The 49,846-nt window shown below is 41.9% G+C and carries 50 protein-coding genes and 1 pseudogene; 24 read left to right on the top strand and 27 right to left on the bottom strand.

Annotated elements, in window-relative coordinates:
- Nucleotides 1-130: pseudogene (locus GBI16_RS18920) on the top strand (tautomerase family protein); the annotation flags it as partial.
- A 235-nt stretch (nucleotides 131-365) separates the two neighbouring features.
- Here the strand turns inward: GBI16_RS18920 and GBI16_RS08850 are convergent.
- The 5 genes from GBI16_RS08850 to ribF all read right to left on the bottom strand — a co-directional run bounded on the left by GBI16_RS08850 (nucleotide 366) and on the right by ribF (nucleotide 5,980).
- A complete protein-coding gene (locus GBI16_RS08850; protein WP_086210743.1) occupies nucleotides 366-908 on the bottom strand; it encodes an NADPH-dependent FMN reductase in 543 nt (180 codons plus the stop codon).
- A gap of 154 nt (nucleotides 909-1,062) precedes the next feature.
- Nucleotides 1,063-1,545 carry a peptidylprolyl isomerase gene (locus tag GBI16_RS08845; protein WP_086210742.1) on the bottom strand — a complete coding sequence of 161 codons (483 nt, stop codon included), beginning with the start codon at nucleotides 1,543-1,545 and terminating at the stop codon, nucleotides 1,063-1,065.
- Nucleotides 1,538-2,077: a signal peptidase II gene (gene lspA, locus GBI16_RS08840; protein WP_110974405.1), complete on the bottom strand. Its 540-nt coding sequence runs from the start codon at nucleotides 2,075-2,077 to the stop codon at nucleotides 1,538-1,540. Before lspA ends, GBI16_RS08845 begins: the two co-directional genes overlap by 8 nt.
- Nucleotides 2,070-4,913 carry an isoleucine--tRNA ligase gene (gene ileS / locus GBI16_RS08835; RefSeq protein ID WP_119064531.1) on the bottom strand — a complete coding sequence of 948 codons (2,844 nt, stop codon included), beginning with the start codon at nucleotides 4,911-4,913 and terminating at the stop codon, nucleotides 2,070-2,072. The genes lspA and ileS overlap by 8 nt, the downstream gene beginning before the upstream one ends.
- A 65-nt stretch (nucleotides 4,914-4,978) precedes the next feature.
- Nucleotides 4,979-5,980 (bottom strand): bifunctional riboflavin kinase/FAD synthetase, encoded by a 1,002-nt coding sequence (gene ribF / locus GBI16_RS08830; RefSeq protein ID WP_110974407.1) that lies wholly within the window; start codon nucleotides 5,978-5,980, stop codon nucleotides 4,979-4,981.
- A 205-nt stretch (nucleotides 5,981-6,185) separates the two neighbouring features.
- Here ribF and GBI16_RS08825 point away from each other — a divergent pair, with 205 nt between their 5' ends.
- Nucleotides 6,186-7,316 carry a TDT family transporter gene (locus tag GBI16_RS08825; RefSeq protein ID WP_151706928.1) on the top strand — a complete coding sequence of 377 codons (1,131 nt, stop codon included), beginning with the start codon at nucleotides 6,186-6,188 and terminating at the stop codon, nucleotides 7,314-7,316.
- Nucleotides 7,317-7,450: 134 nt separating this feature from the next.
- Nucleotides 7,451-8,011: a 5'-nucleosidase gene (locus tag GBI16_RS08820; RefSeq protein ID WP_110974409.1), complete on the top strand. Its 561-nt coding sequence runs from the start codon at nucleotides 7,451-7,453 to the stop codon at nucleotides 8,009-8,011.
- 60 nt (nucleotides 8,012-8,071) lie between these two features.
- Here GBI16_RS08820 and GBI16_RS08815 read toward each other — a convergent pair whose 3' ends face one another.
- The 14 genes from GBI16_RS08815 to ubiG form a co-directional block, all read right to left on the bottom strand.
- Nucleotides 8,072-8,710: a TetR/AcrR family transcriptional regulator gene (locus tag GBI16_RS08815; protein ID WP_110974410.1), complete on the bottom strand. Its 639-nt coding sequence runs from the start codon at nucleotides 8,708-8,710 to the stop codon at nucleotides 8,072-8,074.
- Between the two features lie 344 nt (nucleotides 8,711-9,054).
- The gene (locus GBI16_RS08810) at nucleotides 9,055-9,855 is read right to left on the bottom strand and encodes an ABC transporter ATP-binding protein (protein ID WP_110974411.1); all 801 of its coding nucleotides are present in this window, start codon (nucleotides 9,853-9,855) and stop codon (nucleotides 9,055-9,057) included.
- Between the two features lie 10 nt (nucleotides 9,856-9,865).
- Nucleotides 9,866-10,681, bottom strand: a complete 816-nt coding sequence (gene ssuC / locus GBI16_RS08805; RefSeq protein ID WP_110974412.1) for an aliphatic sulfonate ABC transporter permease SsuC — start codon at nucleotides 10,679-10,681, stop codon at nucleotides 9,866-9,868.
- Nucleotides 10,681-11,856, bottom strand: coding sequence for an FMNH2-dependent alkanesulfonate monooxygenase (gene ssuD / locus GBI16_RS08800; RefSeq protein WP_151706927.1), 1,176 nt, complete (start codon nucleotides 11,854-11,856; stop codon nucleotides 10,681-10,683). The genes ssuC and ssuD overlap by 1 nt, the downstream gene beginning before the upstream one ends.
- A 26-nt stretch (nucleotides 11,857-11,882) precedes the next feature.
- Nucleotides 11,883-12,878, bottom strand: a complete 996-nt coding sequence (locus tag GBI16_RS08795; protein WP_151706926.1) for an aliphatic sulfonate ABC transporter substrate-binding protein — start codon at nucleotides 12,876-12,878, stop codon at nucleotides 11,883-11,885.
- A 16-nt stretch (nucleotides 12,879-12,894) separates the two neighbouring features.
- Complete coding sequence (locus tag GBI16_RS08790) at nucleotides 12,895-13,854, bottom strand: sulfonate ABC transporter substrate-binding protein (RefSeq protein ID WP_110974415.1); 960 nt, start codon at nucleotides 13,852-13,854, stop codon at nucleotides 12,895-12,897.
- A gap of 330 nt (nucleotides 13,855-14,184) precedes the next feature.
- Nucleotides 14,185-15,537, bottom strand: a complete 1,353-nt coding sequence (gene argA / locus GBI16_RS08785; protein WP_151706925.1) for an amino-acid N-acetyltransferase — start codon at nucleotides 15,535-15,537, stop codon at nucleotides 14,185-14,187.
- 125 nt (nucleotides 15,538-15,662) lie between these two features.
- Entirely contained in the window at nucleotides 15,663-16,019 is a 357-nt protein-coding gene (locus tag GBI16_RS08780) for an RcnB family protein (RefSeq protein ID WP_110974417.1), read from the bottom strand.
- Nucleotides 16,020-16,314: 295 nt separating this feature from the next.
- On the bottom strand, nucleotides 16,315-16,698 hold the full coding sequence (locus GBI16_RS08775; protein ID WP_110974418.1) for an RcnB family protein: 384 nt from the start codon (nucleotides 16,696-16,698) through the stop codon (nucleotides 16,315-16,317).
- A gap of 245 nt (nucleotides 16,699-16,943) precedes the next feature.
- On the bottom strand, nucleotides 16,944-17,099 hold the full coding sequence (locus GBI16_RS18665) for a hypothetical protein (protein WP_162900301.1): 156 nt from the start codon (nucleotides 17,097-17,099) through the stop codon (nucleotides 16,944-16,946).
- 150 nt (nucleotides 17,100-17,249) lie between these two features.
- On the bottom strand, nucleotides 17,250-17,669 hold the full coding sequence (locus GBI16_RS08770) for a hypothetical protein (RefSeq protein ID WP_086210751.1): 420 nt from the start codon (nucleotides 17,667-17,669) through the stop codon (nucleotides 17,250-17,252).
- 152 nt (nucleotides 17,670-17,821) lie between these two features.
- Nucleotides 17,822-18,568: a YciK family oxidoreductase gene (locus GBI16_RS08765; RefSeq protein WP_110974420.1), complete on the bottom strand. Its 747-nt coding sequence runs from the start codon at nucleotides 18,566-18,568 to the stop codon at nucleotides 17,822-17,824.
- 36 nt (nucleotides 18,569-18,604) lie between these two features.
- Entirely contained in the window at nucleotides 18,605-19,300 is a 696-nt protein-coding gene (locus GBI16_RS08760) for an HAD family hydrolase (protein WP_119064521.1), read from the bottom strand.
- Nucleotides 19,297-20,013, bottom strand: a complete 717-nt coding sequence (gene ubiG / locus GBI16_RS08755) for a bifunctional 2-polyprenyl-6-hydroxyphenol methylase/3-demethylubiquinol 3-O-methyltransferase UbiG (RefSeq protein WP_110974474.1) — start codon at nucleotides 20,011-20,013, stop codon at nucleotides 19,297-19,299. Before ubiG ends, GBI16_RS08760 begins: the two co-directional genes overlap by 4 nt.
- 180 nt (nucleotides 20,014-20,193) lie before the next feature.
- Here ubiG and GBI16_RS08750 point away from each other — a divergent pair, with 180 nt between their 5' ends.
- The gene (locus GBI16_RS08750; RefSeq protein WP_151706924.1) at nucleotides 20,194-20,811 is read left to right on the top strand and encodes a thiol:disulfide interchange protein DsbA/DsbL; all 618 of its coding nucleotides are present in this window, start codon (nucleotides 20,194-20,196) and stop codon (nucleotides 20,809-20,811) included.
- A gap of 64 nt (nucleotides 20,812-20,875) precedes the next feature.
- On the opposite strand, the gene GBI16_RS08745 is transcribed toward GBI16_RS08750, so the two are convergent.
- Together GBI16_RS08745 and GBI16_RS08740 are read right to left on the bottom strand one after the other, a co-directional pair.
- Nucleotides 20,876-22,513, bottom strand: a complete 1,638-nt coding sequence (locus GBI16_RS08745; RefSeq protein ID WP_151706923.1) for a PglL family O-oligosaccharyltransferase — start codon at nucleotides 22,511-22,513, stop codon at nucleotides 20,876-20,878.
- A gap of 109 nt (nucleotides 22,514-22,622) precedes the next feature.
- Nucleotides 22,623-23,300 carry a TetR family transcriptional regulator gene (locus GBI16_RS08740; RefSeq protein WP_086210728.1) on the bottom strand — a complete coding sequence of 226 codons (678 nt, stop codon included), beginning with the start codon at nucleotides 23,298-23,300 and terminating at the stop codon, nucleotides 22,623-22,625.
- A 160-nt stretch (nucleotides 23,301-23,460) separates the two neighbouring features.
- Here GBI16_RS08740 and rph point away from each other — a divergent pair, with 160 nt between their 5' ends.
- Nucleotides 23,461-24,177, top strand: a complete 717-nt coding sequence (rph, locus tag GBI16_RS08735) for a ribonuclease PH (RefSeq protein ID WP_086210727.1) — start codon at nucleotides 23,461-23,463, stop codon at nucleotides 24,175-24,177.
- 72 nt (nucleotides 24,178-24,249) lie between these two features.
- Here the strand turns inward: rph and nadC are convergent, their stop codons facing one another.
- Nucleotides 24,250-25,095: a carboxylating nicotinate-nucleotide diphosphorylase gene (gene nadC, locus GBI16_RS08730; RefSeq protein WP_086210726.1), complete on the bottom strand. Its 846-nt coding sequence runs from the start codon at nucleotides 25,093-25,095 to the stop codon at nucleotides 24,250-24,252.
- Between the two features lie 184 nt (nucleotides 25,096-25,279).
- Between nadC and ampD the strand changes: the two genes are divergently transcribed.
- Together ampD and murJ are read left to right on the top strand one after the other, a co-directional pair.
- Nucleotides 25,280-25,852: a 1,6-anhydro-N-acetylmuramyl-L-alanine amidase AmpD gene (ampD, locus tag GBI16_RS08725; protein ID WP_086210725.1), complete on the top strand. Its 573-nt coding sequence runs from the start codon at nucleotides 25,280-25,282 to the stop codon at nucleotides 25,850-25,852.
- A gap of 77 nt (nucleotides 25,853-25,929) precedes the next feature.
- On the top strand, nucleotides 25,930-27,486 hold the full coding sequence (gene murJ / locus GBI16_RS08720; protein WP_171405809.1) for a murein biosynthesis integral membrane protein MurJ: 1,557 nt from the start codon (nucleotides 25,930-25,932) through the stop codon (nucleotides 27,484-27,486).
- Between the two features lie 171 nt (nucleotides 27,487-27,657).
- Here murJ and GBI16_RS08715 read toward each other — a convergent pair whose 3' ends face one another.
- The 5 genes from GBI16_RS08715 to GBI16_RS08695 all read right to left on the bottom strand — a co-directional run bounded on the left by GBI16_RS08715 (nucleotide 27,658) and on the right by GBI16_RS08695 (nucleotide 33,062).
- Nucleotides 27,658-28,350 (bottom strand): FKBP-type peptidyl-prolyl cis-trans isomerase, encoded by a 693-nt coding sequence (locus GBI16_RS08715; protein WP_119064511.1) that lies wholly within the window; start codon nucleotides 28,348-28,350, stop codon nucleotides 27,658-27,660.
- A 53-nt stretch (nucleotides 28,351-28,403) separates the two neighbouring features.
- Entirely contained in the window at nucleotides 28,404-29,108 is a 705-nt protein-coding gene (locus GBI16_RS08710) for an FKBP-type peptidyl-prolyl cis-trans isomerase (RefSeq protein WP_151706922.1), read from the bottom strand.
- 212 nt (nucleotides 29,109-29,320) lie between these two features.
- The gene (locus GBI16_RS08705; RefSeq protein ID WP_151706921.1) at nucleotides 29,321-31,516 is read right to left on the bottom strand and encodes a polysaccharide biosynthesis tyrosine autokinase; all 2,196 of its coding nucleotides are present in this window, start codon (nucleotides 31,514-31,516) and stop codon (nucleotides 29,321-29,323) included.
- Between the two features lie 19 nt (nucleotides 31,517-31,535).
- Nucleotides 31,536-31,964, bottom strand: a complete 429-nt coding sequence (locus GBI16_RS08700) for a low molecular weight protein-tyrosine-phosphatase (protein WP_119064505.1) — start codon at nucleotides 31,962-31,964, stop codon at nucleotides 31,536-31,538.
- A gap of 3 nt (nucleotides 31,965-31,967) precedes the next feature.
- Entirely contained in the window at nucleotides 31,968-33,062 is a 1,095-nt protein-coding gene (locus GBI16_RS08695; protein WP_086210719.1) for a polysaccharide biosynthesis/export family protein, read from the bottom strand.
- A gap of 272 nt (nucleotides 33,063-33,334) precedes the next feature.
- Between GBI16_RS08695 and tviB the strand changes: the two genes are divergently transcribed.
- The 17 genes from tviB to GBI16_RS08610 form a co-directional block, all read left to right on the top strand.
- Entirely contained in the window at nucleotides 33,335-34,612 is a 1,278-nt protein-coding gene (tviB, locus tag GBI16_RS08690) for a Vi polysaccharide biosynthesis UDP-N-acetylglucosamine C-6 dehydrogenase TviB (RefSeq protein ID WP_086210718.1), read from the top strand.
- A 28-nt stretch (nucleotides 34,613-34,640) separates the two neighbouring features.
- The gene (locus GBI16_RS08685; RefSeq protein ID WP_119064501.1) at nucleotides 34,641-35,663 is read left to right on the top strand and encodes an NAD-dependent epimerase/dehydratase family protein; all 1,023 of its coding nucleotides are present in this window, start codon (nucleotides 34,641-34,643) and stop codon (nucleotides 35,661-35,663) included.
- 10 nt (nucleotides 35,664-35,673) lie between these two features.
- The gene (locus GBI16_RS08680) at nucleotides 35,674-36,846 is read left to right on the top strand and encodes a lipopolysaccharide biosynthesis protein (RefSeq protein WP_151706920.1); all 1,173 of its coding nucleotides are present in this window, start codon (nucleotides 35,674-35,676) and stop codon (nucleotides 36,844-36,846) included.
- Nucleotides 36,846-37,433 carry a DapH/DapD/GlmU-related protein gene (locus GBI16_RS08675; RefSeq protein ID WP_151706929.1) on the top strand — a complete coding sequence of 196 codons (588 nt, stop codon included), beginning with the start codon at nucleotides 36,846-36,848 and terminating at the stop codon, nucleotides 37,431-37,433. The genes GBI16_RS08680 and GBI16_RS08675 overlap by 1 nt, the downstream gene beginning before the upstream one ends.
- A 105-nt stretch (nucleotides 37,434-37,538) precedes the next feature.
- The gene (locus GBI16_RS08670) at nucleotides 37,539-38,090 is read left to right on the top strand and encodes a DapH/DapD/GlmU-related protein (RefSeq protein ID WP_086210714.1); all 552 of its coding nucleotides are present in this window, start codon (nucleotides 37,539-37,541) and stop codon (nucleotides 38,088-38,090) included.
- 15 nt (nucleotides 38,091-38,105) lie between these two features.
- Nucleotides 38,106-39,227, top strand: coding sequence for a glycosyltransferase (locus tag GBI16_RS08665; protein WP_228267827.1), 1,122 nt, complete (start codon nucleotides 38,106-38,108; stop codon nucleotides 39,225-39,227).
- Entirely contained in the window at nucleotides 39,224-40,315 is a 1,092-nt protein-coding gene (locus GBI16_RS08660) for a glycosyltransferase (RefSeq protein WP_151706918.1), read from the top strand. Before GBI16_RS08665 ends, GBI16_RS08660 begins: the two co-directional genes overlap by 4 nt.
- Nucleotides 40,315-41,451 carry a glycosyltransferase family 4 protein gene (locus GBI16_RS08655; RefSeq protein ID WP_119064494.1) on the top strand — a complete coding sequence of 379 codons (1,137 nt, stop codon included), beginning with the start codon at nucleotides 40,315-40,317 and terminating at the stop codon, nucleotides 41,449-41,451. The genes GBI16_RS08660 and GBI16_RS08655 overlap by 1 nt, the downstream gene beginning before the upstream one ends.
- Nucleotides 41,452-41,453: 2 nt before the next feature.
- Complete coding sequence (locus GBI16_RS08650; RefSeq protein ID WP_086210710.1) at nucleotides 41,454-42,053, top strand: sugar transferase; 600 nt, start codon at nucleotides 41,454-41,456, stop codon at nucleotides 42,051-42,053.
- Nucleotides 42,046-42,702: a NeuD/PglB/VioB family sugar acetyltransferase gene (locus GBI16_RS08645; RefSeq protein ID WP_004684228.1), complete on the top strand. Its 657-nt coding sequence runs from the start codon at nucleotides 42,046-42,048 to the stop codon at nucleotides 42,700-42,702. Before GBI16_RS08650 ends, GBI16_RS08645 begins: the two co-directional genes overlap by 8 nt.
- 18 nt (nucleotides 42,703-42,720) lie before the next feature.
- Nucleotides 42,721-43,896 (top strand): DegT/DnrJ/EryC1/StrS aminotransferase family protein, encoded by a 1,176-nt coding sequence (locus tag GBI16_RS08640; RefSeq protein ID WP_151706917.1) that lies wholly within the window; start codon nucleotides 42,721-42,723, stop codon nucleotides 43,894-43,896.
- 57 nt (nucleotides 43,897-43,953) lie between these two features.
- The gene (locus GBI16_RS08635) at nucleotides 43,954-45,819 is read left to right on the top strand and encodes a nucleoside-diphosphate sugar epimerase/dehydratase (RefSeq protein ID WP_151706916.1); all 1,866 of its coding nucleotides are present in this window, start codon (nucleotides 43,954-43,956) and stop codon (nucleotides 45,817-45,819) included.
- Nucleotides 45,820-46,000: 181 nt separating this feature from the next.
- Complete coding sequence (gene rfbB / locus GBI16_RS08630) at nucleotides 46,001-47,083, top strand: dTDP-glucose 4,6-dehydratase (RefSeq protein WP_151706915.1); 1,083 nt, start codon at nucleotides 46,001-46,003, stop codon at nucleotides 47,081-47,083.
- A gap of 13 nt (nucleotides 47,084-47,096) precedes the next feature.
- The gene (gene rfbD / locus GBI16_RS08625) at nucleotides 47,097-48,005 is read left to right on the top strand and encodes a dTDP-4-dehydrorhamnose reductase (protein ID WP_151706914.1); all 909 of its coding nucleotides are present in this window, start codon (nucleotides 47,097-47,099) and stop codon (nucleotides 48,003-48,005) included.
- Entirely contained in the window at nucleotides 48,002-48,892 is an 891-nt protein-coding gene (gene rfbA / locus GBI16_RS08620; protein ID WP_086210704.1) for a glucose-1-phosphate thymidylyltransferase RfbA, read from the top strand. The genes rfbD and rfbA overlap by 4 nt, the downstream gene beginning before the upstream one ends.
- A 43-nt stretch (nucleotides 48,893-48,935) precedes the next feature.
- On the top strand, nucleotides 48,936-49,511 hold the full coding sequence (gene rfbC / locus GBI16_RS08615) for a dTDP-4-dehydrorhamnose 3,5-epimerase (protein ID WP_151706913.1): 576 nt from the start codon (nucleotides 48,936-48,938) through the stop codon (nucleotides 49,509-49,511).
- A gap of 20 nt (nucleotides 49,512-49,531) precedes the next feature.
- Nucleotides 49,532-49,846: oligosaccharide flippase family protein (locus tag GBI16_RS08610; protein ID WP_151706912.1), on the top strand; the 315-nt coding region annotated here is incomplete at its 3' end.

The following is a 49,846-nucleotide window of genomic DNA, read 5'->3' as shown; positions in this document are numbered from 1 at the left end:
TTTAGCAGAGTTAGGTATTCCACAAGACCATATTTCTATTTTAATTCGTGAGTCTAACTTAGAGAATTGGGGGATAAGAGGTGGTCAAGCCGCATCTGATGTTAATTTAGGATTTGATGTGAATATTTAAAATATCAAACTGGAATTAAAAAGCCCCCAACATCCTGTCGGGGGCTTTTTAAATTCTTTCAAACGGTATAACTCCTGTCCTACCGATCAGCATCCTGCTATATATTTTATTATTTTTGTTTTTAATTGAGACTTCCTGTCTCTGTATGATTTAACTATAGCGTCGATACTGTTTATTGAAAAGCCGACAAATACTCAAGTTACTGTAAGCAATCGCGTACATAAGAATCTCATCTTTATGCGCTGACATATTTAATCAGTTTATCAATTGCTGCTTTTAGATTTTTCTCATCAAAAGGATTCGGTTCAAAATCTTCGGTTTTATTGCGTGAAAAAATATCCCGAATTTCAATCACGGCATTGGTATCGACTAGGCCGAGTTGAGTACCGACTTGGCGAATTTGGTCGATGGAGCGTGAGCCGTTGGTGCCACCATAACTAATATAAGCTGCAGGTTTGCCTTGCCACTCTTTGCCTAAATAGTCCAATGCATTTTTGAGGGCTGGACTATAGCCGTGATTATATTCAGGACTAATAAAAATAAAGGCATCGCCTTGGACAATGTGATCGGCCCATGCTTGTTGTTTAGGTTGATCATAAATGCCCGTCATTGGGGGATTTGCACCTGCAAAAATTGGCAAATCCCACTCTTTTAAGTCGACCAATTCGAGTTGGACCGTATTGAGCCCAAGTTGTTCAAAGCCTTTTTGCACCCATCGCGCAACTTTAATGGCAGTACGCCCTTCGCGGACACTGCCAATAATGACTTGAATTTTCATGCAAAATCCTTGGAAAATAAATGTGATCACGTTACGGTAGTATGAAATTTAAGCTTTGCATAGATTGAATATGTATCTGATGGATAAATGTTTGAGGCATTAAAAAAGCCCCCGAAGGAGCTTTGAATGACACACAGACGGTCGATCTGTGGCTTTACATAATTTTGATGCCTTGTTGTCCGGCAGGGGTCACTTTGAAGATTTCAACTTCAAAGGTAATATCTTTACCTGCCAATGGATGATTAAAATCTACTTCGGTGATGTCATCACCTACAGTTTTAACTACACCATAAAGACTTTGTTTGGCTTTGTCTTCAAACTCAATCATGTGACCTTCGATTGGTCGCTGTTCAAATTTAACCGTATCAAACTTTTGTACATTCTCAGGGTTCCAAGGACCAAAAGCATCTTCTGGTGGTAGGCTTACGGTACGGCGGTCACCAGCTCGTAAACCAAACAGCGCCTTTTCAAAACCGGGCAGTAGGCTGCCATCACCCATCACGAGACTCACAGGTTCTTCACGGCTACGCGTATTGTCAATTTCCACGCCATTTTCAATGGAAACAGAAAAATGTAACTCAACTTTTGAGCCTTCGCTTACGCGAGTTTCTTCATTGGGATTAATAAAATCAGTCATTTTTTACTTCGGCACGCTGGATACGATTTTTTTCGAGAAAAAAGGTATCGATCAACAAAAGGATAGTTCCAAGCGTAATTGAGCTGTCAGCAATATTAAACGCAGGGAAGTGGCTGTTTTGATAGTACACATGAATGAAATCAACCACATAGCCTAAGCTAATACGGTCGATTAAATTGCCTATAGCACCACCTAGAATAAGCGCAATTGCAATGGGCAGCACTTTCACGGTTTTTGGCATACGCATCAGCCAGAACAGGAAAATGACAGACACAATACCAGCAAGAGAGGTAAAAAAATAGCGTTGCCACCCACCAGCATCGGACAAGAAACTAAAGGCTGCGCCATAGTTATGCAATAAGGTCCAATTTAAAAAGGGCAGAACTGGTACTGGATCTGCATAATTCAGATGGGTACTGGCAATCCATTTGGTCCATTGATCTAAGACAATGGCTAGAATAGCCAAGCCTACCCACACTAAATTGTGTGGATAGAATTGGAATAAGCCCTTTTTCTGTTGAGGGTTAGGCATATTTTCTCTCTTCGCCTTGGCCTGTAGGAAGGTTGATAATACAACGTCCACATAAACCTGGATGTGTAACATGTGTATTCACATCTGGTAGAACATGCCAGCAACGTACACATTTTTCACCATCAGCAGCTGAGACTTTAACATTCAGACCTGCCAAATCAGAAGCTTCGCCTTGAGTTGCATCGAATGTATTCACAAGTACTTGCGATGTGATCAGGACAAAGCGAAGTTCATCATCTAGGCGGTCAAGTACATCTTTGAGTTCGGCATCTGCCCACAGTTCAACTTTGGCAGAGAGATTTGAACCCACGATTTTCGCGGTACGTGCAGTTTCGATGAACTTGTTCACTGCAGACTTCACTGCAATGAGGGTTTGCCAATCGGCTTCAGACAACAGGTTTGCTTTTGAAGCCACAGGAATCTCATACCATTCCGCAGTGAACACATATTTCTCAGTTTGTTCTGGAATCAGTGGCCATGCCTCTTGAGCGGTAAAGCTTAAGATTGGTGACATCCAACGCACAAAGGCTTGTACCAAATGATACAACGCAGTCTGAGCCGAACGACGCGCTTGCGAATCTGCTTTAGTGGTGTACTGACGGTCTTTGATGATGTCTAGATAGAAACCACCCAAGTCGTTGATACAGAAGTTGGTCAGCGCATTGGTCACGATATGAAAGTTCATATCTTCATAGGCTTGCTGAATGGTTTTCTGTACATCTGCTGCACGTTGCAAGATGTATTGATCAAGTGCGATCAATTGATCTACAGGCAGTGCATCGGTCGATGGTTTGAAACCATTGAGGTTCGCCAACAAGAAGCGCAAAGTATTACGAATACGACGGTAGCCATCTGATGCACGGTTAAAGATTTCTTTACCTGCAGTCATTTCATAACGGTAATCGGCCGATGCAATCCAGAAACGCAAGCCGTCTGCACCCATGTCTTTAATGATGTCTTGTGGGGTGATGATGTTGCCTAAAGATTTTGACATCTTACGGCCTTTTTCATCCACCACGAAGCCATGAGTTAGCAAGCCTTTATACGGCGCACGTTGATTGATAGCGACAGAGGTTAATAATGAAGACTGGAACCAACCACGATGTTGGTCTGAGCCTTCAAGGTATAAATCGGCTGGATCGGTGAGTTCTTCGCGTTCACGCAGTACCGCATAGTGGGTTGTGCCTGAGTCAAACCACACGTCTAAAGTGTCACGTACACAGTTATACTGTTCCGCTTCATCCCCAATAAAATCTTTCGCTTCACGGTTATACCAAGCATCAATTCCTTCTTGTTCGATTAGTTTAGCAACTTCTTCGATCAATTCCGCTGTGCGCGGATGGAGCTCATTGGTGTCTTTATGCACGAAGAATGGGATTGGTACACCCCAAGTACGTTGACGCGAAATACACCAGTCTGGACGACCTTCGATCATAGCTTGAATACGGTTTTTGCCCCAATCTGGCACGAAGCTGATTTCATTTTCAATCGCATTTAAAGCATTTTGACGTAAGCCTTGCGCATCCATGCTGATAAACCACTGCGGGGTCGCACGGAAAATAATTGGAGTTTTATGGCGCCAGCAATGCGGATAGCTATGTTTGATCGGTTGATGCGCCCACAAGCGACCGACTGCACCCAACGCTTCAATGATTTTTGGATTGGCTTTGTAGATGTGCTCACCAGCAAAAACGGGTGACGTTGGTAAATATACACCATTGCCACCGACTGGGTTTTCAACTTTTAAGTTGTACAGTAAACCGACTTTATAGTCGTCCACACCATGACCTGGCGCAGTATGAACCGCACCTGTACCGCTGGTTGCAATCACGTGTTCACCTAAAATCACAGGCACTTGACGGTCTGTAATCAAAGGATGTTGTAATAATAAGTTTTCGATAGCCGAACCCGTGAAATCAGCTAAAACGATAGGGTTTTCAAGCTTATAACGCTCAACTGCTGATGCAACTAGGTCTTTGGCCAAAATAAAGTTTTGTGTCCCGCGATCAGTTGTGACTTGAACCAATTGATAGTCAATTTCTGCATGTACAGCAACCGCTTGGTTCGCAGGTAAAGTCCACGGTGTGGTGGTCCAAATCACGATATCGGTTGGGTCTTGAACATCCACCCCTAAGCGTGCGCTTAAATCTTTTAAGTCGACAACTGTGAAACCAACATCAATTGCATCTGATTTTTTATCTTCATATTCGACTTCTGCTTCAGCTAAAGCTGAACCACAGTCGAGACACCAGTTTACTGGTTTGAGACCTGGTTCGATATGACCTGCTTTCGCAATCGCGCCGACAGAGCGCACAATGTCTGCTTCCTGTTTGAAGTTCATGGTCAGATAAGGATTGTCCCAATCCCCAAACACACCCATGCGCACGAAGTCTTTCTTTTGTAATTCGACTTGGGTGTAAGCATATTCGCGGCAGGCTTTACGGAAAGTCGAAGCATCCACTTTTACACCGACTTTCCCGACTTTTTCTTCAACTTTGAGTTCAATCGGTAGACCGTGACAGTCCCAACCTGGAACATAAGGTGCATCAAAGCCATCGAGCACGCGACTTTTAATGATGACGTCTTTGAGGACTTTGTTTACCGCATGACCCAAGTGGATTTGACCATTTGCATACGGAGGGCCGTCATGTAGGACATATTTTTTCTTGCCAATACGCGACGCACGAATCTGCTGATAAATGTTGTCGGCATACCACTCTTCTAACCATTTTGCTTCACGCACCGCAAGATTTGCTTTCATGGCAAAATCGGTACCTGGGAGGTTAAGTGTGGCTTTATAATCCACTGCATTTTCAGTAGTTTGCTTGTCGCTCATGCAAGTTTTCTTCCAATTTAATCAGCTTTTAGACTGACGCGTTTTACATAAAATTGATTGGGTATTTAAAAGGGAAATGTTGGGGTGTTTTGACGAAACTCAAGCAGTTTCACCACATCATCATCAATTCCTGCTTTTAGTGCTTCCAGCGAAGGGTAATTCTTTTCACCATGTAAATAGTTTAAGAAGGTGACCCGCATTAATAAGCCATACAGATTAGCAGAAACATCAGGGAAATGTACTTCTAATCGCCATTCAGGATGATCTTGCTGAATGGCTGGCCGTGTTCCAACATGACCTGCGCCAAAAAGGGCAGAAGGTTCATATCCAGCAATGCCCAACCGTTCAGGCTGGTCTGCTTTGACTTTGTCGCGTAGAGATGTGGTTTCACAAATCACATCGACACCATAAATGCCGTTTAAACAAGGTTTGTGACGGTTTAAACGCACATTAATGGTTGGAAAATCTAGGGTTCGACCAATTTGGTCGCCATACTGCACTCGACCTGTAATGCTATAAGGTCGGCCTAATAATTGTGCTGCGAGTGCCAAATCCCCTGCTGCAAGAGTTTGGCGAATCCGGGTTGAACTGACGCGTTCACCTTCTGCGAGGACGGTTTCAAGATTATGCACTTGAAAACCATAATTTTTAAGAAATTCACTATTGCCTTGGCGATTTTTACCAAAGTGGAAATCATCGCCTAAAACCAAACTTTGGGCATTGAGTTTATCTTTTAAAATATCGGCAAATGCTTCGGCACTTAAACTCCGGAAGCTATTGTCAAATTTAGCAACTGCAATATAGTCCACACCTAGCTCAGTTAAATATTCGACTTTTTCACGTAAGGATGAAATCCTCGGTGGAGCATCATAAGCTTTAAAAAATTCAAGTGGTTGAGGTTCAAAAATCATCACCACTGTTTTTAGGTTGTGTTGTTTTGCAACGGCTTTGAGCTGATGAATCATGGCTTGATGACCCAAATGCACCCCGTCAAAATTACCGATGGTGACAACGGTTTTTTCTAATTCAGAGTGTGAGGGCAAAGCATGTAGACGGAGCAGCTTCATGGGCAAATCAAGTGCTTAGAATAAATAACGGCTTATATATTGCCATATTCTTGGGCATTCGTCTTGTGGTTGTTTTTTGACAATGCAAAATTTCGTAGAAAGTTCACATATATTATTTTAATTGATTTATTTAATGTGAATTAATCAATTTTTCTTATTTATGGTTTTGGTTAGTATAGATGTAGTTTCTAATGAGGACCAACTCATGCAAAAACCATTTACACAACTTGGACAGCTGCAAAATCTGATCCGTCAATTTACCCCTAACTGGTTTACTGTCAGTATGGGAACAGGTGTGGTGGCGCTTATTGTATCAGAGTTTCCGATTTTAAAGTCATTCACATGGTCGTTCGGCACAACGCTTTGGTATCTCAATATTGCGCTTTTTGTACTTTTTACTGTGCTTTATGGACTGCGGTGGGTATTTTATCCGCATGAAGCTAAACAGATTTTTCAGCATCCGATGATGAGTTTGTTTTTAGGCACTATTCCGATGGCACTGGCGACGATTCTAAATGGCTGTTTAAAGTATGGGCAGCCGATTTATGGAGATATTGCGGTTCATGTCGCCAAGAGCCTTTGGTACGTAGATGTGCTCCTTGCACTATTGGTGGCATGGGGTGTTCCTTTTGTCATGTATCAGCGTCAGCAACATAGTTTGAGCAATATGACAGCAGTTTGGTTGTTGCCGATCGTGGCCTGTGAGGTTGCAGCCAGCAGTGGAGGCCTATTGCTGGGGCATTTGCCAACAGATGGTCATGCTGTTGCGATTTTATTGGCTAGCTATGTCCTTTGGGGTATTTCTGTTTTACCTGCTTTTGCTATTTTAACGATTTTAATGTTGCGTTTAGTCTTACATAAACTACCCGAAAAAGAGCTGGCAGTCAGCAGTTGGTTGGCTTTGGGACCGATCGGTACGGGGGCTTTGACTTTATTGATTTTAGGACAGCAAGCACCGACAGTTTTGGTGAGCATAGATTTGGTTGAAATGGGTCAGCTTTTTCAATATGCAGGAATTTTCGGTAGTCTCATTCTGCTCGGTTTTGGGTTATGGTGGTTAGGCATTGCCGTGATGACCACTTTACACCATGCCAAACAGGAATTACCTTTTAACCTCGGCTGGTGGGGACTGACATTTCCGTTGGGCGTGTACACCCTCGCGATTCTTAATTTAGCGCAGCAATTGAATTTAGCTTTCCTCTACGCTGTTGGCTATGCCTTTGCTGCCATTCTGCTGATACTTTGGTGTTTAGTTGCAAGCAAAACCGCGCATGGTTTTTATCAAGGCCATTTGTTTTTTTCACCCTGTTTAAAAGCCTATTTGGAACAGCATTAAAGTCAGTGAAAATGCTATTTTTTACTTAGATCAAAATGCTGGATACGATTTTGGGTCGTGGTGTTTAAACTACTTTTCTTTCGGATAGATTTGCTTTCTAATGGGCTGAATGAAGTCTGTTATTTGAGTATGTTATGTCAGATGTTGCACTGATCATGGCTTTGCCGAATGAATCCAAAGGATTATTTGAACAAGCAGGGATTGAAGTTCATTACAGTGGTGTGGGTAAAGTCAACGCGGCCTATAAAGCATTTGAAGTGATTCAAAAAACAGGTTGTAAAACCCTGATTAATTTAGGTACCGCAGGCAGTAGTTATTTTGATCAGCATGAGCTGATCGAAGTTTCTCAATTTGTACAGCGTGATATGGATGTTTCACCACTCGGTTTTGCGGTCGGCTTTACACCATTTGACAGCATGGACCCCGCTGAAATTCATTTGGAGCCTTTTTTTCAGCAGTTACGCACAGGTATCTGTGGGACTGGCGATAGCTTTGAAACAGGAACACCCAAAGTCGCGTGCGACTTGGTGGATATGGAAGGTTATGCCTTGGCAAAGGTTTGTAAAAAGCTCGATGTACGTCTGATTTCAGTTAAATATATTTCAGATGGAGCTAACGACACTGCTCATTTGGATTGGGAAGACAATCTACTATTGGGCGCTCAGAAATTATTGAGATTATTTGAAAGTATCTGAGGCTTTGATTTTGTCTTTTTAAATTTGGCGACCATAGAGTGCTATGGTCGTATGCCAAAACTATTCAGGTTTGAATAAGTCAGACGGAGTTCTTGGGATTACACCATATAACATCATATGTACAGTGTGTTGAATTACACGCTGTTGCATACTACGGTTACGTAGGGTTTTACCTGTCACCATTTCCATTTGTGTGGCAAAGTCAGCATAGTTTTGTGTCAAAGCCCAAATATTCAAAATGAGCAATTCAGGATCAATTGCTTTTGAAATTTTGCCTTGTTCTTGCCAATTGCTAATCACTTTAGCTTTACGTTTGACCAATTTCTTTAGAGGCCCTTTGAGGATTTCCAGAATATGTGGAGCACCTTGAATGACTTCTAGCGCAAATAAGCGTGAGGCTTTAGGTTGAGTCCGAGAAACCTCAATCTTTTGCAATAAGTAGTTGGTGATCGCTTCTTCTGGCTCTAAGTCCGCTTCTAGCATTTGCAGTGGCGCTAACCACTTTTGCAGAACCGTCGTTAAAACTTCAACGTACAAAGCTTCTTTATTTTCATAGTAATAGAAAATATTCGATTTGTGCATCTCAGCAATCTGTGCGATCTCATCTAAACTCGCTCCATTAAAACCATAGAGTGAAAAGACATCTAGTGCAGCATTCAGCAGCTGGTGGCGTTTTTGAGTACTCTTTTTCTGTTCCATTCGCTAATTTAAAAAACAATAAAAAGGGGGAAGGACAAATTGTACGGCAAATCATCAGACTTGTGCACAAAGTGGAAATTTAATTTTTTGAATAATGATCATTTATTCTGTAGATTGACTAATAAATTGCGATAAATTCTAAAACTTGTCCAATAAAATATCATTATGTAAAAACTATTTTGTATCACAGACACGAAATAATGGATTTTTTTCAGGGGTGTTTTGTAAAAATAACGTGAAATTTCACTTTTTAAATATGTAAGTGTTTGAAATACATGAGCGTCTCATATTTTCACGCCTGTGCAAAAAGATCCTTAGCACCATGCTAAGGATATTGAATAAAGTTAGGTGGCCAGAACGGCATTTAATACTTGCTGTTCAAGTGAGTTAAAAGCGACATCTTTGACCCGGGGACGGGGTAGGTTGACTTGAAACTCTTTGGCAATATGACCACGGTCTAACAAAATAATTCGATCTGCCAGTTGAACGGCTTCGCTGACATCATGCGTAACTAAGATGGCGGTAAAACCTTGTTCCGTCCATAATTTTTCAATCAAATTCTGCATGTCCAAGCGAGTGAGGGCATCCAATGCACCTAAAGGTTCATCCAGCAGTAAAATCCGTGGCTTATGGGATAAAGCCCGTGCTAAGGCAGTGCGTTGGCGTTGTCCCCCAGAGAGCTGCGAAGGCCAGAGCCCCGCTTTGTCTTTAAGCCCGACTTTTTCCAACAGACTAGAGGCATTGGCATGTTGTTCTTTGGCTAAGCCCAGTTGCACATTTTTTTCTATAGAGCGCCATGGCAGTAAACGTGGATCTTGAAACATCACACGAATATCGTCTGCGGTAATCCCTTCGCGGAGGTGTCGTGCGGATTTAAACTTAATTTCACCATAGCTTTGTTGTTCTAAGTTGGCAATCAGACGCAGTAGCGTACTTTTACCACAACCACTACGTCCGACAATGGCTAAAAACTCACCTGGCTGAATATGCAGGTCTAAGTCTTCAAGAACTTTAACTGAACCATAAAACTTATGCAGTTGTTCAATAATAATTTCGGCCCCAAGCACCGCTTGAGGGTTAATGTCTTGATTATGATTTGGCTGCGATGTAATAGTGGCATGGCGACCAAGGCTTAAATCAGTCATCTCAGACTCCTTATTTTTGGTATCCTGCATGCCAACGCAGCAGGTATTTTTCTAATGTGACGGCCAGTACATCAGCCAGTTTTCCAAGTAGGGCATACAGTAAAATACCCACCAAGACGATGTCAGTTTGTAAAAATTCACGTGCATTCATGGTCATATAACCAATGCCCGCTTGTGCAGAAATGGTTTCGGCAACGATCAGTAACACCCACACCAAACCCAGTGAAAAGCGCAGACCAACCAAAATAGAGGGCATCGCGCCGGGTAAAATAATTTCTTTATACAGTTGCCAACGGGTCAAGCCATAGCTTTTCCCCATTTCAATCAGTTGCGGATCTACCGAACGTATGCCGTGATAGGTGTTGATGTAAATGGGGAAAAACACCCCGACCGCAACCAAGAACAGCTTGGCGCTTTCATCAATTCCGAACCATAAAATCACCAATGGAATAAGTGCCAGTGCGGGAATATTTCGGATCATCTGTAGGGTGGTGTCGAGCAGGGTGGACGCCATTTTCGATGAACCATTTAACAAACCCAGAAATAGCCCTAAACCGCCACCCACCAATAAGCCGAGTAAGGCACGGCCTGCACTGACTTGCACATGCTTCCATAGTTCACCACTCAGTAGCAGGTGCCAGAAAGCGCTAACCACTGCGGTAGGTGCAGGTAAAATGCGACTTTCTAAGAGTCCTGTGCTGGAAGCAATTTGCCAAAGCACAATTAAGCCGATAGGAAAGAGCCAAGGCAGCAATAGCTGCCCCAACTGGGTTCCACGTGAAACCTTTTCCTGCTGGAGGGTTTGCACTGAAACGATTTTGGACATTAGGCAGGCTCCTGAATCGCTTTTGTTTTTTTGTTTTCATCAGGTGTGTAGTTGTTTGCCACAATCTCACCAAAGGGACCTGTTAAATTTGGTTGTGCTAACTTTGCTTGAGTTTCAAGTGGCAGGAGTGGGAACACTAACTCGGCAAAACGAATCGACTCTTCAAGATGTGGATAGCCTGAGAAAATAAAGGTACTGATGCCCAAGTCAGCATATTCTTGAATACGCGCTGCAACTGTTTCAGGGTCACCGACCAATGCCGTACCTGCACCCCCACGAACCAGTCCTACACCAGCCCAAAGGTTGGGAGATACTTCAAGTTTACTGCGGTCACCATTGTGTAGTTCGGCCATGCGACGTTGGCCGACCGAGTCCATGCTCTTAAATTTTGCCTGTGCTGCAGCAATGGTGGCATCATCGACATATTGAATGAGCTCTTCTGCCGCTTGCCATGCTTGTTCATTGGTTTCACGTACAATCACATGCAGACGGATACCATAGTTGAGCGTACGGCCTTTGGCCTCGGCTTTGGCACGTACAGTGTCAATTTTTGCTTTGACTGCCGCAGGAGGTTCTCCCCATGTCAGATACGTGTCAACCTGATCCGTCGCCAACTCGATGGCATCATCCGATGAACCGCCAAACCAAAGTGGAGGGTAGGGTTGTTGTACAGGTGGATACAGCAGTTTGGCATCATCTACGTTTAGACGTTCGCCGTGAAAGCTAAAGCTTTCACCTGTATGGGAGCGGGTTAAAATCTCACGCCAAATTTTGACGTATTCATTGGCGGTTTTATAGCGAGTCGAGTGGTCTTCATAAACACCATCGCCTTGCAGTTCTTTTTCATCGCCACCTGTCACCAAGTTCAATAAAACTCGACCATTGGAGAGACGGTCAAAGGTGGCTGCCATCCGTGCAGCCAGTGCCGGAGTGGTTACGCCTGGACGTAATGCAACCAAGAATTTTAATTTTTTCGTGGCATCAATCAGACTGGCTGCGGTCAACCATGGATCTTCACATGAACGACCCGTTGGAATCAGTACACCTTCATAACCTAAATTATCCACGGCAACCGCAATCTGTTTCATATAAGCATGGTCCACTTGACGAGCACCTTTGCTGGTACCTAAGTAGCGACTGTCACCGTGAGTTGGGATAAACCAGAAAATTTTCATTTTTAAAAATCCTTAGATAGAGTCGTTTAAGGTTTGCTCGGTGCAACCCAAACGGTACTTTGAACTTGAATGTGTTTCGGAATGAGCTGGACTTGTTGGAACAAATCGGCAATCTGTTGTTGGGCTTGTACCACTTCAGGCGTCAGGGTTTGAATCGGAGAAGGTTTCAGACGTTTGTCGATGACCCGTTGAGCAATAGAGGGCTGTAAACCCGTACTTTGGGTATAGACCGAAAGTGCTTGAGCTTGGTTTTTCAGCACCCATTGATCGGCCTGATTCAAGCCGTGGATGAATTGAGCGGTCGCTTCAGGATAGGCCTGAATAAATTTTGGATTGCCAATATAAAAAGAATAGGTTTGTGGAAATGCTGTACCATCAATCAAAACTTTGGCATGTGCATCTTGTTCTGCTGCACTGAGGTAGGGTTCCCAAATGGCCCATGCATCAATGGATTGTTTATCAAACGCGGCACGTGCATCCGCAGGGGGTAGCCAAATCGGTTGAATGTCCTGCCAGCTGAGTCCTGCTTTTTGTAAGATTTTCGCCAACAACTCATGTGCGCTTGAGCCACGCTGAACGGCAATGCGTTTGCCTTTTAAGGCTTGAATTGAACCAATGCTACTATTTTTAGGAATTAACAGGGCTTGAGAGTTAGCGGGTACTTGTTCGTAGCCGACATAACTGAGTGCTTTGTCAGCAGCTTGGGCAAAGATCGGTGGGGTATTGCCCACAGCACCAAAATCGACAGCACCAACGGATAAAGCTTCTAACATTTGTGGACCAGCAGGAAATTCTTTCCATTCAATTTTGGCTTGAGGAAATTGCTGCTCAAATAATTTTTGCTCACGCGCGACCAATAGGTTCAAAGACGACTTTTGGTAGCCAATCGACAGTGTTTTAACTGGAGCTGTTGCCTGTTTTTCTGGCGTGTTCGGTGCTGCTGTGTCTTGCTTTTGGCATGCCCCGAGTCCAAGACTCAAGCTAACGATGCCAATACTAGAAACTGTTTTCAGTGTTTTCATAATGATCTCTATATTTTTATTTAATAATGGCAGCGTCAATATTCAGCTTGTTTGGAATGAGTTTTTGTTGATAGAAAGCATCGGCAACGTACTGCTGTTTTTTTGCGACTTCGGCTGAAATGGGTTGAACGCCAAAGCCCATACGACCAATCGAGCTTTGTAAAATGTCTAAAGACAAGCCCGTCGGTTTTTCTAGCAATTGGGCAGCTTGTTGTTGATTTTGTTTAACCCACTGTGTTGTGGTATTTAATTCTTTCACGACTGTTTTTAAGACTTCTGGGTGAGCTTCCGCAAACTTACGATCGGCCAAATAGAACTGATGATTACTCACCAAGTTTTCTCCAGTAGCAATCACACGTGCCGAAATTTGATGTTCAGCGGCCGCAAAGAAGGGATCCCAAATGACCCATGCATCGACTGCACCTCGTTCAAACGCAGCACGTGCATCTGATGGGGGTAGATAGACTGCTTCAATATCAGAAAGTTTGAGGTTATTCGCTTCTAATACTTTAAGTAGCAGGTAATGCACATTTGAACCTTTGTTGAGTGCGATCCGCTTACCTTTTAGGTCTTGAATGCTTTGAATTTTCGAATCTTTTTGTACGATTAGTGCTTCTGCTTTGGGTGCTGCTGGTTGGTTGGCAATATAAACCAAGTTAGCGTTCGCGGCTTGAGCGAAAATTGGAGGGGCTTCACCTGCTTCACCAAAGACCACACTGCCGACATTTAAACCTTCGAGGAGCTGTGGACCTGCGGGAAACTCAACCCATTTGACTTGGACATTTTGTGCTTTAAGCGCCGTTTCTAAAGTGCCTCGCTCTTTGACGATTGGCAAAATGCCATATTTTTGAAAGCCAATATTCAGTGTGACGGTTTCAGTCTCTTTTTTTCCACATCCAGATAACATCATGGCACCCGCGACTGTTGCAGCAAGAACGCTTGTTTTGATCCAGAACTTTGCTTGAGAGGTGCTCATGTGTTTCTTAACTCCAAATAAATAAAGTGGTGAGTTGGTGAACACATACGCTAAAGGGCTTTTCTTTTCAGAAAAAATAAGAAATCAGGCTTTAGACATGAAAAAAAAAGATAAAAACAAAAGTGCAAAACTTATGTGAAAATGAGCAATATAAAAAACATAAAATATAAAATTTATTAAGATTAACTTATTGATATTTATTATTTAAAATGTATTTTTATTTTTTGAATAAGCTTAGTCTTTCACGCTATATGGACTTGAGTGATTGGGGTGGTATTTTCTCGATAAAGATATGAGAAATAAAGATATCCATAATCCTGCAAAAGCCACTTAAAGTGGCTTTTTAAAGACCAGTGAGTTGCGCTGATAGTTGTATAAGGCTTGGCGGGCATTGGGAAGTTCATCGACATTGGCGGTTTCAAAGCCATGTTCTAAGAACCAATGTGCAGTACGTGTGGTCAGTACAAACAACTGCTGAATCCCCATACTGCGGGCTTTACCTTCGAGATAATGCAAAATTTGGCTGCCGCGATTAGATTTGCGATAACTCGGATCGACTGCAACACACGCAATTTCAGCACTGTGTATTTCACCTTCCGCCGCTGGTAGTGGGTAGAGGGCAGCACAGGCCAAGATCATGCCATCACGTTCAATCACGGCAAATTGACCAATTTCGTTTTCGAGACGTTCACGTGAGCGATACACCAAGATACCTTCTTCTTCAAGCGGACGTAATAGGTTAATCAGCCCGCCGACATCCTGAATGTTGGCCATACGGACTTCTTCATAATGGGCATCGGTAATCATGGTGCCTGAGCCATCACGCGTGAAGAGCTCTTCAACCAAGGCACCATCATAAGCATAGGAAATGAGATGGACCCGATGTACGCCATGCGTCGAGGCCTTTTTGGCACCACGTAAATGTAAGGCAATGTCTGGATTAGAGTCTTGATATTTCTCAATTTGTGCATCGAGTTTGTGTGGAGAAATTTCGCGTTGCAACTGACCATGTTCATTGAGCAGACCATGTTGCTTGCCCAAGAAAATTAACTTGTCTGCTTTAAGATGAATCGCCGTACGGGTTGCCACTTCTTCTGCCAGCAGGTTGAATACTTCGCCTGTGGTGGAGTAGCCAGTTGGCCCGAGTAGCACAATATTGTGGTTATCCAAATGGCGTTGAATGGCATCGGTATCGACCGTACGGACTTCACCTGTTAACTGAAAATCGACCCCATCGCGAATGCCATAGGGCTTGGCTGTAACAAAATTCCCTGAAACCACATCAATGCGTGCACCATACATCGGTGAGTTGGCCAACCCCATCGACAGTAAGGCTTCAATTTGCAAACGAATTGAGCCTACCGCGTTCATCACGCAACTTAGGGATTCTCGCGTGGTCACGCGGCGATGTTGATGAAATGGTGTTTGTAGCTGGCTTTGTTTTAGATTGTGGTTAATTTGCGGACGTGCGCCATGCACCAAGATCAGACGAATCCCGAGTGAATGCAGTAAGGCAATATCGTGAATAATATGTTGAAAGTTATCATGCTGAACGGCTTCACCATCAAACATGATTACAAAGGTTTTATTGCGGTGAGCATTGATATAAGGCGCAGAATGTCGAAACCAATGCACATACTGCAAAGTTGTACTGTGATGTGTTTCGATGGAATTTGCGTGCATGCCTGTCTCAAAATGAACTGCTTAGCATGATTTTAATCAAAAATTGCAGAAGGGGAAGTCTTAAATAGAAAAACACCTGATGCAAAGATCAGGTGTTTGATTGGCTTGCCGAAATGAATGGCTGATTAGTTAATAATGCGGAGAATACGGTTATTACGCTCATTGACGAGGACATAGTCGCCATTGATCTTGTACCACTGTTGGTAACGCCCTGTGTTGGGTAGGCGACGCGCTTCGCGGTTACTGACATGATAACGTGATGAATCATAACTTCGGGGAAGATATTGACCTGAGCGCCAGTCTCGGCTCGGGTTGACACGGCTGTTTTTATAGCGGTCGTTTGTATTAGAGCGGTGGTCATTACGTTGATCCCAACGCGAGTCATGATCATGAGAGCGATTATAATCCTGAGGTGCTGCCATGGCAGATGTTGTTATGAGTGCACCTAAAGAGAGGGTGATTACAGTCAGAATTTTTTTCATTGCTTTCATCCAGTATTTATCTTGTTTCGATGATTCAAAATTAGCGAACAACTCTAGAGAAAGCGTGAGGGCTATTTAGGTGAATTGTGAAATGTATGAAGAGACTGAGGAGATTGTTATTTCTTTGAAATATTGTCCATTACAGGGTTTTAGACATAAAAAAACCTGAAAAACATCTTTTATACTCCGCTTCACTATCATCTCTAGACCCCAGTCTAAAATTGTGTGAAAGCGAATAAAAGTATGATGATTCAGGTTTAAATAGTGGATTTGCGGTGCAAGATCAACGAGGAAATTAAAGTCCCATGATACGCAAAATATTGTTGCTATCCGCATCGACTAAGATGTAGTCATTATTAATTTTGTACCATTGTTGGTTACGGTTTGGTTTAGGGAGATTATGCTCTTTGTATTCGACCTTATAGCCATTACCACGGTAATGCTGTGGCATCACATAACCTTGTTGCCATTTATGCTGTTGCAAACGTTTGACACCCCGTTCTTCACGCATACGTCGACGGTCTTGTTGATCATCGTCATCTGAACCACGAAAGTCTCGACCACGTGATTCATTGCCAAAGCGTGGATGGTCGTTGTCAAACTGAGGGGCAGCAGTACTGAGACTACTTGCCATCAAAGCACTGAAAGAGATTGCCAATACTGTCAAAATCTTTTTCATGTTGAATCCTCATTAGGGTAATTTCACTCTTTCCTATAATGTACGAAAAAAATGCAGAGAAACTGTGAAGATAAATTGGGCATTTATTAACAAATGCAGAGATATTAAGAAGATTATGCCTAATTTTGACCGTTAATTAAATCACCAATTGATTCAAAGTCTAAAGCAATGGGTCAAATATTTCTGTTTTTCTGCATTGTGGTATTGCATCGCTTGGCCTTGCTGAAGAAAGCAAAGGCGATTATTTAATACCATTGCTTGGTCAGATTTTGCAATGAAAAAATCGCGTTTACAACGGATTCGGCTTGAACTGCATCCTCCAAAGCCGAAATTAAGCTTTCAGGCAGTTGTAAATTGTGGATATGACGAATGGTGTCATGTTTACGTTGTACATCAGTCATGCTGAGCCCTGATTTTAAGTTCTTGATGAATCAGAATGATAAATAGGAAATTTGAATCTTAAAAACCGAATATTTTTATTAAAATAATTTAAAAATACGATTTAAAGTAGAGGAAGAGCCAAGTTAAAAATGCAACTTGGCTGGTTCGGCCTAATAAGCGTAGTTGAGGTCGGTATAATCGCTTAATGATTTCTGCACATGGGCTTGGATAAATTCATGTACATCGGCTGCGGTCATTGCTTCCCCATTTTTACGAATGGCATGCTCAATGTCGGGCTGACCTTCAATTTTAATCCTATAAACAAAATTTTTCTTCGTTTGATATTGGTCGTCGTTTTTTGCAATCACGGTGACATAGTGGTAGCTATGTTCAAAGTTTAAGTCGGTATGAGAAAAAACAAACTGATCAAAGAGTTTCAGAGTCGCACCATTTTCCAGTGCTTGCAGTTCTTTGACAATACTGGCTTCAAACTTCATTCCATATTTTTCTGAAATCGGTTGTTGGTCAATCAATAGACTCACCATCCCATCTTCAGTGGGTTGTACGGTGATGTTGCTCAAGTCCGTCATGGCATGCTCTTAGCAAATAGAATTGGACATCAGTATCCGCAAAAATTGGGAAAAGACAAGCGCTGCCAAAGTCTAAAACATTCTATATGAACACAAAGCCAAAGTTTGATGCATAAAAAAGGAAGCCGAAGCTTCCTTTTAAATGAACGATTTTAGTCTTGTGCATCAATACTTTGACCATTCATATGCAAACTGTCATCGCCCATCAAGTACAGATAGGCAGGCATGATATTTTCAGGTGTGGGCAATGTTTTTGGATCTTCATCAGGATAGGCTTTGGCACGCATCGCTGTGCGGGTCGCCCCCGGATTGATACAGTTAAAGCGGATATTCGGTGCGGTATTTTCTTTGGCGAACAGTTGACTGACCGCTTCAATCGCGATCTTAGACACGGAATATGCGCCCCAACGTTCACGCGTTTCGCGCCCGACACCTGAGCTGGCAAAAACCACAGAGGCATGCTCAGATTTTTTCAGGAGGGGCATTAATTCTTGAGTCATAACGAATGGCGCACGTAAGTTGACCGCCATCACGTCATCCCAAACATCGACAGGATAATTTTCCAGTTCAGTACGCTCACCTAAAATACCTGCATTATGCAAAATGCCATCTAAGCGCCCAAACTGACGTTCTAGGGTGTCGACCAATAATTCATAGTCACGAGGAGAGGCACTTGATAGCTGCAAGGGTAAGATTGCAGGTTGCGGCGCACCTAAGCCTTCAATTTCATCATAAATGACTTCGAGCTTATTTAAGGTACGCCCATGCAGCACCACGGTTGCGCCGTGTAGGGCATAACTTAATGCAGCAGCACGACCAATACCATCGCCCGCACCTGTAATTAAGATGATACGATCTTTGAGTAGATCGGGGCGAGGTTGATATTCTGAATATTTCATCATTACCTCCTCGTTATTGTGATTTTTTAATTGTGATCAAGTCAGTGAGCTTGCTTTTGATGTCTGGTTGACAAGGGACTGAATGACCTCATCTAACTCAGCTACATTCTTCACTATACAATCTGCTTGCCAAGCTGTTAAGTCATCTTTGTGCGCGAATGGTAAATAGCCATAAGCGGCCAAAATGGTATACATCTGCGCGTTACGACCTGCATCTATATCACGTGGATGATCCCCAACGTAAATACAGTTTTCAGGTGCAATTGCAATCTGTTGGGCTGCCAAATACATCGGTTCAGGATCAGGCTTGGTTTTGCTGACATCCTCTGGGCAGACCAAAACAGCGCAGCGTTTTGTCAAATCCAGCGCGTCTAATAATGCTTCACTGAGCCAACGTGGTTTATTGGTGACAATGCCCCATGGAATTTCTTGGTTTTCAAGTTTTTCAAGTAGCGGATACATGCCAGTAAATAGGTCGGTATCTACCGCAATATCCGCCCCATAGGTGTCTAAAAAACGCTGACGATGTGCCAGAAAAATTGGGTCTTCGACTTCCAGTTCGGGATAAACCAATTTCACCATAGCCCGTGCGCCTTCAGAGACTTGACTACGGATCAGGTTTGCATCGACCACAGCAACACCTTTTTCACGGCACATGTTTTGAATAATGCGAATAAAGTCGGCAGCCGTGTCGATCAGTGTGCCGTCAAGGTCGAATAAGACGGCTTTCATGCAGCACCTTCTTTGACAGTGTAGACCATATAGTTGACGTCGACATTCGGCGCTAACCAATAGCGTTTGGTCAATGGATTGTAATGTAAACCCGTCATGTCTTTTAGTTTGAGTCCAGCACCGCGAATATCATGTGCAAGCTCTGATGGTTTAATGAATTTATGATAATCATGGGTGCCTCTCGCTAACATACGCAGTACATATTCAGCACCAATAATGGCAAACAGATAGGCTTTGGGATTACGGTTGATGGTTGAAAAGAACACATGACCACCTGGTTTAACCAGTTTATGGCAGGCTTCAATGATTGAAGCTGGATTAGGTACGTGTTCCAGCATTTCCATGCAGGTCACGACATCGTATTGTCCCGCGTGTTCTTCTGCGAGCTGTTCAACTGGAACTTGGCGATACTCGATATGCTTAACACCTTCTTGCTCTGCATGTAAACGCGCCACATTCAGTGGGGCTTCGCCCATATCAATACCAAGAACATCTGCACCACGACGTGCCATACTTTCAGCCAAAATGCCGCCACCACAGCCGACATCAAGGACTTTTTTCCCACTGAGTCCACCAGCATGCTCATCAATCCAGTTTAAGCGTAATGGATTGATCATATGTAAAGGACGGAACTCCGAGTGCTGATCCCACCATATGGCAGCAAATGCTTCAAATTTGGCAATTTCTTGTGGATCAACATTCAGTTGCGACATCATCGTCACCTCAATCAGGTTGTAATATTTAAAAAAATTCAATAGGGCTTAGTGTAGCGTTTATTCTGGAAAAAGCGATAAAAGCCTGAAAAAAGTTCACAGAATGAAAACGAATTTGGCATATTTGATTTATAGTATTTGCATAAACTTATCATAATGATTTTGAGGACAATAAGTTCAATGAAAAAACTCCTTTTGAGTGGACTAGCAACCGCTGTTTTCGCTATTTCTGGTAGTGCTTTGGCTGCAAACTTTGTAGCAGGTCAGGACTATACTGTGGTACCAACGCCAGTACAGGTCGAAGTACCTGGAAAAATTGAAGTGCGTGAGTTCTTCTGGTATGGCTGCCCACACTGCTTTAAACTTGAACCGCATATGCAGACTTGGTTAAAGAAATTACCTAAAGATGTACGTTTTGTACGTACACCAGCAGCGATGAATCCACTTTGGGAGCAGGGTGCTCGAGCTTATTATGTGTCTGAAGCTTTAGGTGTGCGCAAGAAGACACACCTTATGTTATTCCATGCGATTCATGATCAAAACCAGCCAATTTTAGAACAACCTGCTTTAGCTAAGTTCTATACTCAATTTGGTATTCCTGAAGCGAAATTTAATAGTACGTATAAGTCTTTTGCGATCACTTCAAAAATTGCTCAAGCGCAAGATTTAGCGAAACGTTATCAACTGAGTGGTGTCCCTGCGGTCACAGTCAATGGTAAGTACATTGTTCAGGGCGAAAATGAGAAAGTTGTGCAAGTTGTAGAATATCTCATCGAAAAAGAACGTACGGCAAAATAATGAGCGTATAGCTTGCCCCATAAAAAAGCCTGCTGATGCAGGCTTTTTTATAGGGTGACAAAATTTATTGCACACTTGATGCAGGCTGTAATAAATCCTCATAACGCAGATCAATTTTTCTTAAAGTTTTTAAGCGCCAAAGTTGGTGACGAGCCTCAGCCTCATAGCCATTGAAAGCCAAGAGTTTAGCAAACTTGGTTAAATCATAAGGAATCGGGTAGTTCAACACCATTTCCTCATAGTCCCGAATTTGCTCAGGGCTGACTTTACTATACGGATTTAACTGAATCCATTCGATACGACGGTTAAACTCAGACAGCAGTAAAATTTGATCGTGATTGGTAAATTTTTCAGGTGTTTTTTCATAACGAGAGGCTTGATTCAGCTTCGGCACCATCAGTTCATAATCACGGATAATAAGTCCGACCAAGATCACACAGACTGTAAATACCACTGGCATAACATAACTTGCTACGGTCCATGTTTTTACTTTTTGCTGGGCTTGAATAATCCCGAGAATAAAGCCGAAAGGCAACAAGAAATAGGCATAGAATAAAGGAAATTCGAGCATCGCATGAATGAGTACAGCCCCTACCATGAGCAAACCCACCACAGATTCGGATGAAGTTGCATGCTTTTGTAGTTGATAACCCCAATAGCTTATGTAAGCAAAAAATGGAACTGCAATCAGTAGACCATTCCATAAAATGAAGTCGAGAATGAAGTTGTGCGCACTTTTCACCCAAACTGGACCTTGGAACTGATCACTAATCAATGTGTAAGCGACACTGGTTTGATGCCAACCATAGCCAAACCAAGGGCGTTCTGCGATTGCATGTAGCATTTGCTGCCAAATGGCAAGACGTGACATATCCCCCTTGGTTGCTCGAGCAACGACATCGCGAGTTTGTGTGACATCAACATTAGAAAGTTGAGCCAACAACTGGTTGAGCTGAGGAGTTAACACAATTAAAGAAACAAAGAGCACAAACCATGCAAGAGCACTATACCATTTGAGTTGTAGTGTGCCTTTGTATTGTTGATAGAGTAAATACAGTAGTACACAAATACTCGCGACCCATGATGTGCGAGATTGACTCAGTGCGACAGCAAACAACATCAGTACGGCACTGCTGCAGAGAAGAAGAGTATTGAATTTTTTCTTCTCAAATAAGTAAAGAGTACCCAGTAAGGACAGAATTAAGAAGCTTGCCATATTATTCGGCTGAGCGAAGTTGGCATACGGGCGGTCACCTTTTAATATGGTCATCCCCGGTATTTTCTGTTCAATATTGAGCCATTGGCAGATGGCAATCAGAGCAGTGACCACACCAACCAACCAAAAAACCGTACTTAAACCAGCAAACAATTGTTCACGCGCGAGCGGTCTTTGACTGAGGTTAAAACCTAAAACAATACTGAGCCAAAAGGCAAAAATGTATAGGCCGCACATCAACGCTTTGCTGAAAAAGAACAGCTCACCAAAGCCGTACTGTATAAAGGGTACAAGGCTTAAGAGCAATAGAGGTAGTGTGATCTTGGGGAATAAAATTTTTTCTTTTAGAAACAGTGCAGAAAGCGTAAATAATGACAAAAAGGCAAACAGCTCACCTGTATAAGTGACCCATGGTCGATAATGAATGGGCAAAAGCCATGCTAAGGCCATACATACACTGGCAGCTAAAAAAAGAAAAAAACGCATAAGAGGTACAGATGAAAAAACTGGCTCTATGATAGTGAAAAAGCGTCTAAGTTTGAGCAAACAGTGTTAAAAAATTTGTAATGTATTAAAACATCATTCTAGCTGGAGTTTAATGCAGTGTCGGGTTGGCTTGTTCTGTTTGTATTGTTGGTCGATGCCAATTGGAAATACCACGAAACATGAGTTGAATCTGTACCACTGTTTGCATTTTAAAGTCATGTTGTTGCTGTTGTAATTGTACTGATGGTAGATCTCGGCTAAAACCAATCCAACGCATGGCCCAGTTAAAAGAGGCATTCATTAGAATATTGGCTAAAACGTTAAGGTCTTTTGAATCGCGGATATGCTGCATACTTTCAATACGGGTGAGAGCATAGGCAAAGTCGTCGATTAAAAACGTGATCTCTCGTTCGATGGCTTTACGAACCAATGTTGAGCCTCCCCAACGCTCGCCGATGAGAAAGATCCATTGTTCGGGGTGTTGCTCAACGGCATCAAAGAATAAATCGAGGCTGTGCTCAATGGTTGCATGTGGGCGGTAAACATAGCTTTGACCTAATTGGGTCAGCACATTTTTGATATGTAAGGCAGCTTGGTCGACCAGTTCAAGCCCTAGTTCATCCAAATCACTAAAGTGTCGATAAAAGGCGGTTGGCACTAAACCGACTTGACGGGTAACTTCACGGAGACTGATCTGACTAAAGGAGCGACCAGAGGTGCTGAGCTGTAAGGCTGCATTGAGCAATGCTTGGCGACTTTGTTGTTTGCGCTCTTCACGAATCGACATAGATGTGGCCTCAAGCTCATTTGTCTTTTAGTTTAACAAAGAATCAAGATCTAAAGTGAGGTTGGCGATCAATTACAAAAGCGAGCTTGTGGAGCAAATGCTTTGGCTTTGCTTCTGCTATACTATGCGCCAATCAACTTAGTCAGATGAAGGACGTATTATGCGTATCGACCAACGAGCATTAGATCAATTACGTGATGTTACTATTACGCGTAACTATACACGTTATGCAGAAGGTTCGGTATTGGTTGAGTTTGGTCATACCAAAGTTCTTTGTACTGCGAGCATTGATAATTCAGTTCCGCGTTTTTTAAAAGGTAAAGGTCAAGGTTGGGTAACAGCAGAATATGGCATGTTGCCACGTTCAACCCATACCCGTAGTGACCGTGAGGCGGCACGTGGTAAGCAAAGTGGTCGTACTCAAGAAATTCAACGTTTGATTGGTCGTAGTTTACGTGCCATGGTGGATTTAAAGAAACTCGGTGAAAATACGATTACCATTGACTGTGATGTGATTCAAGCAGATGGTGGTACGCGGACTGCTGCAATCACTGGTGCTGCGGTAGCCCTTATTGATGCGATGAATACGCTGCTTGAGAAAAAGAAAATTAAGCAGGATCCACTCAAAGGTTTGGTTGCTGCCATTTCAGTCGGTATTTTCCAAGATGAAGTGCTTTTAGACTTGTGTTATGAAGAAGACTCAAACTGCCAAACAGATTTAAACGTGGTGATGACCCAAGCAGGTGAGTTTATTGAGATTCAAGGTACAGCGGAAGATAAACCATTTACCCGTGTACAGTGCAATGCCATGTTAGAAATGGCCGAAAAGGGCATTCAAGAATTGGTGAAAAAACAACAGCAAGCACTGGGCTGGTAAGTTTTCACGCAAAAAAACGCACTATCTAGTGCGTTTTTTTATGGCGTGTTGACTGAATGCAATCTTTTCAAATTAAGCATTAAAACGCATGGAAAGATCGACGGCTTTGACATCTTTGGTCAACACACCCATCGAAATATAATCCACGCCTGTGGTTGCCACTTCACGTAAGTTGTCAATGGTGATGTTGCCTGACGCTTCCAATTTACAACGTCCTGCGACATGCTTGACAGCATCAATCATTTGTTGCTGGCTAAAGTTGTCTAACATCACGATATCCGCTTGGGCTTCTAATGCTTGGTCTAATTCAGCCCATGTTTCGACTTCGACTTCGACAGGTTTGCCCGGGGCAATTTGATGCGCTTTGGCAATCGCCTGAGCAATGCCACCAGCTGCCATGATGTGATTTTCTTTTATTAAAAAAGCATCGAATAAGCCTAAACGATGGTTTTGCCCCCCGCCGATCGCGACTGCATATTTTTGTGCAATGCGCAGACCCGGTAGTGTTTTACGGGTATCTAGCAACTTTGTATTTAAGCCGTCTAACTGTTTGACATATTCAGCCGTTTTAGTTGCTACTGCAGACAGGGTTTGTACAAAGTTGAGCGCAGGGCGTTCAACCGTAAGTAAGCTGCGTGCTGAACCCGCCAGTTTAAAAAGGGTTTCATTGGCACGAACCAGATCGCCATCGTTTTTTAGCCACGTGATTTGTACACTCGAATCAAAAGCTGCAATTAATGCATTGACCCAAGGTTGACCTGCAAGAATCATGTCTTCACGGCTAATAATGGTCGCAGTTGCTTGCTCATCTTCAGGCGTCAAAAGTGCCGTAATGTCGCCATCACCGATGTCTTCTTGTAATGCCTGTTGAATATTCAGTTGAATAGATTGTTCAAGCAGTTGCTGCGATATGCTCATCCGATTGTCCGTATCTTTATAGAAGCCATGAAAATTGCGCAATATATTAGCATTTTTCCTGAAAAGGCGTAAAAATTTCTAAAACGAAACACCATAGATTTGTGAAATGATAGGGAAAGATTTAGCATGGACAACAAAGCAAAAATATTGCCCGAAGGGCGCAATGGGTTTAAGGAATAAAAATATGCAAGGCATTCCATCGTTTCAAGTGCAAGCTGGTCAATTGCAGGGAGCGAGACAAATCCCATCGCCTAATTTTAACGCACGTCCTGCAGATGCTGATATTCAACTGATTGTCATTCATAATATCAGTTTGCCCCCCTCACAGTTTGGTGGTGGCTATATTGAACAATTTTTTCAAAATCAATTGGATTGGTCAGTACATCCATATTTTCAAACTATTCAAGGCATGCAAGTCTCAGCACATTTACTGATTTTAAGAGGCGGGGAAGTCTTACAATTTGTTAACTTTCATGACCGTGCATGGCATGCAGGGCGTTCGAGTTATTTGGGCAAAAAAGAGTGCAATGATTATTCGATTGGCATTGAGCTTGAGGGCAGTGATGACATGCCTTTTGAAGATGCCCAATATGAAGCATTGGTACATGTGACTGCCTGCTTACAGCAAACCTATCCTCAAATTCAACAGCATTTGGCGGGGCATTCCGATATTGCGCCAGGTCGAAAAACGGATCCTGGCCCATTTTTCGATTGGTACAAATATAGAAGCCGTTTGCAGCAGTTAAAAAGTCAATAAATTGAGTGCAGACAACAACATTAAACAATCAAATATTCGCTGAAGTTTCATTACAATAGCGGCAAATGAAAAACTAGGTGGATACGATGGCGCTGTGGCGGTCAACCGTAATTGTAAGTGCAATGACCATGCTTTCTCGGGTCTTGGGTTTGGTACGAGACATTGTTTTGCTGAATGTCTTTGGTGCGGGTAAAGATTTCGATACTTTTGTGGTGGCCTTTCGTATACCGAACTTCTTTCGTCGGCTGTTTGCTGAGGGGGCATTCTCTCAGGCGTTTATTCCAGTACTGACCGAATATAAAACTGGGCGTACCCATGCGGAAGTTCAAATCCTGATTAGCCGTGTCTTTGGTTGTTTGATGACGATCATGACAGCTCTAACTTTCTTGGCTATGGTCGCGGCGCCTGCCGTATTGTATATTTATGCACCGGGCTTCCATGCTGACCCTGAGAAGTTTGATCTTGCAGTTTCGATGTTCCGCCTCACTATTCCTTATTTATTGTTTATGTCGCTGACAGCCTTTGCCAGCAGTATTCTAAATAGTTATGGTTCCTTTGCTTCACCCGCATTTTCACCAGTATTGCTGAATGTTGCGATGATTGCAGGAGCATGGTGGTTGACGCCGTATATGGCGGAGCCGATTATGGCACTCGGTTGGGCAGTGATTGCTGCGGGTGTATTGCAATTAGCGATCCAAATTCCTGAACTTTGGCATAAAAAATTACTGATTCCGCCGAAAGTCGATTTTAAACATGAGGGTGTAGATCGCATCATGAAATTGATGTTGCCTGCACTATTTGGTGTTTCTGTTACGCAAATTAACTTACTTCTAAACACCATTTGGGCTTCGTTTATGCAAGATGGTTCTGTGTCTTGGTTATATAGTGCAGAGCGTATGACTGAATTGCCTTTGGGGTTGATTGGGGTGGCGATTGGTACGGTAATTTTACCGGCATTGTCGACCCGTCATGCAGAGCAAGATATGTCGAAGTTTCGTGGCATGATGGATTGGGCTGCGAAGGTGATTGTTTTGGTTGGCGTGCCTGCCAGTATTGCACTGTTTATGTTATCGACCCCTATTATTCAGGCCCTATTCCAACGCGGACAATTTACCCTTGAAGATACTCAAATGACGGCTTTAGCGTTGCAGTGTATGAGCGCCGGGGTGATTTCATTCATGTTGATTAAAGTCTTTGCACCTGGGTTTTATGCACAACAAGACACCAAGACTCCTGTCCGTGTGGGGCTAATGGCCGTTGCTGCGAATGCGATTTTAAACGTAGTGTTTATTGGTTTCTTTAAATTGATTGACTGGCATGCAGAGCATATGGCACTGGCTTTAGCGTCTTCTGGGTCTGCACTTGTAAATGCAGGAATGTTGTATTTCTACCTACATAAGCGTGATATTTTCCGTTTTGGTGCTCACTGGAAAAAACTGTTTATTCAGTTTGGTATTTCTAACGCCGTGATGATTGCGGCATTGTGGTACGGACTGACTTGGTATAATGGCGAAATGTCACAGTGGATTCGCGTTGCTGAAGTGGTTGGGCTGTGTGTGGTCGGTGCAGTGGCTTATGCCGTTGGTTTATTCATTACGGGTTTTAGACCACGCCATTTAAAGCATGAAGCATAAAACAAAAAGCACTACTTGATTTTATGCTGCAAGACCAGTGAAGCGCGTAGCTTAAAAAAGCATGGCTTGATTTGAGAATAGATTGTAATTCATAAAAAGCGTAATCAATAAAAAGCCTGATCACATGTCAGGCTTTTTATTTTATCTATAGAATTATTTTGCCTAACTGCCTTAGTTTGGCAATACTGCAATCAGTTCCACATCAAAAATCAGCGTGCTGTTCGGTTCAATTACATCACCTGAACCAATTTGACCATAACCCAGTTTAGATGGAATAAAGAAACGGTATTTCGCTCCTTCTTTCATCAGTTGCAAACCTTCAGTCCAACCTTGAATGACTTGGCTGACTTGGAATTCTGCAGGCTGTTGGCGGGCAATCGAACTGTCAAAAACCGTTTGATCAATCAAACGTCCTTCATAATGGACTTTGACTCGACTGTTGGCCTTGGGTGACTTGCCTTGACCTTGTTGTAAAACCATATATTGCAGTCCTGAAGCTGTAGTTTTCACCTCAGGTTTTTTTGCATTCTCAGCTAAAAATGCTGCGCCAATTTTGGCATTTTTGTCTGCCAATTGTTTGACTTCTAATAATTGTTTCGCTTCGGCTTGACGCTTATATTGGGTGAGTACACGCGCCATATCTTCATCACTTAATGAGGCAGTTTGGCCTTTAGATGCTTCTCGTAACCCTTGGACAAAAGCATCTATATCTAAATCTTGAATAGACTCTGCATTACTGCGACCCATCAAATAACCAAAGCTATAACCGACCTGTTGATGAACACTACTTTTATTGGTGATAGGCGCCGCGAAAAGAGGAGTTGAAAGGAACAAGCCACAGAGTAATGTTGTTTGAATTTTCATAAATTGTTCTCAATAAAAACAGGAGAGCAAAAGCTCTCCTTGAGTTGGCATTGTTATTTTACTTTGATCAGTTCTACATCAAAAATAAGTGTGCTGTTGGCTGGGATCATACCGGGTACCCCTTGTGGACCATAACCTAAGTTAGACGGGATATAGAGGGTCGCTTTGCCACCTTCTTTCATCAGTTGTAAACCTTCAGTCCAACCTGGAATGACTTGATTCAATGGGAACTCAATTGGCTCGCCACGCTCAATTGAGCTGTCAAAGACTTTACCATCGACCAACTGGCCTTTGTAGTGTACCGTCACTACCGAGTTTGCATTTGGTTGCTTGCCTGTACCTTCTTGGGTGATTTTGTACTGTAAGCCTGAAGCTGTAGTTTTCACCCCAGGTTTTTTTGCATTTTCAGTTAAGAAATTATCGCTAGTGGTCTGTGCTTGTTGAGCAACATTAGCCTGTTTTTGTTGCATTTCTTGTTGGAACTGTTCATAGGCTTGTTTTAATTCTTCTTCTGTATACGCGGGTTGGCTACGGGCATGACCTGCGCGAACACCGGTGACAAAACTGTTAATGTCGAGTTCTGGTGGGGTTTGATGAGCAACTTCATAGCCTAGTGCATAGCTAATTTTTTCTACGGCAGATGCATTTTTTGAAACTTGCGCTTCAGCCGAAGCAGGGTGTTGAGATGCATAATAAACGGGAACAAGTGCAGCACCGCCTAGAAGAACAGCTACAGCAATCGGTAAGGCTTTACTCATGTGAAATTTTTCCTAATTCTATTACATTCAAAAAGTTTTCAGCATCTTAGCAGACTTCATGAATCACGTGTTTTGTACCTAGAGTACATTTCCAAATTAATATATGCCGAAGTCCTTAAAAAAACTATAAGGATTTGAATATATAAACGTTTGTCATACAAAATAAAAAGCCAGAACTGTCATTCTGGCTTTTTATCGGCTAATAGCTGTCTTTAGTCTGATTCTTTATTGGCTTTATAAGCATAAGCATAATTGTAGCCATAACCTGAACCAGCTGTACGTTGAATGTCATTCAGAATGAAGCCATTGACTTTAACACCTGCTTGTTCAAAGCGATTGATGGTTAACTCAAGCTCTTTCATTTGTGTTTTCGCATAACGCGCAATCACTAAATTAACGCCTGTATATTGAGAAATAATAATCCCATCCGTTACAGCCAGTACTGGTGGTGTGTCGATGATCACATGATCGAACTTTTCAGACAGTTGTGCCAAGACGTTCTTAAACTGAGCCGAGCTTAAGAGTTCAGATGGATTGGCTGGACTTTTACCTCTGGAGATGACGCTTAAGCTAGGTACTTCAGTATTTCGAATCACTGTCTCTAAGCTGTGTTGGCCATTGAGTAATTCAGTGAGACCTGGTTGAGTGTCGTAGTTAAAGTATTTATGTAAATATCCACGACGTAAGTCAGCATCTACAATCAAAACACGTTTATCGCTTTGCGCCAAAATTGTGGCTAAGTTGGTCGAAATAAAAGATTTCCCGACTTCTGGTGCTGGGCCTGAAATCATAATCAGGTTATTTTTTGCAGAACTTAAAGCAAAATGAATGGCGGTACGCATACTACGTAAGCTTTCAATCGCAATATCATCACTGTTTTTAACAGCCAAAATAGGAATATTCTTTTTCTTCTTCAAAATATTGATGCGACTTTCTTGCACGGGTGAACGAGGGACTGTTGCATACACAGGTAGATCCAGCTCATTTTCAATTTGAGCGGAGTCTTTAATGCCTGAGCGCATCATATTGCGTAATAATGCTAACAGCGTACCAAGGAAACCACCGACAAAGAGCGATAAAATTAGAACGATAAGTGTCTTTGGCTTAACTTTTTCAAAAGGCTTAACGGCTGTATCGACAATACGTACATTACCAATCTCACCAGCATTTGCAATTTTCAACTGTTGATAGTTGTTTAGCAGAGCAGTGTATTGTTCTGAATTTACTTTAACATCGCGATAAAGCTGTAAATATAAGCGCTGGGTTTCTGGAAGTTGTTTCAAAGCTTGATTTAACTGTTCTTTTTTACCAGTCAACTCTTTCAACTGAGCATTAATTTCTGCCATTAAAGGGTGATCATTGGTATATTTTGCAGAAAGTTCAGCTTGTTTTTGCTTGAGCTCAATCATTAAGCGTTCAAGCTCAATATTTTGCTTTAATAACAGTTCAGATTCTTGGGTCACATCAATGGTGTTGTATTTTTCACGGAATCTATTGAACTTAATCTCAGAATCTTCGAGTTGTTGCTTAAGTAAAGGTAATTGTTTATCTAAGAAAGCAAGTGTTTGCGTTGATTCTAGGGACTTTCTTTCAATGTTTTGTTTGTGATAGACACTCAGAATATGATTCAGAACTTTGGTAATGTGTTCTTTATCAGTACCTTGGTAGTTTAAACCGATTACACCTGTCATTTTTCCACGTTCGGCCACACCATAATTTTGCATGAGGTTTTTCATGGCTGAAGGTAAAGAGTATTTTGTGAGTCCAAGTTCGTAAGCAAGCTTATCTTTTTTGATTATATAGACTTCCCATAAGCCATACGGACTAGGTACTTGATTCTTGACATTGGTTTTGCCTTCAAGAACAACTTCATCTTCATATAAAAGTTGAAATGTACCTTGTTCATTGAACTTTAATTGAAGTGCTTTATCTTGATAAAAATCAGGAACTTTGAATTGTTTAATTTGGACTAAAGAAGATGGATTTTGATAAATTACTTCAGTCGGAGTGTATTCTACTGTTGACTTATTCTTTGAAATTAGACGATTAAATACTGAACTTTCTGAGTCAGTGATGTGGAGATCAAGATTTAAATCTTGAATCACTTGTCCCAAAACCATGCGAGATTTTAGGACTTCAATTTCAGCATCGGCTGGTGACTTTTGCCCCATCGCTCCTGAGAGTTGACTGAGCTCACCTAAAAGAGCAGCAGAGGCTGCGCTCTTACCATCTTCAACAAGAACGAGAGCGTCCGTGGAATAGACTGGTTGAGTGACTCTTAAATAAAGTAATGCACAAATTAAACTGAAAATAATACAAAGAGCAATGAGTTTCCACTGAGCAATCAGAGAAAAAAATAACTCTTTTAAGTCGATTGTATCTTCGCTAGTGCTAGAGTTTTGATTCATAATTTAATATCGTAATAATTTAAAAATGTGATTTCCAATCAGCAACAAAGCTTTGAATATTGCTACAGGTTATATCAAAAAAAGCTTGATCATGCTGGTAGGGGTCAGCAACATTTTGTTTTTGCCAATGACCTAGGCGAAAGACTTTACCTTTAGCAAAAGGCCACTGTTTTTCTATATGTTGAGCTTGGTTGTTACTCATCACCAAAATCAAATCGGCAGCTTTAATGAGACTGGCATTGATCTGTTTTGCGACATGCTGACGCATATCAATCTTAAATTGATCCATACAATGAATAGCCTTGTCATCGGCACCATGTCCCACCATGGCGGATAGACCTGCAGAGTCAATATTGAGCTGTGGATTTTCCTGCTTGAGGAAATATTCCGCCATTGGACTTCTACAAATGTTTCCAACACAAACCACTAAAATATTTTGTATCCCCATGACTTATTTTCCAAGTTGATCAAAACTATATAAAGCACTTGAGAACGGAACAATTTGATTCATCACACGCTGCCAACGAGTTAAACCTGTTGCATCAATATAGACAATATCGTTCTTTTTCATGTCGAATTGATTGGCTAAGGCCAAATTACCCAGACTACTCAAGTTTAAATGATAAATGGTTGATTGTTTGGACTTTAAGTCTGTGCGCATTACATAAATTCGTGCTGCACTTGCAGAATATGGATTAATACCTTCACTTTCACCCAATACATCACTTAAAGACATGCCTTGATCTCTTAAGCTAATCGCTTGGCTTTTACTCGACTCACCCATGACATATAGTTTTTGGTCTTGTTTGGTGTTAACGAAAATGGTGTCGTCAGGTTGGATCAGTAGGTTATGGAGTGATAAGCCTTGTTTTTCTAACTGAATGGTATTGAGATTATATGTTTGACCATTTCGGATGAGTTGAATATTGGTCGTATCTCCAGTCTTGGTGTCGATCCCGCCCGCTTGACCTAGGGCAGTATAGAGACTGATTGGAAGATCATTGATGGTGTATTGTCCACTTTTAAGCACTTGCCCGTTGACATAGTAGCGTTTTGCTTCAAAAGACAGAACGCGGACAATCACGTCAGGATTCTTGAGATACTTGCTAAATTGGCTGCGCAAGAATGTATGTGCTTCAGCAAGCGTTTTTCCAGCAATTTTGACAGAACCAATTAAAGGAAGTTGGACATTCCCGTTTGGATCAATCGGGTAGCCTACAGTTCGTACACTGGTCGCATCTTGAATAGGCGGAGTAATTTCTGGATATGCCCAAAGTTGGATAGATAGGACATCACCATAGTTCAAGCGATAAATACCTTGTTTTTTATTAAACAAAGTTCGAATATCTGAAAAATTGTTGACAGGTGCTTGCGCTATATTAGAGATATTCTCTTGTGTTAACTGTACAACATTAAGTTCAGCACCTTGATTTGTTTTATAGGAGCCTTGTTCAGGAAGATCATAAGTTTGAAGTCCTGATGTTACGGCACAACCAGTTATGCTTAAACTGAGTGCTAACAATATGCTATAGCGGTAGTAACTCACTCGAAAATAAACCCTATTTATAAATAATTTGAATAATGGATCAGGGCTATGACAACCCGAAGAATTTATATAAAACAGTTAGATTTTATACCAATTAATATCTTTAACATAGCCTAAGATGTTGGTGAAACGTACTGTTTCTATAATTAATCGAATAATTTTTTGAGGACTAAGTAACATAATTTAGTCATTAAAAGAAATCAAATTTCTGCTATATTGTGCAACGTTGAGATCTCTGCTCCTATCCTATTCAAATTGCACAAGGCTGTACCATGCTACAACTCGCTGATCTAAAAATTGCCATCATCGGATTAGGTTATGTTGGTTTACCTCTGGCTGTAGAGTTTGGTAAAAAAGTTTCTGTGCTGGGTTTCGATATTCATCAGAAGCGAATTGATGAGTTAAAGTCTGGTCAAGACCATACCTTGGAGGTGTCTCCAGATGAGTTGATGCAAGCAACTCAGTTGAGTTATAGCGCAGATTTAGAAGATCTAAAAAGTTGTAACTTTTATATTGTGACCGTTCCAACACCGATTGATGAATTTAAACAACCCGATCTCACTCCATTAATCAAAGCATCACAAAGTATTGGTCAGGTATTATCTGCGGGTGATATCGTTGTCTATGAATCGACCGTTTATCCCGGTGCAACAGAAGAAGCCTGTATTCCTGTCTTAGAAAAAGTATCAGGTTTAACATTCAATCAAGATTTTTTTGCGGGCTATAGCCCCGAACGGATTAATCCAGGGGATAAGCTCCATCGGGTTACGAATATTCTAAAAATCACCTCAGGTTCTACACCCGAAGTCGCTGATTTTGTCGATGAAGTATATAATCTTATTATTGAAGCGGGCACGCACAAAGCGCCAAGTATCAAAGTTGCAGAAGCAGCAAAAGTGATTGAAAACACACAACGTGATGTAAATATTGCTTTAATTAATGAACTTGCTTTGATCTTCAATAAAATGGGCATTGATACAGAAGATGTACTCACAGCCGCAGGAACAAAATGGAACTTTTTACCATTCCGTCCAGGTTTAGTGGGTGGGCACTGTATCGGGGTTGACCCGTATTACTTAACTCATAAAGCACAGTCGATGGGTTATCATCCTGAAATTATCTTGGCAGGTCGTCGTCTGAACGATGGCATGGGTGCTTATGTCGTCACCCAACTTGTTAAAAGTATGGTGAAAAAGAAGATTCAGGTTGAAGGCGCAAAAGTTTTAGTCTTGGGGCTCAGTTTTAAGGAAAACTGTCCTGATATTCGTAATACCCGTATCATCGACATTGTGAAAGAACTTGAAGAATATCATATTGATGTTGATGTATATGACCCGTGGGTAAGCCCAATTGAGGCTGAAAGTGAATATGCGATTAGCCCAGTACAGTCTTTAAATCAGCAAACGTATGATGCGGTGATTCTTGCGGTTGCCCACCAGCAATTTAAGGTGATGGGCGCTGATGCAATTCGTGCTTTAGGTAAAGAAAGCCATGTCTTGTATGATTTAAAATATGTATTAGATCAATCAGAGTCTGATTTACGTCTATAATTTATTGAATGTTTTTGGAAAATTTACGATGAACCAATATCAAACGGTCTGCGAGCAGTTACAACAAGCACCGAAGACATGGCTAATCACGGGCGTTGCTGGATTTATTGGTTCAAATTTGCTTGAAACATTATTAAAGCTAGATCAGATCGTGGTCGGGTTAGATAATTTTGCGACAGGCTATCAACATAATCTTGATGAAGTGAAAGGATGTGTCTCAGAGGCACAGTGGTCAAATTTCAATTTCATTGAGGGTGATATTCGTCAGTTTGCAGACTGTCAAACAGCTTGTACTGGTGTGGACTATGTTTTGCATCAAGCTGCTTTGGGTTCTGTACCACGTTCGATTGTTGATCCGATCACGACCAATGACACCAATATCAGTGGCTTTTTGAATATGCTGACCGCAGCACGTGATGCGCATGTTTCAAGTTTTAGTTATGCGGCAAGCAGTTCAACCTATGGTGATCATCCAGGATTACCTAAAGTTGAAGAAAATATTGGAAATCCACTTTCACCCTATGCCGTAACTAAATATGTGAATGAGCTATATGCAGATGTGTTTGCCCGTAGCTATGGTTTTAAAGCCATTGGTTTGCGCTATTTTAATGTTTTTGGACAACGTCAGGATCCAAATGGTGCCTATGCAGCCGTGATTCCCAAGTGGACTGCGTCGATGATTGCAGGGGATGATGTTTTCATCAACGGTGATGGAGAAACCAGTCGCGATTTCTGTTTTATTGATAATACGGTACAAGCCAATATTTTGGCAGCCACAGCCCCTGACGAGGCCAAAAACCAAGTTTATAATGTAGCTGTGGGTGATCGTACCACCTTGAATGATCTATATGCTGCAATTCAAGTTGCATTGTTTGAAAACTCAATTCGCTATGAAAAGTCTGCAGTGTATCGTGAATTTCGTGCAGGGGATGTGCGCCATTCACAAGCCAGTATTGCCAAAATTCAACAGGCTTTAGGATATGCGCCTGGATACCCGATTGCTGAAGGCATTCAGTTGGCAATGCGTTGGTATGTCAATAATTTGACCTGAACGGGTTGACATGATTGCGCGCCTGTTCGCCAAATACCAGTCGATTGGTTTAATCACCAGCAGTTTATTAGTGGGTGCGATAATGACATTTATCGCCCTGCCTTTTTTAACGCGTTTATATTCGGTTCAAGACTTTGGTGAATATGGTATTGCTTTAGCCATCGTTAGTGTCTTATCGACAGTAGCGAATTTGCGTTTGGACCAAGCGCAATTGGTGGCCGAACAACAGCATCAAAAAAGTCTGATTTTCGAAGGTGCGATTTTTGCCACCCTTATTTCCTTGCTTTCGGCAGGTGTTTTGAGTTGCTTTTTTGATGCAGCAATGGTTGGGGCAATTTGTAGTGGAATACTTGCCAATACTTTGATTCAAAGCCTTTATAACTATAAGTTTTCAGTACATGCCGAATATTTTTGTGCAGGGCTGAATATTTTTAGAAGCCTGATTGTGGTGGTGGTGCAGTTAAGTTTACCTTTATGGATGAGCATTGGCCTGGTGAGTAGCTATGCGGTCAGTTCAGTGATCATGCTTATGATTGTGGTGCTTTATATTCTAAAAAATCAACTCTATAGCGTGAGTTGGCAGGCATTTAAGCATTATAAAGATTTTATCTATAGCAATACACCGCATGCACTTTTAAATAGTTTTTCACATAACTTGCCATACTATGTGGTTTCACATTTTGTCGGGGTGCAGGCAATGGGTTTTTACGCCATTGTTGAACGTACGCTCCGTGTCCCAATTAACCTAATGTCGCAAACCCTTCGCCAATTTTTTATTCGCAAATTTAAACATGCACACACCAATCGTCAGGCTTTGCATAGCAGTGTGATTTTAAGCCTGATTTCGCTGCCATTTTTTGCAGTATTTTTTGTATTACCTGAAAGTGTTTATTTGTGGGCTTTTGGCCATGAGTGGGTCGGTATTTCAACCTATTTCCAAATTTTGGCATTGGGCTATTGGGCGGTCTTTTGTAATCCGCCCAGTTCAGCTTATCTGATTGCGAAACGAAACAGCCAAGTTTTGTTTAGACTGCAAATTGTGGAATTGATTTTAAAGTTCATTTTGTTTGCTGGGCTCTATGTCATGATGAATGATAAAATTTATATGCTTTTGGCTGTTCCTGTAGCACTCATTTTTTATAATTTTTCCATTTTATATGTGGTGTGGAGAGCAAAATTGTGATGTTTTTTAAAACTTTGAAGTTGCTCAACTGGCTCTCTGCACAGTGCCGTAAGGCGCTGTATAACATGGCTTTTTCAAGTCGGTTTAAATATTTTGGGAAGCGGACTAAGCTCGATATTAGCGGTGTCGTGAGTATCGGGGAAAATGTCTATATTGGGGATGATGTCACGATTATTGTGGAAAAGGGCGCCACGCTTTGTATTGGTGATCACAGTTTTATTGGTGAAAGCTGTTATATCAAGTGTTTTGGTGGCAAGGTTGAAATTGGACAGAATGTCAGTATCAACTCCAAATCTTTTCTCAATGGCTGTGGTGGTCTAAGCATTGGGGATAATACCCGGATTGGCACGCAAAGTATTATGATCGCCAGTAACCATAAGTTTGATGATCCTGAGGTTTTGGTCAAAGACCACATTACTAAACAGGGGATTCAAATTGGTGAAAATATTTGGTTTGGTGCTCGAGTAACCGTGCTTGATGGCGTCAATATTGCCAATAATGTGGTCGTGGGCGCCTGTTCATTGGTGAGTAAAAGCCTTCCCGAGGCGGGGGTTTACGTGGGAACACCTGCAAAAAAAATAAAATAAAACTCTGTTGGACAGAGCATATCCGTGTTGCACAATTGAGAGTAAAATAGCCCGTTGCGTACTTTTGTTGCACATTTATCTATTTATCTTGGGTCTTTTTGATACATGGCATTGATTCGGTCAATTTTCAACACAGTGTTTGATTTAGCCTATTTTATGTTCAAGGGCAGTATTGCTTATGCGCGTAAAAAAGGGGTGACTATCGGTGAGCATTGTCGAATTTATATCAAGAGCTGGGGCTCTGAACCTTTTCTGATTCACCTAGGGAATCACGTTACAGTCACCTCAGGCGTTAAGTTTATTACGCATGATGGTAGTACCTGCCTTGTTTATGATGCGCAAGGCAAGCGTTATCAACGTTTTGCCCCTATTCATGTGGGTTCTCATGTTTTTATTGGGGTCAATAGCATTATTATGCCGGGGGTCACGATTGGTTCAAATGTGGTGATTGGCGCAGGTTCAGTGGTGACTAAAGATATTCCTGATAATAGTGTAGCAATTGGAGTACCTGCCAAAGTGGTGAGCAGTTTTGATGACTTTCAAGCCAAAATTAAAACCACTTGTGCCAGTGACTCTGAGCTTGCAGGGATTCAGGACTATACTCAACGTGTGCAGCGTGCGATTGAGCTTCAAGCACAAAAACAATCTCAGCTTTAGCTTTAAGTGGATTTTATGATGTTGAATAAAGTGATGTTCTTTTTACCAACACTGGGTGGTGGAGGGGCTGAACGAACCGTCATCCAGCTCGCCAATAGCTTTGCTGAGCAAGGTATTCAGGTGGATTTGGCTGTATGTAATATACAGGGTGAAAAGGGAAAATTACGTCCTGAGGTCAGCCCTAAAATCCAACTGCTTGATTTGAACTGTGGGCGAGTGGTGAATGCTTTGATGCCACTAAAACAACAATTAAAAACAGGGCAGTACCTTGCAGTCGTTGCCACCCAAACCCATAGCAATATCATTTGTGCCTTTGCCAAGAAACTGGCAAAAGTCAAAACCAAATTAATCTTCCGTGAAGTGTCGACACCTTCGAAAAATATGAAGTTGCAAGGTTTTGCCAAGTTTGTCTTGAAAAGCCTCGTGAACTATAGCTATCCCATGGCGGACCGAGTGGTTTGTGTATCCAATGGGGTGTTAGAGGATTTTCGCAAATACTATGGCTATCAACAGTCTAATTTAGTCACCATTTACAACCCCGTGATTGATGACAGTTATTTTACTAAACTTCAAGCACCTGTAACGCATCGTTTTTTTGAGCCTAATCTTAAAGTCATCATGGCGGTTGGACGTTTAACAGAAGCAAAGAACTTTGCCAATTTAATTCGTGCCTTTGCTAGGTTACATCAACAGCAGCCCAATACCCGTTTGATCATTTTGGGTGAAGGTGAGTTGCGTCAGGAACTGGAACATTTACGTGCTGACTTGGGTCTACACGATGTTGTGGATTTACCCGGTTTTGATGCCAATCCTTATGCTTATTTTAAATATGCTGAACTGTTTGTGCTGAGTTCAAATTGGGAAGGTTTGCCGGGTGTGCTGATTCAGGCGCTAGCTTCAAAAATTAAAGTGGTGAGTACCGATTGTCCAAGTGGCCCGATGGAAATTTTGGATAATGCCAAATTCGGCTTATTGGTGCCTTGCGATGATGCACCTGCATTAGCAGAGGCTATGCAGCAAGCGCTTTGTGCAGACGGTGTGCAATATACTGCGACTGAATTTGAACAGCACTGTCAGCAGTTCCATAAAGATACGGTATTGCAACGCTATGCTCAGATGATGGGGTTGGCAGTATGAACAAACCTGTGGTTGTACATGTGATTACCAACTTCGCAGGTGTGGGTGGCGCTGAAATGATGCTGTCCCGTTTGGTTGCGCAAACGCAGGCAGAGTATGAACACATTATTATCTCATTAATGCATGTATCCAATGTTTATGCCGAAACCTTGAAGCTGTGCTCTTCACACTACAGTTTAAATTGGAAGGGTATAAACAGTTTGAGTGTCATGCTTAAACTCAGAACACTACTGCAACAGATTCAACCGAATGTGGTACAAGGTTGGATGTACCATGCCAATGCGATGACCAGTCTAAGTCTGTTGGGCATGCAACAAAAACCACCTGTTTTTTGGGGGGTTCATCATTCACTGGCATCACCTAAAGAAGAGTCGCTGAGTACCAAAGTGGCATTAAACCTCAGCAAGCTTTTCTCTCAGCAACCGAAAGGTATTGTGTATTGTGCGCATTCATCCCTTGAGCAACATCAAGCGTTTGGTTTTAACAATGCAAATCAGCAGGTGATTGCCAATGGTGTTGCCTTAGATCAGTTTCAAGTAAATGAGCAATTGCATGAACCGATCACAATTGGTTTTGCAGGGCGCTACCATACAGCTAAAGGATATGCATATTTATTGCAAGTGATTGCTGAACTTAAAGATCAGCCGATTGTATTTAAAATTGCGGGGAGTGGTGCCAATTTAGACACCCCTGAAATCAAACAAGCCTTTGCTGAGCATCAGTTAGATCCACAAAAAGTACAGCTCTTCGATCAGGTTTCGGATATGCCAGCTTTTTATCAATCGTTGGATGCTTTTTTGATGACTTCGATTACGGAAGGTTTTCCCAATGTTTTGGTCGAAGCGATGGCATCAGGTTTACCCTGCATCACGACGGATGTTGGGGATGCTAAATATATTGTAGAAGAGAAAGGTTGGGTGGTTGCGCCACGCGATGTAGCAGGGTTGAAAGCGGCGATTTTAGACTATGTAAAATTGTCACAGGCTGATAAGCGCAGTTTAAAGCAACAAACACGGGCGCGGGTAGAGCAGAACTTTAGTATTCAGCACGTAAGCCAGCAATACATGACGGTATGGGGACAAGGTTGATGAAATTTTTGATGATCAGTAGTTATCTACCGTCTGTACTGAACTTTCGCGGTAAATTGTTAGAGGCGATTCATGCTCAGGGTTTAGAAATACATGTCCTAGCGCCTGATTTACACGATTATCCTGATGAGTTGAATAAACTGCAGCAATTGGGTTATCAGGTACATACGCTGCCCATGCAACGTACAGGAACCAACCCAATCCAAGATCTCAAAACATTAAAAGCGATGTATCAGCTGATTCGCCAAATTCAACCTGATTATGTGCTGTCTTATACCATTAAGCCCGTGATTTATGGCACATTGGCTGCAAGCTTGGCAAAAGTGCCCCATCGTTTTGCATTGATTACGGGTTTGGGGTATGCCTTTCAAAATGCGGAATCGGGTCAACGCAGTATTTTTCAAAAAATGGTGCATGGTCTGTATGCGCAAGCGCTCAAGCATGCACACAAAGTCTTTTTTCAAAATCCCGACGACTTAAAATTATTTCAAAGCATGCAACTCCTATCACCTCAAAAACCGACGGTGGTGGTGAATGGTTCTGGGGTGAATGTGCAGGATTTTGCAGTACTGGATTTACCTAAAAATGAACATGGCCAAGCAAAGGTTTCTTTCTTGCTGATTGCTCGTTTATTGGGGGATAAGGGGGTGCGAGAATATGCAGAAGCGGCTCGCATCATCAAAGCAAAGCATCCAGAAGTCGAGTTTCATTTGGTGGGTTGGATTGATGAAAATCCTGCTGCGATTGCGCAAGCTGAACTAGATGCTTGGGTGGCAGAGAAAGTCGTCAATTATTGGGGTAAACTCAGTGATGTACGACCTGCTATTGCAGCCAGTTCGGTCTATGTCTTGCCATCTTATCGTGAGGGTACACCTCGCACCGTACTTGAGGCGATGGCGATGGGTCGCGCCATTATCACTACGGATGCCCCAGGTTGCCGAGAAACAGTGATCCATGGTCAGAACGGGTATTTGGTGCCAGTGAAGTCAGTTGAAGAATTGGTGCACGCCATGCAAACTTTTATAGATGACCCGCAACTGATGGTACAGATGGGGCAACGTTCGCGTGAAATCGCTTTAGAGAAATATGATGTCCATCAAGTGAATGCCCACATGATGTCCGAGATGGGAGTTTAAGCATGCTGAAACGAATTTTAGATGTCGCGATCGCCTCAACTGCTTTGGTGCTGCTATCTCCTGTCTATGCGTTGGTGGCGTATAAAGTAAAAAAGAATTTGGGTTCTCCTGTACTTTTTCGCCAAACCCGCCCGGGTTTACATGGGCAACCGTTTGAAATGATTAAGTTTCGTAGCATGAAAGATGCACTGGATACAGCAGGCAATCCGCTACCCGATAGTGAGCGTTTAACGCCCTTTGGTAAAATGCTCCGCGCCACCAGTTTGGATGAAATGCCAGAGCTATGGAATGTGATTAAAGGGGACATGAGTATCGTGGGACCACGCCCGTTGTTGATGGAATATTTGCCTTTATATAATAGCGAGCAAGCCAAACGCCATGATGTGCGCCCCGGTATTACGGGCTATGCGCAGGTGAATGGACGTAATGCCATTTCATGGGAAAAGAAGTTTGAACTCGATACATGGTATGTCAACAATCAGTCCTTGTGGCTCGACTTTAAAATCATGCTGAAAACCGTCAAAAAAGTGCTCGCGAAAGATGATATTAGTGCCGAAGGTGATGTCACGATGCATAAATTCACAGGCAGCAAACATGACTAAGCTGTATGCCGTATATGGTGCTTCGGGGTGTGGACGTAGTTTGATGCCTGTAGCACGTCAACAATTAGCACGTCAGCAAGAGCCTGCTGAAATTGTGTTTATTGATGATGCCTTGACTGAAATTACGATAGTGAATGGTCATCGTGCCATGAACTACCCACAATTTAAAGCGGAGCCTGTATCTTTCAAAGCGGTACTGATTGCAATTGCCAACAGTCAAGTCCGTGAAAAAATTGCGCTGAAACTGGAGCAAGATGGTCTTCCATTGTGGTCAGTGCAGGCAGATAATACGCTGCTGATGGATACGGTAGAACTTGGCGCAGGTGCTGCGTTGAGTCCTTTTGTCACGATTACATCCAATATTAAAATTGGCAAATGTTTTCATGCCAACTTATATAGTTATGTCGAGCATGATTGTGTGATTGGTGATTTCGTCACGTTTGCACCGGGCGTAAAATGCAACGGTAATATTCATATAGAAGACCATGTTTATATTGGTGCAGGTGCCGTGATTAAACAAGGCACACCTGCGCAACCTTTGGTGATTGGTCGTGGTGCTGTGGTGGGTATGGGCGCTGTGGTGACCAAAAGCGTGCCTGCGGGCGTAACAGTGGTGGGAAATCCTGCCCGTATACTGACCAGTAAATGATAAATTTAGGAAAAACTCATGTTAAACACTGCATTTGAACCGTGGCCAAGTTTCACCTCAACTGAAGCAGATGCGGTGTCAAAGGTCCTTTTATCCAATAAAGTCAATTATTGGACAGGACAAGAATGCCGTGAGTTTGAAAAAGAATTTGCCGCATTTGCACAGACGCAGTATGCCGTCGCTGTAGCGAATGGCACAGTTGCACTGGATTTGGCCTTAAAAGCCCTTGGCATTGGCACAGGCGATGATGTGATCGTCACTTCACGGACATTTCTTGCATCTGCCAGTTCAATTGTGACGGCTGGTGCCAATCCTGTTTTTGCCGATGTTGAGCTGGATTCACAGAATATTTCACGCCGTACCATTGAAGCTATTCTTACTCCGAAAACTAAAGCCATTATTTGTGTGCATTTGGCGGGTTGGATGTGTGATATGGACCCGATCATGCAGTTGGCTGAGGAAAAAGGGATTTGGGTCATCGAAGATTGTGCTCAAGCCCATGGTGCATTCTATAAAGGTCAATCCGCAGGTTCAATTGGGCATATTGGCGCATGGTCATTTTGCCAAGACAAGATCATGACCACGGGTGGTGAAGGCGGTATGGTCACCACCAATGATGAAAATTTATGGAAAAAAATGTGGTCATATAAAGATCACGGTAAAAACTTTGATAGCATTTATAACAAACAGCACCCGCCCGGCTTTCGTTGGTTACATGACAGCTTTGGTACCAACTGGCGCATGATGGAAATGCAGGCTGTCATCGGACGCTTACAACTCCAAAAAATGCCAGAATGGACGCAAGTGCGTAATGCGCATATGCGTCGCGTTTTAGCAAGTTTTGAAAATAACCCTTATTTTACTGTGCCAATGCCACCTGCGAATTATGTTCATGCGGCATATAAGGCTTATGTACAAGTGAATACAGCACAATTGCCAGAAGGTTGGTCGCGTGATCGCATTATGGCGGAAATTAATGCACTGGGTGTGCCATGCTTTAGTGGTTCATGTTCAGAAGTGTATTTAGAAAAAGCCTTCGATGGAACGCCGTGGCGTCCTGAGCAACGACTGGTTAATGCCAAAAGCTTGGGAGAAAGCAGTTTAATGTTCTTGGTACATCCGACTTTGTCCGACAGCAACATGCAAAAAACGGTGGATAGTATCCAACAGGTGATCTCACAAATCTCCATGTGAAACAGCGTATAATTTGTTATGCAACTTTTTGCCTTTATCTAAACCATTGAGCCCATCGTGAAAGACATTATCCGAGTCATTGCATCTTTGCCGCGCCGTCAAAAACAAGCTGTTTTAGTGGTCATGGATATCTGTGTTTTGCCTTTGATGATGTGGCTGGTTTATGCCATTCGACTAGCCAAACCCAATGTTCCCGTGATGGAAGGCTTAGATTTCTGGTATCTGTATGTAGGTGTTTTTGGTGTTGCAATTTTTGCCTTACTCGGCATTTATAGCGCGATTGTACGCTCCTTCAATGAAGACTATTTGCTACGGATCTCGATTGCGACATTTATTCAAATTGTTGGGTTATATGCGGTTAAGAAACTTGGTTTAGCCTTTATTCCTATGAGCATTCCGCTCATGTACGGCTTTGTGCTGTTTTCTTGGATGTGGTGGAGCCGTGCTGTGATTCGCTATGCCACACTGCGTACTTTTGTGAAAAAGCAAAATCGTAAACGTGTCGCGATTTATGGTGCAGGGCTTGCGGGGCAACAAATTGCGGCCGCATTATATCGCTCGGATGACTATTTGCCCGTCTGTTTTATTGATGATAAAGCTTCGCTACAAGGGCAGTCTTTAAGCGGACTAAAAATCTTTTCACCCAAAAAGGCGCTCGGAGCATTTCGTAAGTTCCACATCGAAGAAATATTACTGGCTATGCCATCTGTAAGTCGTACACGTAAAAAAGCAATTATTGAGTCTTTTGAACCGTCTAATGTCAAAATTATGGAACTGCCTGGTGTCACCCAACTGGTAGGTGGCCGCGTTCAAGTCTCTGACATCAGAGAAGTCGACATTATTGACTTACTAGGGCGTGATCCAGTACCACCAAAGTTAGCGCTTTTAGAAAAAAATATTAAAAATAAAGTGGTGATGGTAACTGGTGCAGGTGGATCAATTGGTTCAGAACTTTGCCGTCAGATCGTGAAGCATCAACCAAAATGCCTTGTTTTATTTGAAATGTCTGAATTTGCACTGTATTCCATTGATCGCGAATTACAAAATGCAGGTGTAGAGGTAGTGCCTATACTAGGTTCTGTGACTCACCAAATAAAATTGGAACGTATATTGCAACAGCATGCTGTGCAAACGGTTTACCATGCAGCAGCTTATAAGCATGTGCCCTTGGTTGAGGCCAACCCGTTTGAAGGGATCTATAATACTTCAATTGGTACGGCCCGTAGTGTTGATGCCGCTGTGGCTCAAGGGGTTGAAACCTTTGTCTTGATTTCTACGGACAAAGCTGTACGTCCAACCAATGTCATGGGTGCATCGAAACGGATGGCCGAATTGTATTGTCAAGGTTTAGCTGCCACAAAACCGCAAACACAAATCAGTATAGTTCGTTTTGGTAATGTATTAGGTTCATCAGGTTCTGTCGTTCCTTTGTTTAAAAAACAGATTGAAAAAGGTGGACCTGTTACAGTAACGCATCCTGAGGTGACTCGTTATTTTATGACCATTCCTGAGGCTGCGCAGTTGGTGATTCAGGCGGGGGCAATGGGAACAGGCGGAGATGTTTTTCTACTGGATATGGGTGAACCCGTTAAAATTGTTGATTTGGCTAAACAGATGATTCGTCTAAGTGGGTTTAAACCTATGGATGAAAAAGGTCTAGGTGATATTGCACTTCAGTTTACTGGACTGCGTCCAGGTGAAAAACTATATGAAGAGCTACTCATCGAATCTGAAAATGTTAGCAAAACTGACCATGAACGAATTTTAAAATCGTATGAGCATTTTTATTTTTTTGATCAAATTAACAGCGTATTTTTGCAGTTATCTGATTTATCTGAACAAGGAGATAATCAGGCAAAAATTAAAAATATCTTACAAACCTATGTAGAGGGTTACAAAACCAAAGATTTGCACAAGAATTGATATATTTTATTGATGTTAATTTGATAAAGCCTAACGTGTTCAATTAAACTATTTATACAATTCATTCACATATTTTGAATAAAATACTGAAATAGTTTTAGAATAAAGAAACATCTTATTTATCTATAGATAACCTAAAATTATTTTGCTATCAATCAATTTAAATTAAGAGCAGGAAAATATGAAATTATTGGTAACAGGTGGCGCTGGTTTTATTGGTTCAGCAGTCGTTCGCCATATTATTCAAAATACACCCCATCAGGTACTCAATGTCGATAAACTCACCTATGCAGGTAATTTAGAATCGTTGGCATTGGTTGAAAATAATGAGCGTTATCAATTTTCCCAAACTGATATTTGTGATCGCATTGCATTAGATCAATTATTTGAAAGTTTTCAACCAGATGCTGTGATGCATTTGGCTGCTGAATCGCATGTTGACCGCTCAATTACAGGCCCTGCTGCATTTGTTGAAACCAATATTATTGGAACATACCAGTTGTTGGAGGCTGCTCGTCATTATTGGAACGGTTTAAGCGAAGATAAAAAGCAAGCATTTCGTTTCCACCACATTTCAACGGATGAGGTTTATGGTGACTTAGAAGGTACAGATGACTTGTTCCTTGAGACAACACCGTATGCTCCAAGTTCACCATATTCAGCAAGTAAGGCTAGTTCAGATCATTTGGTTCGTGCATGGCACCGAACCTATGGATTACCTGTCGTTTTAACCAATTGCTCTAACAACTATGGTCCTTATCATTTCCCAGAAAAGCTGATTCCATTAATTATTTTGAATGCCCTCAATGGCAAAGCATTACCTGTATATGGCAATGGACATCAAATTCGTGATTGGCTATTTGTAGAAGACCATGCACGTGCTTTATATAAAGTGGTTACTGAGGCTGCTGTTGGTGAAACTTATAATATTGGCGGTCATAACGAACAAAAGAATATTGATGTTGTTAAAGCCATTTGTACATTGTTAGAAGAACTTGCACCAAATAAACCAAATGGTGTGGCTCGTTATGAAGACTTGATTACTTATGTAACAGATCGCCCTGGTCACGATTTACGCTATGCAATTGATGCAAGCAAAATTCAAAAAGACCTTGGTTGGATGCCTGAAGAAAGTTTTGAAACGGGTTTAAGAAAAACCGTTGAGTGGTATTTGAATAACCAAGCGTGGGTTCAACATATCCAAAGTGGTGAATATCAAAATTGGATCAATCAACAGTATCAGGTTGCAGAAGAAACAAATTAAGTTGCGTAATACTATGAAAATACTGTTGTTAGGAAAAAATGGCCAAGTGGGGTGGGAGTTACAGCGTGCACTCCAACCACTTGGAGAGGTGATTGCTTTAGATCGTCAAACAAACCCTGAGGGTTGGTGTGGTGATGTTGCAAACTTTGCAGAAATCTCAAAAGCCTTTGAACAAATTCGCCCAGATATTGTTGTGAATGCAACCGCTTATACCGCTGTAGATAAGGCTGAATCTGATGCTGAACAGGCACATCTTATCAATGCTTTAGCGGTTAAGCACTTGGCTGAGGAATGTCAAAAGCATAGTGCATTGTTGATTCATTATTCAACAGACTATGTGTTTGATGGCACAGGTGTTTTGGCATGGAAAGAGGATGACCAAACTGCCCCAGTTAATTTGTATGGTCAAACTAAACGAGACGGTGAGCTTGCTTTAGAGCAAAGCGGAGTTTCATTTCTAAATTTCCGTACCTGTTGGGTCTATGCGGCGCGAGGAAATAATTTCATTAAGACCATGCTCAAATTGGCGCAAATGAAAGAAGAGCTGAATATCATCCAAGATCAAGTTGGTGTACCTACTGGGGCAGCACTGATTGCAGATGTCACGGCTCAAGCTATTCGCTATTATACTTTACAGTCGGATGAACAAAAAATACTGTTGCACGGTCATTACCATTTAGCGCCTACAGGTGAAACAACATGGTATGATTATGCACAATTTGTGTTTGAGCAGGCACGTGAACATAATCAACCGTTGATCTTAAAACAAGTGAATCCCATAGAAACACAAGCTTACCCAACACCAGCAAAGCGCCCTTTAAATTCACGTTTAAATACAGATAAGTTACAACAAAATTTTAAATTACACCTGCCACATTGGCAGCAAGGTGTAGCACAAGTATTAGAGGAACTTCTTCCATGAGTCAAATAAAACGCAAAGGCATTATTCTTGCGGGTGGGTCAGGTACACGTTTGTATCCAATTACTATGGGAACGTCAAAACAGTTACTCCCAATTTATGATAAGCCTATGATTTATTATCCTTTGTCAGTTCTGATGCTGGCAGGGATTAATGAAGTTTTGATTATTTCGACACCAGAAGATTTACCTAATTTTGAAAAACTTTTAGGTACAGGTGAAGAGCTCGGAATTAAACTTTCTTATAAAGTCCAACCATCACCAGATGGTCTTGCTCAAGCCTTTATTTTAGGGGAAGAGTTTATTGGTGAGGATAATGTTTGTCTGATTTTGGGCGATAACATTTTCTATGGTCAACACTTTAGTGAGCAACTCAAACGTGCAGCGTCACAAGTTAGTGGTGCAACAGTCTTTGGTTATTATGTAAATGATCCTGAACGTTTTGGTGTAGTTGACTTTGACGCAGAAGGAAAGGCTCTCAGTATTGAAGAAAAGCCTGAACAACCAAAATCAAACTACGCGGTAACGGGTTTATATTTCTATGACAACAAAGTCGTTGAAATTGCTAAAAATATTCAGCCGTCACACCGTGGTGAGTTGGAAATTACGGATGTAAATAACCTTTATTTACAGCAAAATGAGTTGAATGTTGAAGTGCTTGGCCGTGGTTTTGCGTGGTTAGATACAGGTACGCATGACTCATTGCTCGAAGCAAGTCAGTTTGTACAAACCATTGAACACCGTCAGGGTTTGAAAGTGGCGAGTTTGGAAGAAATTTCTTTCAACAATGGATGGATCAATGCCGATCAGCTCAAAGCGCGTGGAGAGTTCTTTAAAAAGACGGGCTATGGTCAGTACTTGCTTAAATTGCTTAAAGAGCATCAAGCATAAGCATTGCTAGAAAAAAAAGACTAGATAAAACTGAGTGATACGAATGAATATTATTGAAACAAAAATTAATGGCCTACTCATACTTGAACCACGCGTGTTTGGAGATGACCGTGGTTGGTTTATGGAAAGCTTTAACCAAAAAAACTTTGAACAAGCTTTAACAGAGCGCGGTCTTGAGGTTCCAAATTTTGTTCAGGATAATCATTCGTACTCTCAAAAAGGTGTACTGAGAGGGTTGCATTACCAACTGAATCCACATGCTCAGGGCAAATTGGTACGTGTAGTACAAGGCCGTGCTTGGGATGTGGCTGTTGATATTCGCCAAGATTCACCTACATTTGGTCAATGGGTTGGTGTAGAGCTTACTGGTGAAAACCATAAGCAGTTCTGGATTCCAGCAGGTTTTGCACACGGCTTTGTGGCTCTTGAGGATAATACGCAGTTTTTATATAAAACGACGAACTATTACTCTAAAGAATGTGAAAGAAGCATTGTTTGGGATGATGCCGATATTGCGATCGAATGGCCTATTGAAAGTGGTCTGGAATTAAAGTTAACCGATAAGGATAAGTTTGCTCCGACATTAAAAGACGCTGAAAAATTAAACGATATTTTCTGATTTAAAGAAATAGGAATAGCATGAGTTTAGTTAGAAAAAATATTTTTGTATTATTCTTAATCCAAGGTACAAACTATATATTTCCTTTACTCACTATTCCATATTTATCTAGAATATTCGGACCAACTGGTATAGGAGCATTAGCATTAGCTCAGGCAACGATTTTATATTTAACACTAGTTGTTGATTTTGGTTTTAACTTAACAGTAACAAGAAGAATTAGTATTGCTTTTGAGAAAAAAAATTTCTTAGAAATAAATCAACTGTATACGCAAACTTTAATCATCAAATTTAGCATATTTCTCCTAGTGGCATTGTTCATGTTAATCTTATGC

The sequence above is a fragment of the Acinetobacter sp. TUM15064 genome (assembly GCF_008980265.1).
GTDB lineage: Bacteria > Pseudomonadota > Gammaproteobacteria > Pseudomonadales > Moraxellaceae > Acinetobacter.
This window is presented reverse-complemented; position numbering and strand designations above follow the sequence as displayed.

Coding starts and splice junctions, on each gene's coding strand:
- GBI16_RS08660 (WP_151706918.1), top strand. CDS start 39,224: ATGAACAAACCTGTGGTTGTACATGTGATTACCAACTTCGCAGGTGTG.
- ileS (WP_119064531.1), bottom strand. CDS start 4,913: ATGAGCGACAAGCAAACTACTGAAAATGCAGTGGATTATAAAGCCACA.
- GBI16_RS08655 (WP_119064494.1), top strand. CDS start 40,315: ATGAAATTTTTGATGATCAGTAGTTATCTACCGTCTGTACTGAACTTT.
- GBI16_RS08815 (WP_110974410.1), bottom strand. CDS start 8,710: ATGGAACAGAAAAAGAGTACTCAAAAACGCCACCAGCTGCTGAATGCT.
- ssuC (WP_110974412.1), bottom strand. CDS start 10,681: ATGTCCAAAATCGTTTCAGTGCAAACCCTCCAGCAGGAAAAGGTTTCA.
- ribF (WP_110974407.1), bottom strand. CDS start 5,980: ATGAAGCTGCTCCGTCTACATGCTTTGCCCTCACACTCTGAATTAGAA.
- GBI16_RS08715 (WP_119064511.1), bottom strand. CDS start 28,350: ATGAAAATTCAAACAACATTACTCTGTGGCTTGTTCCTTTCAACTCCT.
- rfbD (WP_151706914.1), top strand. CDS start 47,097: ATGAAAATACTGTTGTTAGGAAAAAATGGCCAAGTGGGGTGGGAGTTA.
- ampD (WP_086210725.1), top strand. CDS start 25,280: ATGCAAGGCATTCCATCGTTTCAAGTGCAAGCTGGTCAATTGCAGGGA.
- GBI16_RS08675 (WP_151706929.1), top strand. CDS start 36,846: ATGTTTTTTAAAACTTTGAAGTTGCTCAACTGGCTCTCTGCACAGTGC.
- GBI16_RS08685 (WP_119064501.1), top strand. CDS start 34,641: ATGAACCAATATCAAACGGTCTGCGAGCAGTTACAACAAGCACCGAAG.
- GBI16_RS08775 (WP_110974418.1), bottom strand. CDS start 16,698: ATGAAAAAGATTTTGACAGTATTGGCAATCTCTTTCAGTGCTTTGATG.
- rph (WP_086210727.1), top strand. CDS start 23,461: ATGCGTATCGACCAACGAGCATTAGATCAATTACGTGATGTTACTATT.
- GBI16_RS08760 (WP_119064521.1), bottom strand. CDS start 19,300: ATGAAAGCCGTCTTATTCGACCTTGACGGCACACTGATCGACACGGCT.
- rfbA (WP_086210704.1), top strand. CDS start 48,002: ATGAGTCAAATAAAACGCAAAGGCATTATTCTTGCGGGTGGGTCAGGT.
- GBI16_RS08795 (WP_151706926.1), bottom strand. CDS start 12,878: ATGAAAACACTGAAAACAGTTTCTAGTATTGGCATCGTTAGCTTGAGT.
- lspA (WP_110974405.1), bottom strand. CDS start 2,077: ATGCCTAACCCTCAACAGAAAAAGGGCTTATTCCAATTCTATCCACAC.
- GBI16_RS08670 (WP_086210714.1), top strand. CDS start 37,539: ATGGCATTGATTCGGTCAATTTTCAACACAGTGTTTGATTTAGCCTAT.
- GBI16_RS08790 (WP_110974415.1), bottom strand. CDS start 13,854: ATGAGCACCTCTCAAGCAAAGTTCTGGATCAAAACAAGCGTTCTTGCT.
- GBI16_RS08845 (WP_086210742.1), bottom strand. CDS start 1,545: ATGACTGATTTTATTAATCCCAATGAAGAAACTCGCGTAAGCGAAGGC.
- rfbB (WP_151706915.1), top strand. CDS start 46,001: ATGAAATTATTGGTAACAGGTGGCGCTGGTTTTATTGGTTCAGCAGTC.
- tviB (WP_086210718.1), top strand. CDS start 33,335: ATGCTACAACTCGCTGATCTAAAAATTGCCATCATCGGATTAGGTTAT.
- GBI16_RS08780 (WP_110974417.1), bottom strand. CDS start 16,019: ATGAAAAAAATTCTGACTGTAATCACCCTCTCTTTAGGTGCACTCATA.
- GBI16_RS08640 (WP_151706917.1), top strand. CDS start 42,721: ATGTTAAACACTGCATTTGAACCGTGGCCAAGTTTCACCTCAACTGAA.
- rfbC (WP_151706913.1), top strand. CDS start 48,936: ATGAATATTATTGAAACAAAAATTAATGGCCTACTCATACTTGAACCA.
- GBI16_RS08680 (WP_151706920.1), top strand. CDS start 35,674: ATGATTGCGCGCCTGTTCGCCAAATACCAGTCGATTGGTTTAATCACC.
- GBI16_RS08710 (WP_151706922.1), bottom strand. CDS start 29,108: ATGAGTAAAGCCTTACCGATTGCTGTAGCTGTTCTTCTAGGCGGTGCT.
- GBI16_RS08665 (WP_228267827.1), top strand. CDS start 38,106: ATGATGTTGAATAAAGTGATGTTCTTTTTACCAACACTGGGTGGTGGA.
- GBI16_RS08700 (WP_119064505.1), bottom strand. CDS start 31,964: ATGGGGATACAAAATATTTTAGTGGTTTGTGTTGGAAACATTTGTAGA.
- nadC (WP_086210726.1), bottom strand. CDS start 25,095: ATGAGCATATCGCAGCAACTGCTTGAACAATCTATTCAACTGAATATT.
- ubiG (WP_110974474.1), bottom strand. CDS start 20,013: ATGTCGCAACTGAATGTTGATCCACAAGAAATTGCCAAATTTGAAGCA.
- GBI16_RS08740 (WP_086210728.1), bottom strand. CDS start 23,300: ATGTCGATTCGTGAAGAGCGCAAACAACAAAGTCGCCAAGCATTGCTC.
- GBI16_RS08770 (WP_086210751.1), bottom strand. CDS start 17,669: ATGACGGACTTGAGCAACATCACCGTACAACCCACTGAAGATGGGATG.
- GBI16_RS08745 (WP_151706923.1), bottom strand. CDS start 22,513: ATGCGTTTTTTTCTTTTTTTAGCTGCCAGTGTATGTATGGCCTTAGCA.
- GBI16_RS08850 (WP_086210743.1), bottom strand. CDS start 908: ATGAAAATTCAAGTCATTATTGGCAGTGTCCGCGAAGGGCGTACTGCC.
- GBI16_RS08820 (WP_110974409.1), top strand. CDS start 7,451: ATGTCAGATGTTGCACTGATCATGGCTTTGCCGAATGAATCCAAAGGA.
- GBI16_RS08650 (WP_086210710.1), top strand. CDS start 41,454: ATGCTGAAACGAATTTTAGATGTCGCGATCGCCTCAACTGCTTTGGTG.
- GBI16_RS08810 (WP_110974411.1), bottom strand. CDS start 9,855: ATGACTGATTTAAGCCTTGGTCGCCATGCCACTATTACATCGCAGCCA.
- GBI16_RS08765 (WP_110974420.1), bottom strand. CDS start 18,568: ATGAAATATTCAGAATATCAACCTCGCCCCGATCTACTCAAAGATCGT.
- GBI16_RS08750 (WP_151706924.1), top strand. CDS start 20,194: ATGAAAAAACTCCTTTTGAGTGGACTAGCAACCGCTGTTTTCGCTATT.
- ssuD (WP_151706927.1), bottom strand. CDS start 11,856: ATGAAAATTTTCTGGTTTATCCCAACTCACGGTGACAGTCGCTACTTA.
- GBI16_RS18665 (WP_162900301.1), bottom strand. CDS start 17,099: ATGACTGATGTACAACGTAAACATGACACCATTCGTCATATCCACAAT.
- argA (WP_151706925.1), bottom strand. CDS start 15,537: ATGCACGCAAATTCCATCGAAACACATCACAGTACAACTTTGCAGTAT.
- GBI16_RS08645 (WP_004684228.1), top strand. CDS start 42,046: ATGACTAAGCTGTATGCCGTATATGGTGCTTCGGGGTGTGGACGTAGT.
- GBI16_RS08705 (WP_151706921.1), bottom strand. CDS start 31,516: ATGAATCAAAACTCTAGCACTAGCGAAGATACAATCGACTTAAAAGAG.
- GBI16_RS08825 (WP_151706928.1), top strand. CDS start 6,186: ATGCAAAAACCATTTACACAACTTGGACAGCTGCAAAATCTGATCCGT.